This window comes from Mycobacterium sp. G7A2 (assembly GCF_041902445.1).
Lineage (GTDB): Bacteria > Actinomycetota > Actinomycetes > Mycobacteriales > Mycobacteriaceae > Mycobacterium.
The window spans coordinates 5,010,146-5,065,570 of sequence record NZ_CP169251.1 but is presented as its reverse complement, the minus strand read 5'-3'; the positions used below and the strand labels follow the sequence as shown (position 1 = coordinate 5,065,570).

The 55,425-nt window shown below is 67.7% G+C and carries 57 protein-coding genes and 1 riboswitch (2 of these 58 only partly in view); of the genes, 18 read left to right on the top strand and 39 right to left on the bottom strand.

Features of this window, described 5'->3' with window-relative positions; translation table 11 throughout:
* Both ACEWX3_RS24050 and ACEWX3_RS24045 read right to left on the bottom strand, forming a co-directional pair.
* Window positions 1-85: the 5' portion of a hypothetical protein gene (locus ACEWX3_RS24050; RefSeq protein ID WP_374157893.1), read on the bottom strand. The gene continues 215 nt to the left of window position 1, outside the view; only the first 85 of its 300 coding nucleotides appear in the window; the start codon lies at window positions 83-85; its stop codon lies off the left edge, out of view.
* 42 nt (window positions 86-127) lie between these two features.
* Window positions 128-1,600, bottom strand: a complete 1,473-nt coding sequence (locus tag ACEWX3_RS24045) for an EspA/EspE family type VII secretion system effector (RefSeq protein WP_374157892.1) — start codon at window positions 1,598-1,600, stop codon at window positions 128-130.
* A 207-nt stretch (window positions 1,601-1,807) separates the two neighbouring features.
* Between ACEWX3_RS24045 and ACEWX3_RS24040 the strand changes: the two genes are divergently transcribed.
* From ACEWX3_RS24040 to ACEWX3_RS24030, 3 genes are all read left to right on the top strand, one after another.
* A complete protein-coding gene (locus ACEWX3_RS24040; protein WP_374157891.1) occupies window positions 1,808-2,746 on the top strand; it encodes an SDR family NAD(P)-dependent oxidoreductase in 939 nt (312 codons plus the stop codon).
* Window positions 2,743-3,729 carry an AraC family transcriptional regulator ligand-binding domain-containing protein gene (locus ACEWX3_RS24035; protein WP_374157890.1) on the top strand — a complete coding sequence of 329 codons (987 nt, stop codon included), beginning with the start codon at window positions 2,743-2,745 and terminating at the stop codon, window positions 3,727-3,729. Before ACEWX3_RS24040 ends, ACEWX3_RS24035 begins: the two co-directional genes overlap by 4 nt.
* 212 nt (window positions 3,730-3,941) lie before the next feature.
* Window positions 3,942-5,003, top strand: coding sequence for a hypothetical protein (locus ACEWX3_RS24030; RefSeq protein WP_374157889.1), 1,062 nt, complete (start codon window positions 3,942-3,944; stop codon window positions 5,001-5,003).
* Between the two features lie 46 nt (window positions 5,004-5,049).
* On the opposite strand, the gene ACEWX3_RS24025 is transcribed toward ACEWX3_RS24030, so the two are convergent.
* Both ACEWX3_RS24025 and ACEWX3_RS24020 read right to left on the bottom strand, forming a co-directional pair.
* Entirely contained in the window at window positions 5,050-5,982 is a 933-nt protein-coding gene (locus tag ACEWX3_RS24025) for an alpha/beta hydrolase (RefSeq protein ID WP_374157888.1), read from the bottom strand.
* Window positions 5,983-6,105: 123 nt separating this feature from the next.
* Window positions 6,106-6,849 (bottom strand): SDR family NAD(P)-dependent oxidoreductase, encoded by a 744-nt coding sequence (locus ACEWX3_RS24020; protein WP_374157887.1) that lies wholly within the window; start codon window positions 6,847-6,849, stop codon window positions 6,106-6,108.
* Between the two features lie 88 nt (window positions 6,850-6,937).
* Here ACEWX3_RS24020 and ACEWX3_RS24015 point away from each other — a divergent pair, with 88 nt between their 5' ends.
* Complete coding sequence (locus ACEWX3_RS24015) at window positions 6,938-7,549, top strand: TetR/AcrR family transcriptional regulator (protein WP_374157886.1); 612 nt, start codon at window positions 6,938-6,940, stop codon at window positions 7,547-7,549.
* A 54-nt stretch (window positions 7,550-7,603) separates the two neighbouring features.
* Here the strand turns inward: ACEWX3_RS24015 and ACEWX3_RS24010 are convergent, their stop codons facing one another.
* Window positions 7,604-8,632: a TIGR03617 family F420-dependent LLM class oxidoreductase gene (locus ACEWX3_RS24010; protein ID WP_374157885.1), complete on the bottom strand. Its 1,029-nt coding sequence runs from the start codon at window positions 8,630-8,632 to the stop codon at window positions 7,604-7,606.
* Between the two features lie 113 nt (window positions 8,633-8,745).
* Window positions 8,746-8,868, top strand: a riboswitch (cobalamin riboswitch).
* A 42-nt stretch (window positions 8,869-8,910) separates the two neighbouring features.
* Here ACEWX3_RS24010 and ACEWX3_RS24005 point away from each other — a divergent pair.
* From ACEWX3_RS24005 to ACEWX3_RS23995, 3 genes are read left to right on the top strand one after another with little or no spacing between them, the layout of a single operon-like run.
* On the top strand, window positions 8,911-9,933 hold the full coding sequence (locus ACEWX3_RS24005; RefSeq protein ID WP_374157884.1) for an ABC transporter substrate-binding protein: 1,023 nt from the start codon (window positions 8,911-8,913) through the stop codon (window positions 9,931-9,933).
* The gene (locus tag ACEWX3_RS24000) at window positions 9,930-10,955 is read left to right on the top strand and encodes a FecCD family ABC transporter permease (protein WP_374157883.1); all 1,026 of its coding nucleotides are present in this window, start codon (window positions 9,930-9,932) and stop codon (window positions 10,953-10,955) included. The genes ACEWX3_RS24005 and ACEWX3_RS24000 overlap by 4 nt, the downstream gene beginning before the upstream one ends.
* Window positions 10,952-11,737, top strand: a complete 786-nt coding sequence (locus ACEWX3_RS23995; protein ID WP_374157882.1) for an ABC transporter ATP-binding protein — start codon at window positions 10,952-10,954, stop codon at window positions 11,735-11,737. The genes ACEWX3_RS24000 and ACEWX3_RS23995 overlap by 4 nt, the downstream gene beginning before the upstream one ends.
* Before the next feature lie 49 nt (window positions 11,738-11,786).
* Here ACEWX3_RS23995 and ACEWX3_RS23990 read toward each other — a convergent pair whose 3' ends face one another.
* The gene (locus tag ACEWX3_RS23990; protein ID WP_374157881.1) at window positions 11,787-12,743 is read right to left on the bottom strand and encodes a hypothetical protein; all 957 of its coding nucleotides are present in this window, start codon (window positions 12,741-12,743) and stop codon (window positions 11,787-11,789) included.
* An 88-nt stretch (window positions 12,744-12,831) separates the two neighbouring features.
* Between ACEWX3_RS23990 and ACEWX3_RS23985 the strand changes: the two genes are divergently transcribed.
* The 3 genes from ACEWX3_RS23985 to ACEWX3_RS23975 all read left to right on the top strand — a co-directional run bounded on the left by ACEWX3_RS23985 (window position 12,832) and on the right by ACEWX3_RS23975 (window position 14,325).
* A complete protein-coding gene (locus tag ACEWX3_RS23985; protein WP_283608624.1) occupies window positions 12,832-13,092 on the top strand; it encodes a type II toxin-antitoxin system Phd/YefM family antitoxin in 261 nt (86 codons plus the stop codon).
* Window positions 13,089-13,487: a type II toxin-antitoxin system VapC family toxin gene (locus ACEWX3_RS23980; RefSeq protein WP_374157880.1), complete on the top strand. Its 399-nt coding sequence runs from the start codon at window positions 13,089-13,091 to the stop codon at window positions 13,485-13,487. The genes ACEWX3_RS23985 and ACEWX3_RS23980 overlap by 4 nt, the downstream gene beginning before the upstream one ends.
* 94 nt (window positions 13,488-13,581) lie before the next feature.
* On the top strand, window positions 13,582-14,325 hold the full coding sequence (locus tag ACEWX3_RS23975; RefSeq protein WP_374157879.1) for an alpha/beta fold hydrolase: 744 nt from the start codon (window positions 13,582-13,584) through the stop codon (window positions 14,323-14,325).
* A gap of 64 nt (window positions 14,326-14,389) precedes the next feature.
* Here the strand turns inward: ACEWX3_RS23975 and ACEWX3_RS23970 are convergent, their stop codons facing one another.
* The 4 genes from ACEWX3_RS23970 to ACEWX3_RS23955 all read right to left on the bottom strand — a co-directional run bounded on the left by ACEWX3_RS23970 (window position 14,390) and on the right by ACEWX3_RS23955 (window position 17,279).
* On the bottom strand, window positions 14,390-14,686 hold the full coding sequence (locus tag ACEWX3_RS23970) for a YiaA/YiaB family inner membrane protein (protein WP_374157878.1): 297 nt from the start codon (window positions 14,684-14,686) through the stop codon (window positions 14,390-14,392).
* Between the two features lie 235 nt (window positions 14,687-14,921).
* Window positions 14,922-15,956 carry a cupin domain-containing protein gene (locus ACEWX3_RS23965; RefSeq protein ID WP_207064918.1) on the bottom strand — a complete coding sequence of 345 codons (1,035 nt, stop codon included), beginning with the start codon at window positions 15,954-15,956 and terminating at the stop codon, window positions 14,922-14,924.
* Between the two features lie 5 nt (window positions 15,957-15,961).
* On the bottom strand, window positions 15,962-16,804 hold the full coding sequence (locus ACEWX3_RS23960; RefSeq protein WP_374157877.1) for an NAD(P)H-binding protein: 843 nt from the start codon (window positions 16,802-16,804) through the stop codon (window positions 15,962-15,964).
* The gene (locus tag ACEWX3_RS23955; RefSeq protein ID WP_374157876.1) at window positions 16,797-17,279 is read right to left on the bottom strand and encodes a nuclear transport factor 2 family protein; all 483 of its coding nucleotides are present in this window, start codon (window positions 17,277-17,279) and stop codon (window positions 16,797-16,799) included. Before ACEWX3_RS23955 ends, ACEWX3_RS23960 begins: the two co-directional genes overlap by 8 nt.
* A gap of 39 nt (window positions 17,280-17,318) precedes the next feature.
* Between ACEWX3_RS23955 and ACEWX3_RS23950 the strand changes: the two genes are divergently transcribed.
* Window positions 17,319-17,900, top strand: a complete 582-nt coding sequence (locus tag ACEWX3_RS23950; protein WP_374157875.1) for a TetR-like C-terminal domain-containing protein — start codon at window positions 17,319-17,321, stop codon at window positions 17,898-17,900.
* A gap of 5 nt (window positions 17,901-17,905) precedes the next feature.
* Here ACEWX3_RS23950 and ACEWX3_RS23945 read toward each other — a convergent pair whose 3' ends face one another.
* The 3 genes from ACEWX3_RS23945 to ACEWX3_RS23935 form a co-directional block, all read right to left on the bottom strand.
* Window positions 17,906-18,913, bottom strand: coding sequence for a TerC family protein (locus tag ACEWX3_RS23945; protein ID WP_374157874.1), 1,008 nt, complete (start codon window positions 18,911-18,913; stop codon window positions 17,906-17,908).
* A 112-nt stretch (window positions 18,914-19,025) separates the two neighbouring features.
* Window positions 19,026-19,943, bottom strand: a complete 918-nt coding sequence (locus tag ACEWX3_RS23940; RefSeq protein ID WP_374157873.1) for a zinc-binding alcohol dehydrogenase family protein — start codon at window positions 19,941-19,943, stop codon at window positions 19,026-19,028.
* A gap of 143 nt (window positions 19,944-20,086) precedes the next feature.
* Window positions 20,087-20,845 carry an SDR family oxidoreductase gene (locus tag ACEWX3_RS23935; protein ID WP_374157872.1) on the bottom strand — a complete coding sequence of 253 codons (759 nt, stop codon included), beginning with the start codon at window positions 20,843-20,845 and terminating at the stop codon, window positions 20,087-20,089.
* Between the two features lie 87 nt (window positions 20,846-20,932).
* On the opposite strand from ACEWX3_RS23935, the gene ACEWX3_RS23930 reads away from it, so the two are divergent.
* Window positions 20,933-21,310, top strand: a complete 378-nt coding sequence (locus ACEWX3_RS23930) for a nuclear transport factor 2 family protein (protein ID WP_374157871.1) — start codon at window positions 20,933-20,935, stop codon at window positions 21,308-21,310.
* Window positions 21,311-21,318: 8 nt separating this feature from the next.
* On the opposite strand, the gene ACEWX3_RS23925 is transcribed toward ACEWX3_RS23930, so the two are convergent.
* The 15 genes from ACEWX3_RS23925 to ACEWX3_RS23855 form a co-directional block, all read right to left on the bottom strand.
* Window positions 21,319-21,828, bottom strand: coding sequence for a GAF domain-containing protein (locus ACEWX3_RS23925; protein WP_374157870.1), 510 nt, complete (start codon window positions 21,826-21,828; stop codon window positions 21,319-21,321).
* 4 nt (window positions 21,829-21,832) lie between these two features.
* Window positions 21,833-22,393, bottom strand: a complete 561-nt coding sequence (locus tag ACEWX3_RS23920; protein ID WP_374157869.1) for a TetR/AcrR family transcriptional regulator — start codon at window positions 22,391-22,393, stop codon at window positions 21,833-21,835.
* 31 nt (window positions 22,394-22,424) lie between these two features.
* Window positions 22,425-23,318 (bottom strand): hypothetical protein, encoded by an 894-nt coding sequence (locus tag ACEWX3_RS23915; RefSeq protein WP_374157868.1) that lies wholly within the window; start codon window positions 23,316-23,318, stop codon window positions 22,425-22,427.
* A gap of 126 nt (window positions 23,319-23,444) precedes the next feature.
* The gene (locus ACEWX3_RS23910) at window positions 23,445-24,152 is read right to left on the bottom strand and encodes a hypothetical protein (RefSeq protein ID WP_374157867.1); all 708 of its coding nucleotides are present in this window, start codon (window positions 24,150-24,152) and stop codon (window positions 23,445-23,447) included.
* A gap of 461 nt (window positions 24,153-24,613) precedes the next feature.
* The gene (locus tag ACEWX3_RS23905; protein WP_374157866.1) at window positions 24,614-25,504 is read right to left on the bottom strand and encodes a hypothetical protein; all 891 of its coding nucleotides are present in this window, start codon (window positions 25,502-25,504) and stop codon (window positions 24,614-24,616) included.
* Window positions 25,501-27,828: an EspA/EspE family type VII secretion system effector gene (locus tag ACEWX3_RS23900; RefSeq protein WP_374157865.1), complete on the bottom strand. Its 2,328-nt coding sequence runs from the start codon at window positions 27,826-27,828 to the stop codon at window positions 25,501-25,503. The genes ACEWX3_RS23905 and ACEWX3_RS23900 overlap by 4 nt, the downstream gene beginning before the upstream one ends.
* 155 nt (window positions 27,829-27,983) lie before the next feature.
* Window positions 27,984-28,253, bottom strand: a complete 270-nt coding sequence (locus tag ACEWX3_RS23895; protein ID WP_374157864.1) for a hypothetical protein — start codon at window positions 28,251-28,253, stop codon at window positions 27,984-27,986.
* A 107-nt stretch (window positions 28,254-28,360) separates the two neighbouring features.
* Window positions 28,361-28,927: a TetR-like C-terminal domain-containing protein gene (locus tag ACEWX3_RS23890; RefSeq protein ID WP_286182505.1), complete on the bottom strand. Its 567-nt coding sequence runs from the start codon at window positions 28,925-28,927 to the stop codon at window positions 28,361-28,363.
* Between the two features lie 198 nt (window positions 28,928-29,125).
* Entirely contained in the window at window positions 29,126-32,503 is a 3,378-nt protein-coding gene (locus ACEWX3_RS23885) for an ATP-binding protein (RefSeq protein ID WP_374157863.1), read from the bottom strand.
* Entirely contained in the window at window positions 32,496-33,272 is a 777-nt protein-coding gene (locus ACEWX3_RS23880) for a DUF4194 domain-containing protein (protein WP_374157862.1), read from the bottom strand. Before ACEWX3_RS23880 ends, ACEWX3_RS23885 begins: the two co-directional genes overlap by 8 nt.
* The gene (locus ACEWX3_RS23875) at window positions 33,269-34,720 is read right to left on the bottom strand and encodes a DUF3375 domain-containing protein (protein WP_221349602.1); all 1,452 of its coding nucleotides are present in this window, start codon (window positions 34,718-34,720) and stop codon (window positions 33,269-33,271) included. The genes ACEWX3_RS23880 and ACEWX3_RS23875 overlap by 4 nt, the downstream gene beginning before the upstream one ends.
* A 193-nt stretch (window positions 34,721-34,913) precedes the next feature.
* Window positions 34,914-35,495 carry a TetR/AcrR family transcriptional regulator gene (locus ACEWX3_RS23870; protein WP_207064902.1) on the bottom strand — a complete coding sequence of 194 codons (582 nt, stop codon included), beginning with the start codon at window positions 35,493-35,495 and terminating at the stop codon, window positions 34,914-34,916.
* A gap of 43 nt (window positions 35,496-35,538) precedes the next feature.
* Window positions 35,539-36,144 (bottom strand): TetR/AcrR family transcriptional regulator, encoded by a 606-nt coding sequence (locus ACEWX3_RS23865; protein WP_207064901.1) that lies wholly within the window; start codon window positions 36,142-36,144, stop codon window positions 35,539-35,541.
* Between the two features lie 246 nt (window positions 36,145-36,390).
* Window positions 36,391-36,693 carry a hypothetical protein gene (locus ACEWX3_RS23860; RefSeq protein ID WP_152515595.1) on the bottom strand — a complete coding sequence of 101 codons (303 nt, stop codon included), beginning with the start codon at window positions 36,691-36,693 and terminating at the stop codon, window positions 36,391-36,393.
* 19 nt (window positions 36,694-36,712) lie between these two features.
* Window positions 36,713-38,446 carry an AMP-binding protein gene (locus tag ACEWX3_RS23855; RefSeq protein WP_374157861.1) on the bottom strand — a complete coding sequence of 578 codons (1,734 nt, stop codon included), beginning with the start codon at window positions 38,444-38,446 and terminating at the stop codon, window positions 36,713-36,715.
* 449 nt (window positions 38,447-38,895) lie between these two features.
* Between ACEWX3_RS23855 and ACEWX3_RS23850 the strand changes: the two genes are divergently transcribed.
* The 4 genes from ACEWX3_RS23850 to ACEWX3_RS23835 all read left to right on the top strand — a co-directional run bounded on the left by ACEWX3_RS23850 (window position 38,896) and on the right by ACEWX3_RS23835 (window position 43,752).
* Entirely contained in the window at window positions 38,896-39,093 is a 198-nt protein-coding gene (locus tag ACEWX3_RS23850; RefSeq protein WP_374157860.1) for a hypothetical protein, read from the top strand.
* Between the two features lie 67 nt (window positions 39,094-39,160).
* Window positions 39,161-41,509 (top strand): esterase-like activity of phytase family protein, encoded by a 2,349-nt coding sequence (locus ACEWX3_RS23845; protein WP_374157859.1) that lies wholly within the window; start codon window positions 39,161-39,163, stop codon window positions 41,507-41,509.
* A gap of 262 nt (window positions 41,510-41,771) precedes the next feature.
* On the top strand, window positions 41,772-43,355 hold the full coding sequence (locus tag ACEWX3_RS23840; RefSeq protein WP_374157858.1) for a SulP family inorganic anion transporter: 1,584 nt from the start codon (window positions 41,772-41,774) through the stop codon (window positions 43,353-43,355).
* Window positions 43,356-43,365: 10 nt separating this feature from the next.
* Window positions 43,366-43,752: a MerR family transcriptional regulator gene (locus ACEWX3_RS23835; RefSeq protein ID WP_374157857.1), complete on the top strand. Its 387-nt coding sequence runs from the start codon at window positions 43,366-43,368 to the stop codon at window positions 43,750-43,752.
* Window positions 43,753-43,922: 170 nt separating this feature from the next.
* Here ACEWX3_RS23835 and ACEWX3_RS23830 read toward each other — a convergent pair whose 3' ends face one another.
* The 11 genes from ACEWX3_RS23830 to ACEWX3_RS23780 form a co-directional block, all read right to left on the bottom strand.
* Window positions 43,923-44,159, bottom strand: a complete 237-nt coding sequence (locus ACEWX3_RS23830) for a CsbD family protein (protein WP_374157856.1) — start codon at window positions 44,157-44,159, stop codon at window positions 43,923-43,925.
* 114 nt (window positions 44,160-44,273) lie between these two features.
* The gene (locus tag ACEWX3_RS23825) at window positions 44,274-44,813 is read right to left on the bottom strand and encodes an isochorismatase family cysteine hydrolase (protein WP_221349592.1); all 540 of its coding nucleotides are present in this window, start codon (window positions 44,811-44,813) and stop codon (window positions 44,274-44,276) included.
* A gap of 8 nt (window positions 44,814-44,821) precedes the next feature.
* Window positions 44,822-45,388: a hemerythrin domain-containing protein gene (locus tag ACEWX3_RS23820; protein WP_207064894.1), complete on the bottom strand. Its 567-nt coding sequence runs from the start codon at window positions 45,386-45,388 to the stop codon at window positions 44,822-44,824.
* 104 nt (window positions 45,389-45,492) lie between these two features.
* Complete coding sequence (locus ACEWX3_RS23815; RefSeq protein ID WP_221349588.1) at window positions 45,493-46,182, bottom strand: HAD family hydrolase; 690 nt, start codon at window positions 46,180-46,182, stop codon at window positions 45,493-45,495.
* A 41-nt stretch (window positions 46,183-46,223) separates the two neighbouring features.
* Window positions 46,224-47,372 (bottom strand): NAD(P)/FAD-dependent oxidoreductase, encoded by a 1,149-nt coding sequence (locus ACEWX3_RS23810; protein WP_374157855.1) that lies wholly within the window; start codon window positions 47,370-47,372, stop codon window positions 46,224-46,226.
* A gap of 77 nt (window positions 47,373-47,449) precedes the next feature.
* Complete coding sequence (locus ACEWX3_RS23805) at window positions 47,450-47,584, bottom strand: hypothetical protein (protein WP_255728186.1); 135 nt, start codon at window positions 47,582-47,584, stop codon at window positions 47,450-47,452.
* Window positions 47,585-47,621: 37 nt separating this feature from the next.
* On the bottom strand, window positions 47,622-48,509 hold the full coding sequence (locus tag ACEWX3_RS23800; protein WP_374157854.1) for a cyclopropane mycolic acid synthase family methyltransferase: 888 nt from the start codon (window positions 48,507-48,509) through the stop codon (window positions 47,622-47,624).
* A 43-nt stretch (window positions 48,510-48,552) separates the two neighbouring features.
* Window positions 48,553-49,434, bottom strand: coding sequence for a cyclopropane mycolic acid synthase family methyltransferase (locus ACEWX3_RS23795; protein WP_163679916.1), 882 nt, complete (start codon window positions 49,432-49,434; stop codon window positions 48,553-48,555).
* A 238-nt stretch (window positions 49,435-49,672) separates the two neighbouring features.
* Window positions 49,673-50,695 (bottom strand): low specificity L-threonine aldolase, encoded by a 1,023-nt coding sequence (locus ACEWX3_RS23790; RefSeq protein ID WP_374157853.1) that lies wholly within the window; start codon window positions 50,693-50,695, stop codon window positions 49,673-49,675.
* Between the two features lie 158 nt (window positions 50,696-50,853).
* On the bottom strand, window positions 50,854-53,202 hold the full coding sequence (locus ACEWX3_RS23785; protein WP_374157852.1) for an AAA family ATPase: 2,349 nt from the start codon (window positions 53,200-53,202) through the stop codon (window positions 50,854-50,856).
* A 163-nt stretch (window positions 53,203-53,365) separates the two neighbouring features.
* Complete coding sequence (locus ACEWX3_RS23780) at window positions 53,366-54,058, bottom strand: TVP38/TMEM64 family protein (protein ID WP_374157851.1); 693 nt, start codon at window positions 54,056-54,058, stop codon at window positions 53,366-53,368.
* Window positions 54,059-54,097: 39 nt separating this feature from the next.
* On the opposite strand from ACEWX3_RS23780, the gene ACEWX3_RS23775 reads away from it, so the two are divergent.
* Together ACEWX3_RS23775 and ACEWX3_RS23770 are read left to right on the top strand one after the other, a co-directional pair.
* The gene (locus ACEWX3_RS23775) at window positions 54,098-54,736 is read left to right on the top strand and encodes a hypothetical protein (RefSeq protein WP_374157850.1); all 639 of its coding nucleotides are present in this window, start codon (window positions 54,098-54,100) and stop codon (window positions 54,734-54,736) included.
* A protein-coding gene (locus ACEWX3_RS23770; protein WP_374157849.1) for a helicase HerA domain-containing protein crosses the window boundary here: on the top strand, window positions 54,736-55,425 show its 5' portion. Its footprint extends 2,523 nt past the window's final position; only the first 690 of its 3,213 coding nucleotides appear in the window; it begins with the start codon at window positions 54,736-54,738; the stop codon falls past the right edge of the window. Before ACEWX3_RS23775 ends, ACEWX3_RS23770 begins: the two co-directional genes overlap by 1 nt.

Here is a 55,425-nt window from a genome sequence, read left to right as displayed (position 1 = left end):
GCGTGTAGACCGCCGCCGCCCAAAACGCTCCACCAGCGATCGCTCCTACTATTGCGGCACGTGTCCAGTCGATCGTCGATGTCACCACATCAGCCTCCGCTATCAGGTGGGTCTTAGGTAGAGGGCGCTACCGGCCCGGCCGGAACTCGGAACCGTCGAGCGGCGTATACACCCGGACGGTGGGCGCTTCATTCGCGGGGCCGAAAGGTGTGTAGTTGCCCGGGGGAACAATAGATGCCGGTGGTGTCATCGGAATTGGATCTGGGTCTCCGACTCCTGGTACCGAAGGCGCAAGAGGCTGCGGCACTACGCTGTTGAAGCTCGGTACCACAGTTGAGTCGCCGACGTCCTTATCGAACGGCAGCCCAGCCAAAGGCCCCGCGGCGTTGTCGAAGAGCGTTGGCCACTCCTGCAACAAGGTAGTGGTCCTCCCGGCACGGTCGCCGTAGACCTCGAGCGCTGGAAACGTCGTCACATCGTCACCACCCACACGGGGGCCGCTATCCGATGGCACGATGCCGAGCGTCCCGTTGACGCTGATGCCTGAGCCCTTGGCCAAACCTTCACCCCCCGGTGAGAACGGGTCCGCGGCGTTGTACTGGATGAGCACGCCACCGTCTGACGTTTGAACCGCGCCGATCGACGGTGTGCCTGTACGGACCTGACCAGTGTCGGCATTGATCGACGGGTTCTGGCGCGCCACGACGATCCCGTTGTCGAAGTCGGTGTATATCGCGACACGAGAAGCTTCGGGACCTGCAGTCGGAGAGAAGCCGCGATCATCTCCGAGGTTGTTGTCGTACGGCGGAATTCCCACAGTGGGGGCCCACACGTCCTCGCTGGGAATGAACAAGTTGGTGCGGACGACACCCTGTCCTGGTACAGGCTCGATACGTCCAACAACGACGTTGGCCTGAACGCCCTGATTCTTCGGGTCATAACTATGTGGGTCGAGGGCGGACGCGGTCAACCAGTCACCGTCACTCGCTGGAGCCCGCCCGAAGACCTCGCGGAACGCCTCGATCTGGTTCTTGGTGCGCTCGTCTGGGTCTGGGTCTGGGTCGTCACCGTCTGTCGGCGGAGCCTCCGACAGGCCACCGAACCTCTGACCGGTTCCCAGAGCTCGGTACTCACCGGCGATCGTGGTGATGTTGGCTCCAACCGAGTTCAGTTCCGTATTGGCAAGTGTCAACGTCTCAGTCAGCTGGCTCAGACCTTTGCGCACGATTGATGCGATCATAATCTCGCCAGCCCGGCTTCTCGGAGCGTTCGCGGCAGCGGCAACCACCCACTCGCGGATGGCGTCAAGCTCCTGTCGGCCTCTCGCCACGATCTGCGCAGACTGGTCAATTTCTTGCCCTAGGCGCGTGTCGAGAGTGCCGAGTTCGCCTACGACGATTCGATGACCTGCGTTGACTTTTCCGTAGGCGGAGGCGGCGCCACCGGACCAGTACGGCGCCGGGGCTGCTCGGCCGAGTTCCTCGGTCAGACCGTGCAGACTGCCGCTTTGGTCATAGGACCTACCTGTCTGTGGACTGCCTGCCCCGAATGTCACCCGCGCCCTGGTCCAAGTCGATAGGAAGGCATCGAGCGCGCTCATCCCGTCGCCTCCGCTGCCACGACTTACATTATGGACCCCGCGCGCGGCCAAGAAATGCGGCAACCTGCGGGCACACCGTTGTGCACACGCCAGTAGCCTCGCCGTGGCGCAAACTGCGAGCCCGTTGGCGCGAATTGCGAGCCGAGCAACGCGGTCGCCGACGTATGGTCGAGTCAACAAACTCCGTCGGCACCACAGAGGAACACCATGAGCTGGTCCACCCAAGACATCCCTGACCTGCACGGCAAGACCGCCGTCGTCACCGGCGCCAACGGCGGTCTGGGCCTGGCCTCGGCCAAGGCGCTCGCCGGCCATGGCGCCCACGTCGTCATGGCGGCCCGCAACCAGACCAAGGCGGCCAGCGCACGGGACGAGATCCTGGCCGCGCACCCGGACGCGTCTCTGGAGATCGTCGAGCTCGACCTCGGCTCGCTCGCCTCGGTCAAGGCCGCCGCCGACGCCATCGCCGCCAAGCACCAGCGCATCGACATCCTGATGTGCAACGCCGGCGTGATGGCCATGCCGCAGGGCACCACCGAGGACGGCTTCGACACCCAGATGGGCACCAATGTGCTCGGCCACTGGGCCCTGCTGTCGCACCTGCTGCCCATCGTCGTCGCCACCCCGGGGGCGCGCGTCGTCACGCTGTCGAGCACCGCCCAGCACATGGGCCGGGCCATCGAGCCCGCGGATCCGCACCTGCGCAAGAACTTCGACGCGTGGCGCATGTACGGCAACACCAAACTCGCCATGCGCCACCTCGCGGTCGGGCTGCAGGAACAGTTCGAGCGAGCCGGGGTCGACGCCAAGGCGCTGTCGGCCCAGCCGGGACTGACCAACTCCGACCTGCAGACCACCACCCACGCCGAGGGCGGCGCCGGGCCGATGGGCGCCTTCTTCGAATGGCAGACCAAGACGATGGGCATGTCGACCGAACGTGGCGCGCTGAGCCAGCTGCGCGCGGCCACCGACCCCAAGGCACCCGGCGGCGGCTTCTACGGCCCGCTGTTCGTGACCAACGGCCCGCCGGTGCGTAAGCCGCTCGTCCGTCCCGGCAGCGACGCCGCGGTCAAGGCGCTGTGGCAGGTCGCCGAACGTGAGACCGGTTTGAAGGTCGATGTCGCTGCGGCACTTGCCTCGTCGTGAGCATCGCGCCGTATCGGCTGTCGATGCCGTTGGTGCGGGTGGTCCTCGCCGACCTCGGCATCCGGCCCGCCGACGTGCTGCGCGTGGCGGGACTGCCCGCTGACCTGTTCACCCGCGACGAGGCACTGCTGCCGCCCCGGCAGTACTACGCCCTGTTCGAGGCGCTGGATCAGCTGGTCGGTGACCGCGACCTCGCGGTGGCGATCGCCGACAAGCTCAGCCCCGAGGTGTTCGACCCGCCGATCTTCGCCGCGCTGTGCAGCCCCAACCTGCAGGTCGCCGCGGAACGGATCGCCGTGCACAAGCGACTACTCGGTCCCGTGAGACTTCGCGTCACCGCCGACGCCGACGGCCTGGACATCGAGATCATCTGGCCGCCAGGCGATCCGGCGCCAGTGGTGCTGTCCAGGTTCGAGGTGGCGTTCTGGGTCGCCCTGGCCCGCCTCGGCACCCGGACCCTCGTCGTCCCCCAACGCGTCGTCCTGCCGACAACACAGGTCGACGACCTCGAGACGTGGTGCCGCGCCCGGATCGAGCGCGGTGACACGATCCTCGTGCGGTTTTCGATTCTCGACGCCCACCGTCCGTTCCTCACCGCGAACGCCGGCATGTGGGACTTCTTCGAACCCGAGCTGCGGCGTCGTCTCAACGACCTGGGCGACGACGCATCGCTGGGCGCCAAGGTCCGCGCCGCGCTGATCGAACTGCTGCCGGCCGGCTCCGGAACGACTCAGGGCGTCGCCAAGCATCTCGGTATCAGCACCCGCACGCTGCAGCGCCGCCTCGGCGAGGAAGGGGCGACCTTTCAGAAGGTTCTCGCCGACCTGCGCGAGGAACTCGCCCATCACTACCTGACGCAGTCCAGCCTGTCGCTGACCGAGATCGCGTTCCTGCTCGGCTACGACAACGCCAACTCGTTCCACCGTGCGTTCAACCAGTGGACGGGACGCACGCCGCTGGGAGTCCGGGAGGCCGCGGGCTGAGATCCGCCAACTTCTCTGCTGGCCAGTGGCACCTGTGGATAGCCCGAAAACACCGGTGAGACCTATCGCTGTCCGCGGGTAACGTCGCGACCATGAACGAGGCACGCAAGCGTCGCAAAGCCAAGCAAGCGCGCCGCGATGCGCAGCGGAGGACGCGGGCGCGGCAGTCGCAGGACAACCCACAGACCGAGAGGCCGTTGGCTGGTGTGCCCGTGACGGAGGAAGCGCCGTTGGACGAAACGGCTACGGAGGAAACGCCGTTGTTGGACGAAGTGCGGCAGGCGTTGGACGGTCATCCGCTCGAAATGCTCAGCATGGCAGGCATGCTCATCGAGGCCACCACACCCGACCCCTTCGCATATCTACCGGGGCGTCCCCAGCGGGAGACGGTTGACCTGGCCCGCCTTGTGGACAGCTTCGCCGATGTCCACACCGACGAGACGACGGCGCTGCTCGCTGTGCTCGGTGAACTCCTCGATGACCCCGACATGCAAGAACGATGCCGTCACGAAGTAGCTAATCGACGACACGCCCTGCCCCCGTGGATCGCCGGCCTCGCCGACATCGACGTCTACCGGACCGTGCAGAGGGCGCACGTACTCGGTGACGATGTCGAGATCATCCTCGGTGCCAAGCTGTCGACCGGCGAGAAATTGACGTGCGTCGCGTTCATCGACCACCACACGTACTCCGTCGTCAAAGACGGTTTCGTGGTGCCGGATTCGATCGACACCGTCATTCAGCTGGCGGAAGAACGCAACACCGACCCCGACACCAGTCTGGTTGAGATGGACCCCGCCGATGCGCGGGCATGGCTCGAGCACGGGCTGTCGCAACACCCCGTGTTCACCGGCCAATCCGACACCTGGCCCGCCTGCCGGCCACTTCTGCACTGGCTGACTCGCCGCCTACCTGCCGGCGGGACGCCGTACCAGTCACCGGCGTGGGATCCCGGCGACCTCAGCGAACTGTGTGACGAGTTCTTCGCCTCCGAGGACGGTGCCCGATTCACCCGTCGTCGGCACGGAGTGCTGCTCGAAGGACTGCTCAGCGAGGGCGACCCGCTGCGGTGGAGTGTGACCAAGATCGAGCGCCTGTTCCGCCATGGCCTCGACGACAGCGACGAGCCGCTCGCGGTGATACTCGAAACGCCTCAGCTGCTCAAGTCCTTCATCCCGTTCGCACACGCCCGCAGTGGAATACGTGACGAACTCACCGCCGAGGCGCTCGCCGCGATCGACGCACGAGCAACGTCCGGCACTGACTCAGCATGATCCGCCAGGCCGGTGCATCGAAAGCTACGAGCCGGCTCACCAAGCGTCACCGCTCGGGAAGGTGCTCCTGGTAGAAGTCGGCCAGCCGATCGACGGCCTGGTCGACGTATTCGGGTACGTCGTACATCTCGTAGTGGCCGGCACCCTCGACGATCATCAGATCGACCGGGTTCGGTGCGAGCTGCCAGAGCTTCATGCCCGCCTCATACGACCCGGTCACCCCTCGCCGGCCGGCCAGGATGACCTGAAGGGGCTGGGTCAGCAGCGGATCGACGAGATGAAAGGCGTCGTAGCCCAACAGAAGTGCGTCGCTGCGCGCCAACCTGCGGTTGGTGGAACGCGGGTGCCCGCCGCGCGGAGTGCGGTAGTAGCCGATGGCCTGGGTGTTGTCGATGTCGGTGATGCCGGCGGCGGTGGCATCGTCGGGGGTGTCGGGCAGCCAGTTGAGTCGATCGAGTTCATCGGTCCGGACCTCGCGGGTCCGGTCGGCAGCAAGACGGTCCAGGGCCGCGGCAGGGCCATCGGGCGCGAACGCCTCGGAACGCCAGGAGTCTCCCATGTTCCCGGCGACCACGGTGCCGACCGCCCGGATTCGATGATCGGTGCGGGCAGTATGCACCGCATAACCGCCACCGGCGCAGATGCCGAGCACGCCGATGCGTTCGGCATCCACGTCGGGGACCACCTGCAGCGCGTCGATGGCGTAGGAGATGTCCTCACCTCGACGGTACGGGTCCTCCAGATCCCTTGGCTCGCCACCGCTTTCTCCCTGGTAGGCGGGATCGAAGACGAGCGCGGCGATTCCGCGTGCGGCAAGCCGGGATGCGTAGTTCGCTCCGATCTGCTCCTTGACGCTGCTGCCGGGAGTCGACAGCACGACAGCCGGGAGCGGGGGAGCGCCGGCGACGTCGTCGGGGAGGTGAAGCACGGCCGCGAGGTCGAACGATCCGCGGGGGATCCTCATGGGCTTGGTTGTCACTGCTGGTTACCTTTCGGGTCGATCCGCGTCGTACAACCGCGGGTCAGGTGAATCCATTCACCGCGACGACGAACACGTGGTGCGACGCCTCGGCTGACAGGGCTGAACATCGTGGGATCAGAATCAGAACTGGCTGACTCCGCCGTCGACGTAGATCTCTGATCCGTTCATGTAGGAACTGGCGTCGGAGGCGAGGAAGGCGACCACGCCGGCGATCTCCTCGGGACGCGCGCGGCGTCCCAGAGGGACGGTGGCGGTCAGCTCCTCCAGGGCGCCGTCGGATCCGGCGAAGAGATCGGCCAGGCCCGGCGTCTCGGTGAGCCCTGGCGCGACGACGTTGACGCGGATCCTGCGGTCGACGAGTTCGGCGGCCCAGGAGCGGGCCAGCGACCGGATCGCGGCCTTCGACGCGGCGTACAGGCTCGCTCCAGGGGCGGCCTTCACGTCGCCGTTGGAACCGCACAGGATGATCGAAGCGCCCTCGCCGAGCAGGGGAAGGGCGGCTTGCACCGCGAACACGATGCCGCCGACGTTGGTGTCGAAGATCCTGCGGTGATGTGCCCACGTGAGATCGCCCAATGTCGCGAACTCGTTGATGCCCGCATTGGCGAAGACGATGTCGAGGCGGCGTCCACTGGCTTCGACGGTGGAACCGACGCGGTCGAGATCTGCCTGCTCGGTCACGTCAGCGCGAACAAAGCTGGCCTGATCTGCACCGATATCGGCCACGGCCTTTTCGAGCGCGTCCTGGCGGCGTCCGACGAGGAAGACATAGGCGCCTTGCTGGGCAAGAGCCCGTGCTGCGGCGAGGCCGATCCCCGACGTTGCTCCCGTGACGAGTGCGGTCTTGCCTGTCAGGTCTGTCATGAAGTCTCCAGTTCTGTACCGATCGGTTGGCGGCCTCGACCCTACCAGTTTTGTACCGTTCGGTAGAGTCGCCGCTAGACTTGTGGGCATGGTGGAAGCGCAGCGGAATGCAGGAGGCCGGCCGCGCGAGTTCGACGAGGGCCTGGCGCTCGACGGCGCCATCGAGGCGTTCTGGCGTCTCGGGTACGAGGGTGCGTCGATGGCCGAGCTCACGCAGGCCATGGGCATCAACAAGCCGAGCCTGTACGCCGTGTACGGCAGCAAGGAGAAGCTCTTCGAACGTGCCCTCCAACGTTACGGCGAGTGCTACCACCAACACCTGAAAGCGTTGCTGTCGCAGCCGAGTGCCTACGGCGTCATCGAGTCCTATCTGCGGGACACCGCGGTGGCCGTGCGTGCCGGGATCGCCCCGGGGTGTCTGTCCATCCAGGGCGGACTCTCCTGCGCGCCGAACAACACCCGCATACCGCAGCTGCTTGCCGACTACCGCGGCGGAATCGAGGACGCCGTCGCCACCGCCCTGGCCGCGACCGAGGATGCCTCCCGTATCGACACCGATGCCCTGGCGGGATACGCGGTCACGATCGGAAAAGGGCTGGCCGTGGACGCGGCCGCCGGAGCGTCGCAGGCCAAACTGGACGCGGTCGTCGACGTCGCGTTGGCCGGTCTCGCGAACGTGCTCGCGCGGGAATCGGGATAGGGCGCTCACTGACCGGAGCGGCCTGAGTGAATCACCGGCGCGGCACGCGGTGAATCACCCGGAGAGTGAAGCCCCCGTGATCCGTTGCGCCACCTCGCCGTAACGCTCGAACCGGTCCATATCGGCCAGCGCGTTGTACAACACGATGCGCTCCGCCACCCCGCCGTACTTGGTGATCAGCGCATCGGCCAACTCGTCCCACGTCGACTCGGTGGCGAACATCGCGATGTGCTCGTCGGTGATCTGTGCGGCCATGCCCGCGTAGTCACCGGCCTTCTGCTTCTCCCGGATCCGCGCCGTTGTCCCCTCGAACCCGGCCTCGTCCCAGATGAACGCGTAGTTCGGAGTGCTGCCGTAGAAGCTCATGCTGGCCCGCACCAGCTCCCGCTCGCGGTCACGCTCTTCGTCGGTGTCGCCGACGATCGTCATCACCGGCACGATCACCGCCACATCGGACGCGGAACGGCCCGACTTCTCTGCTCCCTCAGCGCGATTCGGTAGCACGTGGCGTGTGATGTAGCCCGGCTCGCCCAGCGGGTGCACGTGGATGCCGTCGGCCACCTCGCCGGCCATTCGCAACATCCACGGGTTGACCGCGGCGATGTCGACCTTCGGGTCCGGTGCGTCGATCGGTCCGGGGCTCCACTGCGGGGTGATGAAGTCCAGGCTGTAGAAGTCCCCGTGATGATCCAGCGTGCCGGTCCGGAACGCCGCGAAGCACGCCTTGACCGCCTGCACGTAGTCGCGTAGCCGCGGGCCGGGGCGCTCGAACTCCGCGCCGTAGCGCCGCACCACATGCGTGCGCACCTGGGTGCCCAGCCCGAGCCGGAAGTTCCCGCCGGTGGCCTCCTGCAGCTCCCACGCCGCCGCGGCCGTCACGAACGGGCTGCGCGGAAACGCCACCGCGACACCCGTCGACAACTCCAAGCCCGGCGCCGCCTGCGCCGCCACCGCCGCGTTCAGGTAGGCGGTGCGACCCGTCTCGGTGAACAACATCCCGGAGAAGTGCGCGGCCTGCGTCCGTTGGGCCAGGTCGCCGATACGCCGCAGCGGTTGGGGAGTGGTCATCACGTCGACGTGCATGGCCGAACCCTACGACAGGCGCTGCGGCAGCACAGTGGACTTGCACACCCCCACAACGAGGAGCCGCCGTGACGATCCAGCGCATCGGCTCGTCCCGGCTGACCGCCCACCGACCCGTCGACTATTGCTACAGTGCCCAACGAGATCGTCGGGAATCCGGTGAGAATCCGGGACTGACGCGCAACGGTATGGGCCTCGCGGCCTGAGTCCGACCGCCGGTGATCTCGTCACACGCCGGGTGGCTCCGCGAATGAGCCTGACACCGAAGGAAGTGCGCCGTGCGCTGCCTCGCCACACTGTTGGTCCTCCTGCTCACCGTCGTCGGCTGTGGACGCGCCGCCGACCCGCCACCGTCTGCGGCCGGGGAACACGGTGTCACCGGATACCCGCTCACCGTGCAGAACTGCGGACGCGACGTGGTCGTCGAGTCACCCCCGCAGCGGGCGGTGTCACTGAACCAGAGTTCCACCGAGATCCTGCTGTCGCTGGGACTGGCCGACCGCATGACCGGCACCGCCACGTGGACTGACCCGGTGCGGGCAGACCTGGCCGCCGCCAACGAGACCGTGCCGCGCCTGGCCGACAACAAACCCTCGCTGGAGACTGTCCTCGGCGCCGACCCCGACCTGGTCACCGCCTCGTTCGTCGGCACCCTCGGATCCGGCGGAGTGGCCGAGCGCAAGCAGTTCCACCAGCTCGGCGTCCCGACCTATCTGGCACCCAGCGACTGCGAAGGCAAGGTGGTCACCAGTGAAGACGGCGCGCGCACGCAACCGCTCAGCATGGATCTGATTTATCGGGAGATCACCGACCTGGCAAAGATTTTCGATGTACCACAGCGCGGTGACGACCTGGTCGCCGGCCTGCACCAGCGTTTGGACGCCGTCCACCCCGCCGACTCCGGCGTCACCGCCGCGTTCTGGTTCTCCGACATCCGCACGCCCTACATGGCCGGATGCTGCGGATCGCCGGGCATCATCGCCGCCGAGACCGGGCTGCGCAACGTCTTCGACGACACCCACGACGAATGGCCGCAGGTCAGCTGGGAGACGGTCGCCGACCGCGACCCCGACGTGCTGGTGCTGGCCGACCTGAGCCGTCGCACCATCGACGGTGACGCACTGGATTCCAAAATCGAATTCCTGGAATCGAATCCGGTCACCAGTCAGCTCAGTGCAGTCCGGGCACAACGCTACATCGTCGTCAACGGTGCCGACCTGAATCCGTCGATCCGCACCGTCGACGGCGTCGAGAAGGTCGCCGACGGGCTCAGTGCGTTCGGGCTCGCGTCCCCGCGGTGAGAAGCACGTCGTCACTGTTGCCCCTGCTGTGGGGTCTGAGCGGCGTGGCGTTGGTGCTCTCCGCGGCCGCGGCCATCACCATCGGCCCGGCAGCGATCTCGGTGCCCGACGTCTACGCCATCGTCGTCCACCACCTCGGCGGCCCGGCCTCCGGAGTATCACCTTTGCAGGACGGCGTCGTGTGGCAGCTGCGCCTGCCCCGGGCCGTGCTGGCCGCGGTGTGCGGTGCCGGGTTGGCGTTGTGCGGCGCCATCCTGCAGTCGCTGCTCCGCAACCCCCTCGCGGATCCGTTCGTGCTCGGCGTGTCCTCCGGCGCGTCGACCGGCGCGGTCCTGGTCGCGGTGCTCGGCGTCGGCGGCGGAGTGCTGACGCTGTCCGGTGGCGCATTCCTGGGCGCGGTGGTGTCATTCGGGTTGGTGCTGACGTTGGCGTACTTCGCCGGCGGCGGCACCGACCGCGTCGTCCTCGCCGGTGTCGCAGGCACCCAACTGTTCTCGGCGTTGACGTCGTTCGTGGTGCTGTCGTCGGCCAACGCCGAACAGACCCGCGGGGTGCTGTTCTGGTTACTCGGCTCGCTGTCCGGCGCGTCGTGGACGGACGTGCAGCTGTGCGCGGCGGTGGTGGGCTTCGGACTGGTGTGCTGCCTGCTGATGGCTCCGACGATGGACGCCTTCGCATTCGGGCAGGACACCGCGGCCACGCTCGGGGTGTCCGTGCAGCGCACCCGCGTCGTGCTGCTCGTGCTGACCGCGCTGATGACCGCGACCGTGGTGGCCGCGGCCGGGGCGATCGGCTTCGTCGGCTTGGTCCTCCCGCACGCCGCCCGCTTCCTGGTCGGCCCGAACCATGTGCGGCTGCTGCCCACCGTGGCGCTGCTGGGGGCCATCTTCATGGTGTGGGTGGACGCCGCCGCGCGCACCGTGTTCGAGCCGCAGGAACTGCCCACCGGCGTCGTCACCGCGCTCGTCGGGGTGCCCGCGTTCGCCGTCCTGCTGTTCCGGCGCCGAGCGGTCACGCCGTGACGCTTCGGGCCGTCGACGTGAGCTGGCGCCGTTCGGGCAAGACGGTACTCGACGGTGTCAGCCTGCACCCCCGACCGGGGTCGGTCGTCGGACTGTTGGGGCCCAACGGATCCGGCAAGTCCTCGCTACTGCGGCTGTTGGCCGGCTTGGACCGTCCCGACTCCGGGCACGTGCAGCTGCACGGCCGCCCGCTGACCGCCGTCACACGCAGGGAGCTGGCCTGCTCTGTCGCCATGGTCGGCCAGCACGCCGACACCGAACTGGACATCCGGGTCACCGACGTGGTGCGGCTCGGGCGGCTGCCGCACCGCCGGCTGTTCGGTGCCGACCCCGACGCCGACCCCGCCGTGGGCGAGGCGCTGGCGGCGACCGGCCTGTCTGAGATGGGACAACGGTTGTGGCACAGCCTGTCCGGAGGCGAGCGCCAACGCGTCCAGATCGCTCGCGCGCTGGCGCAACACCCCAGCGAACTGCTGCTCGACGAGCCGACCAATCACCTCGATATCGCCCACCAGCTCGAGATCCTGGCTCTGGTGCGTCGCCTCGACGTCACCGCGGTCGTGGCGCTGCACGACCTGAACCTGGCCGCGATGTTCTGCGACGAACTGGTGGTGCTGACCGCGGGCCGTGTGGTAGCCGCAGGAACCCCGGAGAACGTGCTCACGGAGGACCTGGTCGCGCAGGTCTACGGGGTGCGCTGCCGCGTCGCCGTCGAGGACGGCCGCCCGGTCATCCGTTACGACGCACCCTTGACCAGGGAGGCGGTCAGCGAGCATCGCTAGGGGGCGGCCGGGAGACCCGTCACGCCTGGCGGCCTGGTATGCCCACCGGCTAGGTCCGGCTGATCGCCGCCAACCTGTTGAACACCCGTTTGTGCAATCGCTCGTCGAAATCGATGTCCAGCACGACGGCCCCCAGGTGCACGGTTCCGCTGGCATGCTCGAAGATCCGCGGCAGCGACTCGACGATCTCGACGTATTCGGTGATGAACTCGCGGTAGCTCTGCAGCGGAGCGTCCAGCAGCCGGGCGCAGTCGGCGAGCACACCGGCGTACTGCGACGGGGGCGCGAGTTCCCGGCATCGCTCGGAAATGTCCAGCAGCCTTTCGTGATAGTCCATCAGCCGGTTGGCGATGTGCTTGATGGCTGCCGGGTCGGCGCCGGATTCATCGTGGGGTTCACCGAATGCGGCCATGAACGCCGGCGCCGCCGTGAAACTCTCCAGCTGCTGTGCCGTCAGCAGCATGTCGTCGATGAGCCCGTACAGACGGCTCGCCAGGTCGGGGCCGCTGAACACCGGGATGGTGTGCGCCGGGGTGAAGCCGAGTTCACTGTCGCGTAGTCGGGGCGGCAGCGGGGCCTGACGCTGAAGCAGCACCGAGGCGAACAGCGCCTGCTCCCAGCAGGGCGGCTTGTCCCGCACCAGCGTGGCGATCTCGCCGTCGGTGCGGGCGATCGCGGCGAGCGGCCGACCGTCGTCGTCGTCCTCGTCCGGTGAGAGGGCCCGCATCGCCCCGGCGCCTTCGGGCCCGTAGACGGCGCGGCTGTCACCGGACAGCATCCACCGGTGCTGACGGTCGGCCCGTCGCCGCAGCGCGAATTCCTCCTCTTCGGCGAGCTCCCGTCGCTCCTCGAGGTGACGCGCCAGCGCCCGCCCCGCGAAGAACAGCCCGACCAGTGCGGCGGCCGCGACGAACCACCAGATGTACTTGACCACCAGGCTGATGCCCAGCAGCACCAGGAACACGGCGACGAATCCGCCGCCGTCCGAGCCTCCCCGCCCCGCCATGCGCACACCGTACGAGTGACCACCGACATCCAGACTGCGCTGAGTGCGGCTGGTGGCCGCGGTGCTACGCCGGTGCTACGATCGTCGCATGACGGAGGTGGCGTCCCGCGAACTGCGCAACGGTACGGCTGGTCTACTCCGGCGTGTGCAGGCAGGTGAGGAGATCACCGTGACGGTGAACGGCCAACCCGTCGCCCGGCTCACGGCGTACGAACCTCCACGGCGCCGGTGGCTGACCCGAGAACAACTGCTGTCGCGCATATCTCGCGTGCAGGCCGATCCCGGACTGCGTGCCGACCTCGCGATGCTCGCCGGCGACGACACAGACGATCTGGGCCCGCTGCCGTGACAGCGGTCGGCGTGCTGGACACGTCGGTGTTCATCGCCAGCGAAAGCGGAAGGCAGCTGCGCGGCGAATTGATCCCGGACGAGGTCGCGACCACCGTCATCACGCTGGCTGAACTCAACACCGGCGTCCTGGCGGCCGCGTCGGCGGACGTTCGGGCCCAACGATTGGCGACACTCGACGCCGTCGCCGACATCACCGCGCTTCCCGTCGACGAGGACGCAGCCCGCATGTGGGCGCGCCTGCGGGTTCATCTCGCGGAGAGCGGTCGTCGGGTGCGGATCAACGACCTGTGGATTGCCGCGATCGCGGCATCGCGGGGGCTGCCCGTCGTCACCCAGGACGGCGACTTCGACGCTCTCGACGGTGTCGCCGGGCTGACCATCATTCGTGTCTGACTGGCGTTGATACTGCGCTGAGTGCGCCCGTTACTCGAACTTCCTCGCGCTGAGTCCAGTCTCAACGTCCGATCGCCGTGTCAGGATGGCGGGCATGACCGTCGTCTTCGTTCATGGCAATCCGGAAACCTCGGCGATCTGGGGACCGCTCGTCTCGGCACTCGGCCGCGACGACGTGGTGCTGCTGTCGCCGCCCGGCTTCGGCGCCCCGCTCCCCGAGGGGTTCGGCGCCACCTATCTGGAGTACCGCGACTGGCTCGAAGCCGAGCTGGAGAAGATCGACGGCCCCATCGACCTGGTCGGGCACGACTGGGGTGGCGGGCACGTCGTCAACGTCGTCATGCACCGCCCGGAGCTGGTGCGCAGCTGGGCCAGCGACGTCGTCGGGCTGTTCGACCCCGACTACGTGTGGCACGACATGGCCCAGGTGTGGCAGACGCCCGGCGCGGGTGAGGAGATGCTGGAGAACATGATGGGCGGGGGAGTGGAGGCGCGTACCGAGCTGATGGTCTCGCTCGGGATCCCCGCCGACATCGGGGCGGCGATCGCCGAACACCAGAACGACGACATGGTGACCGCGATCCTGGCGCTCTACCGGTCGGCCGCCCAGCCCGCGATGGCCGAAGCCGGCCGCAACCTGGAGCGTGCGCAGGCGCGGCCCGGTCTGGCGCTGCTCGCCACCAACGACCCCTACATCGGCGCCGGCGACACCCGTCACCGCGCCGCCGAACGGGCGGGGGCGCGCACCGCGGTGCTGGAAGGCCTGGGCCACTGGTGGATGGTCGAGGACCCGCGGCGCGGCGCGGCAGCCCTGACCGAGTTCTGGGACTCCCTCTAGGCGTTGAGACTGCGCTGGCTGCGGGGGTTACTCGCACTTCTCCGCGGTGGTTGCGGTCTGAACGCTACTTCAGCGGGTCGGTGGTGAACGGGTTGTGTTCGGCCAGTAGTTTTTCCATCCGCACCTCGTCGAGCCGGACGCGAATCGTGGCCGCTTCCTGCTGATCGCGGAGCACCTTCGCCAGCGTGAACGAGCTCGTGACGAGGAAGACCGCGCTCATGGCGAGGAACAGCCGCGGCCAGATGTCGAGCGGCAGAAAGAAGATCCCGCTCAGCACCCCGAGGAAGCTCACCCCGAAGGCGATCGCGGCCTGCAGGAAGAAGGCGCTGGTGTTCTTGGACATCGCGTCGAAAGCATCCATGCGCCCAGCCTGCCGTCGGGGCTGGGCGGCGGGCATGAGTAGTCCTACGCGATCGACATTGAGAATGCCGTCACGGTCGTCTCGCGAGCGAATCCACGACCGCCACGGCACTCTCGGCGCCTCAGCCGGCGGTGCCACGGCATTTTCGGCGCCTCAGCCGGCGGTGCCACGGCATTTTCGGCGCCTCAGCCGGCGCCTCAGCCGGCGCCTCAGCCGGCGCCGGTGGCGCAGGCCGTCACACCGCGTCCACCGGGTTGACCCGCCCGACGATCAGCGGGTCGGTCTTGGTGAACGGGAACGCGGGCAGGTCGTCGATGTGCATGTTGAACGTCGCGGCCAGCACCTCCCGTGAGTACGCGCTGGCCGACGCGCGGTAACCGATGTCGCCGGGCATCGGCTGGTCGAAGAAGATCGCGAAGTGGATGTCGGGGGAGTCGATGACCTCGATGTGGTGTGGGTAGGCGCGCGGGATGAAGTACACGTCGCCCTCGTTGAGCAGGTACGTGTCCAGCGAACCGTCCGGGTCCATAACCGTCATCCGCCCGGAACCCTTGTGCACGTAGCCCATTTCGGCGGTGATCGGATGCCAGTGCGGTTCGCGCATGCCGTCCTCGCGAATCCGCAGCGAATACATCGACAGATCCTTCAACGCGGGCCAGTACTGCGCGCGGGCCAGCCGGGCGGACCCCACCGCAACCCCGATGGCCGGGCTCTGCGCCTCGATCGAGAACTTGTGCGGATCGTCGAACCACGCCGTCGCCGGTACCTCGGCGTCGCCGCTGCGCCGGGCCAGCTTGCGGTCGACGGTGTCGCGGCGCATCGCAGTGAAGTCCGAGGCGGGTAGGTCATAGGTGTTGCCCAGCACCGCGTCCGTCATCGCGCCGAACGACGCCGCCAACCCGAAGTCCTCGGGGCGCTCGCTGCGGAACGCCAGGATGAACTCGGCCGGCTCCTCACCGATGTTCTCGATGTGGTGCAGCGACCCCGAGTCGATGTGGAACATGTCGCCGGCGCTGACCGTGAAACTGGAGAACTTGCTGTAACTGTCGAGCACCGACACGAACGACGTGCCCGAGACGACGTAGGTGAGCTCGTTGCAGTTGGCGTGCCAGTGCGGAGTGCGCATCGCGCCGGGGTTGATGACGATCCGTTTGATCGACAGTCCCGACAGGATGGGGAAGTGGTCGGCGATCACCCGGCGGATCGAGCCGAGGTCGGACTCCTCGACGAGCTCACCGTTGATCAAGGACGTGGCATGCCGGCTGGTCATGGCGCTCATGCTAAGCGCGCGCGGTGAACGGCGAGGAATTCTCGCAAGGACGTCGGTCGACGACCGGTGACGTCGTGGACGGTCGTCGTCACCAGGTTCTGCTCGCCGGCCCGGACGCGTTCGTCCAGCGCTGCCAGCCCGGCGGCGAACTCGCCCGTCAAGCCGGCTCGGGTGAGCCGGTCGGCCAATTCGGCCGTCGCCACGTCCACATGCCGGACCGGCGTGCCTGCGACGTCGGAGACGATCGCTGCGGCCTGTCCGTAGGACAGCGCCTCCGGACCGGTCAGCACCAACTCGACGCCCACCGGCCGCTCCGCCACCAATGCCTCGACTGCGACGGCGGCGATGTCAGCGGCGTCGATGAAGCCGAGGCGGCCGTCGCCGGTGGCCGTGACGATCTCGCGTGACCGCCGAATGCCCTCGGCCAGTGCGTGATCGCGGGTGAAGTTCTGCATGAACCACGACGGTCGCAGCACCGTGGGCTCGCTGAAGAGGTCGACGACCATCGTGTGGATCTCGCCGAGCAGCGGCTCCCCGCGGGCCACCGCCGACGAACTCAACGCCACGACGCGCCGCACCCCGCCCGCCGCGGCCTGCTCGAGAAAGGGACGCACCACCGGTGCCGGATCGGCCACCCCGGCGGGGGCGACGAGGTAGATCGACCGCACGCCGGCCAGGGCGGCGGCGAAGGTGCTCGGGTCAAACCAGTCGAACCTGACGGCGTCGCCGTCACCGGGGTCGGGGCGGCGGGTAGCCGCGCGCACGACGCAACCGCGGCTGCGCAGACCCGACACGACGGGCGCGCCGGTGTTGCCCGTCGCGCCGGTGACCAGGATGGGCTCAGTCATCGGCGGCCTTCGCGGTGAAGCCGGCCATCAGGGCGTCCACTCCGCCCATCGCGGCCGCCGCGGCCAGCGAGTTCCAGTAGTCGCGGTAGTGCCGTATGCCGTCGGGTCCGATCGTGACGACCCCGACGTAGTCCATCCGGTAGGGGTCGTTCGTCTGTACGGCAACACCTTTGGCGGAGAACTCGAGGATGACGACGCTCGGGTCCAGGGTGTGATGCCGCCGGTGCTCGGTGATCTCGTCGAGGCGGATGGTGGCGGTGTAGTCCTTGACGTAATCCCAGACGTCGTCGCGGCCGTTCAGCACCCGGTATCCGGGTGGCGCGAACGGGAACTCCATCACCCCGTCGGGGGCCCACTGGTCGGCGAAGGCTCGCATGTCGTTGCGGCGCAGGCTGTCGAGCAGGGTGTCCACCACCCGATCGGAGTGGGCGTGTCGTTCGTCGTCGGTGGCCACGGTGGTCCTTTCGTCGTTCATATGGAACGGAACCGTTCCGTTTCGCTTAGTATTCCCGGTATGCGAAGTAAGGCGACGCTGCGAGCCGGCGTGACCGACGGCATCGTCGAGGCGGTGCTCGACGAGCTCGCCGCGGTCGGCTTCGGCAGGCTGACGATGGACGGGGTGGCCCGGCGCGCGCGAGCAGGCAAGGCGGCGCTGTACCGGCGCTGGTCGTCGAAGCAGGAGATGGTGCTCGAGGTCGTGACGACCATCAGCGTGCCGATGGCCGAGACCGCCCCAACCGAGGATCTCGCCGACGACATCGCCCGTCTCGTGCACGGCGTCGCCGACTGGCTAACCGACGCACGGATGTCGCGAATCATCCCCGACCTCATCGCCGAGGCCACGCGCAACCCCGAGCTCGCCGCCGCTCTGACCGAACGGCTCGGCTCCGCCCGCAGGAACTATGGGCAGGCGGTGATCGACGCCGCGATCACCCGCGGCGAGGTGTCACCTGACGTCGACAGCGAATACGTACTCGATCTGATCGCCGCCCCGGTCTTCTGGCGGATCTGCGGACGCCGCGAACAGGTGACGCCGGCATACCTCGATCGAGTGGTCGATACCGTCCTGCACGCGTTGGGCTCGCCCCGCGCGTAGCCGGCTCAGCGTTCCTTGCTGTCGTCGCGCGGCGGGCTGGCGCGCAGCGAGCCCGGATGTGCCTTCGCGGTGGGATCCTGGCGTGTCTTGATCAGGCTGGCTACGGTGACGATCGTCAGGATCACCACGATCACGCCCAGGCTGACGTAGGTGTCGACCTCGGGGATGCTCGGGTTGATGTCGACGTGCGCCCAGTGCAGCACCAGCTTGATGCCGATGAACGCCAGGATGATCGAGAGCCCGGTCGACAGGTACACCAGCCGGTCGAGCAGGCCCTTGACGAGGAAGAACAGCGCCCGCAGGCCCAGCAGTGCGAACGCGTTGGCCGCGAACACGATGAACGGCTCCCGGGTGATGCCGAACACCGCCGGGATCGAGTCCAGCGCGAACAGCAGGTCGACGCTGCCGATGGAGATGAGCACCGCCATCATCGGCGTCACCATCCGGCGGCCGTCGACCCGGGTGACGAGTTTGCCGCCGTCGTAGGTCTCGGTGACCGGCAGGAACCGCCGCGTCGCGCGCACCATGATGTTGTTCTCGACGTCGGGATCCTCGTCGCGGTGCCGGAACAACTGGATGGCCGTCCAGATCAGCAGGATTCCGAACAGCAGGAACATGAAGCTGAACAGCGACAGCAGCGTGGCGCCGAGCGCGATGAAGATCGCGCGCATGATCAGCGCCAGGATGATGCCGAAGGTCAGCACCTTGTGCTGGTGCTCCTCGGGCACCGCGAACGTCGCCATGATGATGACGAACACGAACAGGTTGTCGACCGACAGGCTCTTCTCAACGATGTAGCCGGCGAAGTACTCGGTGCCCAGCGTGCTGCCGTAGGTGACGGTGAACCACACGCCGAAGGCGATGGCGACGGCGATGTAGAACAGCGACCACGCGGTCGCTTCCTTGAAGCCGACCTTGTGCGGCCGCAGCGCGGCCAGGATCAGATCCACCGCCAGCAACACGACGACCACACCGATCGTCAGACCCCACGTCAACCCGCTGATCTCGGACATGGGTCATTTGTACCTTGCCCGCGGAACTACACCCTGCGTTCAGACTGCGCTGGCCGCGGACCCTACTCGCACTTCGCCGCCGTGGACGCAGTCTCAACGCCGGGGCGGAGGGTCATTTCGGGACGATGCCGATCTTGAGGTGTGGGCTGTCTGCCTGGGCCTGCCACGCCTTCCCGGCGTCCTCGAGGTCGTACCGGACCGTCTCCACCGTGAGGCGCTTCTGCTCGGCCAGCGCGATCAGCTCCTGGTAACCCTGCCGCATGACCGCGTTGCCCATCACGTTGTTGTTGTGCCCGATGTGCGTGCGTCCCATCAGACTCCGAAATGGCACCTCCGGCGCTCCACCGGCACCCTCGCCGACAGTGACGAGGGTGGCCTGGGGTGCGGACGATTCCAGCGCGGCCAGGAACGGCTCGCCGTACACCATGTCGAGGACGACGTCGTATCCGTCGCCGGCCTCTTCCTTCAGCGCTTGCGCGTCATCACCGCCGCCGAGTTCGACGAGGGCGTCGGCGCCGAGGTCGCGTGTCTTTTCCAGGGCGTCCTTGTTGCGGCCGGCGGCGACGACGCGACCCGCCCCGAGGATCTTGGCGGCCTGAACCGCGATGCTGCCCACCACCCCGGTGGCGCCCAACACGAGAACAGACTGCCCGGCCGAGAGCTCGGCGTGGCGGGTCAGCGGCAGCCACGCGGCCAGGCCGGCGATGCCCAGCGCCACCGCCAGGTCGTCGTCGACGGTCTCGGGGATGGGGAAGGCACGGTCGGGGTCGAAGGCGGCGCGTTCGGCCCACGAGCCGAACGGCATCGGCGGCGAGTTGAAGTAGACGCGGGTGCCGTCGTCGGTGAAGCCGACACCTTCCTGGCCGACGACCAGCGGGACGCTCGGCTTGAGCAGGTCGCTCGACGCCAGCACGATGTCAACGGGGTTGCAGCCGGCCAGTGTCACGGTGACGATGTCCTGCCCGCCTGGCTCTTCGAAATCTTTGACGTGGGGCGTCTCGCCGACTGCCTCCAGCACTGCTGCCCGCATGGGTCCTCCGTTGTGTTCGCGCCTGAACCTGCGGGCTACCCCCTGCGCAGACGGCGAAACGGGCCCCAGGTTGCGTTGAGACTGCGTCAGCGGCGGCCGCTACTCGCACAACGTCGCCGCTGACGCAGTCTCAACGGGTGGGGTCAGACGGTGTAGCCGCCGTCGACCGCCCAGGTGGCGCCGGTGACCCAGCCGGCCTCCGGTCGGCTCAGATAGGAGACGACGCTGGCGACGTCGGTGGTGTCGCCGTAGCGGCCCAGTGCGGTCTGGGCCCGGTTCGCGTCGGCGAAGTCACCCTCGTCGGGGTTCAGGTCGGTCGCAACGGGTCCGACGGCGAGGTTGTTGATCGTGATCTGCCGCGGACCCAGCTCCCGGGCGAGCCCGCGCGTCAACCCGGCCACCGCCGCTTTGGTCATCGCGTAGACCGACAGACCGGCGGCCACCGGCACACTGTCGCCGTTCACGCTGCCGATGGTGATGACGCGACCCCCGCCTGTCATGTGCCCGACGGCGGCCTGGATGGCGACGAACACCGCCCGTACATTGACCGCCACCATCCGGTCGAACTCCTCCAGAGACAACGACTCCAGCGGAGCGAGGGAGGCGATGCCGGCGTTGTTGACCAAGATGTCCACGCCGCCGAGCTGCTGGACCGTCTCGGTGACGGCAGCTTGAACCGCGTCGGCGTCGGCGCTGTCAGCCTGCAGCGCAACGACCTTCGTGCCGTTGGTCGACAGCTCGGCGACGAGGTTGTCTGCCGCGCCCGCCGACGTGCTGTAGGTGAAGGCGACATCGGCTCCGTCGGCGACGAGACGGCGTACGATGCCCGCGCCGATACCTCGGGAGCCGCCGGTCACCAGGGCGCGGCGACCGCTGAGCGGCAAGGTGGGGGAGTGTGTCATCGGGCTTCCTTTCGAGAGGTCTACCCGTGGCACCAACTTGAACGATCGTTATAGAATTCCCCGGTACGCCTGACCGGAGGAGTCGCGTTGGCTGACAGCGTCGTTGCGTTGATGGAAGAGAATTTGCTCGCGGTGTTCAACGAGCGGGATCCGCAGCGGCGGCTGGAGGTGATCCGGCGCAACTACGCCCCCGACGTCCGCTGGGCCGACGGCGAGGAGACGGTCACCGGCCAGGACCGGCTCCATCAGAAGGCCCAGGAACTTCTCGACGGCCAGCTCGCCGGGCTCGGATTCTCGCAGTCAGGTCCGGTTTATCAGGCCGGGAACATGGGGTTTCTGGCCTGGGACGTCTTCCCGCCCGGGGCTGAATCCGGCACACCCCTGGTATCGGGCTTCGATGTGGCGCTCGTCGAAAACGGCGTCATCGCAGAGCTGTTCACGGTGGTGACAACACAACCGGGATGATCCGGCCGTCAGCGCAGCGCGTCGGGGTTCTCCCGCACGAGAGCTTCGACATCCGAGCGGAGTTGCGTCAGCTTCTGCTGCTCCTCGGCGGAGTAGTCGCGGGCGGTGTCGTCGAGGGCGCACACCGTTCCAACCACGTTGCCCTCGGCGTCGTGCACCGGTAGACCCAGATAGTTGTGCAAGCCGAACTCCGTCTCGTCCTCGTTGCCGGCGAAGACGGCATCGGTGCGTGAGTCGCGGACGAACAACGCCTCGTCGGAGTTCACCACCCGCTCGCAGTACAACGGGGTGCGATCCTGGTCCTCGCCGGCCTTCTTCCCTGCCGCGCCGACGGTGTAGTGCTGGGTGGCCTCACCACCGGTGGCGGCGACGACCATCGAATCCGGTTCCGAGCGCATGACCAGAACGGACTTCACGTTGAGCTGCCGCGCCAGCTCCTCGAGGCCGGGTGCCACCGAGGCCAGCCCGTCGGTGGCGTCGGGGCGGTGGGAAGCGGTGGTGTCGTCGTGCTCGGTCATCAACTCAGTCTGCCAGGCCCCGCGCCGGGGCGGGCCACGCGGCGAGCGCGATGTCGGCGGCGGCGCGGAGTTGGGCCCGGGTGGCACCGTCGCGGGCCTTGCTCGACATCCCTCGCAGGACCAGGTCGAGATAGTCGGCCAAAGCTCGGGGGTTGCTGTCTGCGGGAAGGTCGCCGGTCCGTTTGGCCCGTCGTAAGCGCCGGACGATGGCGTCTTTTCCGCTGCGGCGACGATCTTGCAGGGTGGGGTCGGCGATCACCATGCAGCCGCGCGGGTGCGTGGGGCGGGCGTAGAGGTCGACGGCGCGGCTGAAGATCTGTTCTGCGACCTCGCGGGCGGTGGCTGCCTTCAGAGCCGGTGACAGCACCGCGTCCTGCTCGTAGAGATCCACGGCCGCGTCGAACAAGGACTGTTTGTCGCCGAAGGCCGCGTACAGGCTGGGGGGCGAGATGCCCATGGCTGCGGTGAGGTCGCTGATCGAGGTGCCGTCGAAACCTTTCTCCCAGAACACTTTCATGGCGCAGCCCAGCGCTTCGTCGCGGTCGAACTTCGGGGGCCGGGCCATGTGTGGATGGTAGCGCTTGCCGCGAGCCGAGTTATTGCGGTGCGAGGGGCCAGCCGGGGATCGGCCGGCCGTGTGGCGGCGGGCTGTCTTTGAAGCCGGTGGCCATCTCGATTTGCTTTGCCGGTGAGTCCGGCATGGCCTCCTGGCACTGTCGGCGCATGTCGGGGGTGACGAAGAAATCCGGTGGGTCGGCGTCCACAGGTCCCCACAGGGAACTGCTGGCGCCGGTGATGAACCAGTGACCGAACACGTCCCCGACCGGTGCGGGGGCGGGACCCTCTTGTGGTGTGTCGACATCCGAGGCGCCTGCCGGAATGCGCGGGTCCTCCTGGCTGAGCTCTATCCTGTTGACGTACACGGTGTCGAGGGGATCGCTGACGGTGCCGGTTGCCTTATCGGCGGCCACCGAGATGAATTTTCCAGGCTGGGTAAGGCTTTTGAAGTAGATCGCGTAGGACCCTTCACACACATACGCGCGCACGCCTTTCTCGATCGGTTCGACACTCAGGATGTGAAACGGGATGTAGCCGAAAGGCCGGACGCTTTCTGCGTCGTGAGCGGGCACGTTCTCTAGCGGTCTGATGAAGACGAGCTGGCCGAGGTAATCGCCATCGCGGTCGTCGCTTTCCGCGGTGGCGCGGGTGAAACCCGGATACACGTTGTCTGCGTCGTTGGTCCAGGTTGCTACATACCAGGATTCGAGATAGGCGCGGAGCGGGACTGCGGCGCCAAACGCCACGTCGATACCCGGTCCGGAAGACCAGTGGAACCTGAACTCAGCCAGTGAATTCGGCCACTTCGCCACGGTGGTTTGGGCCGGAGGATCGGATGCATTGGCAGGGTCGCGGTCGGCGTCTGTGTCACAGGCGGTGCTGGTCATGGCGACCAGGGCTGCGATAACCAAAGCTGATGTGCGACGGATCATTTCTGCCCACCTATGGACGGTTCGACACTGGCTAAAGAATTCTTCATGGCGCAGCCCAGCGCTTTGTCGCGGTGGAATTTCGGAGGCCGGGCCGTGTGTCGAGGGTAGTGCTTGCCACGATGCCAGCTACTGGGGCGCTAGGGGCCAGCCGGGAATCGGCCGGCCGTGAGGTGGTGGGTTGTCCTTGAACCCGGTGGCCATTTCGATCTGGTTTTCCGGTGAGTCCGGCATGGCCTCCTGGCACCGTCGGCGCATGTCGGGGGTGACGAAGAAATCCGGTGGGTCGGCGTCCACAGGTCCCCACAGGGAACTGCTGGCGCCGGTGATGAACCAGTGGCCGAACACGTCCCCGACCGGAGCGGGGGCGGGGCCTTCTTGTGGTGTGTCGACATCCGAGGCGTCTGCCGGAATACGAGGATCGTTGTTCGTCAACTCGATTCGTTTGACTCGAACCGTGTCGAGCGGATCGGCGAGCTGAGCCGTTGACTTGTCCGCCGCAACGGAAACGAGCTTCCCGGCGGAGGAATCACTGGCGAAGTAAATGCTGTACTCGCCCAGGCATACCGTGACGCGCAGTCCACTCGCGACCGCATCCACGCTTTGGATGTGCATCGGCATGTAGCCCAGAGGTTTTGCAGGGTCGACAGGATATGACGGCGCGCCGTTGAGTGGCCGGATCCACGCCAGCTGGCCGAGATAGTTGCCATCCAGATCAGCACTCCCTGGCGTCGCCCGAAGGAAGCCCGGGTAGACATTCTCGGGATCGTTCGTCCACGAGGCGATGTACCACGATTCGAGATAGGCGCGAATGGGTACAGCGACACCGGTCGTCAATGATAGACCGGGGCTGGAAGACCAGTGGAAGCGAAAGCGCTCCAACGAATCCGGCCAATGGGCAGAGTGTTCTTGGCCGGTTGGCGTCGTATCTGGAGTTCCTTCCGGGGCGCCCGGTCGACACGCGAGAGTTCCACCAGCGACGAATGCAGCTATGGTTGCCAGTGACCAGAATCTCTTCACGGCGATTGTCCAATTCTCGGATCTGCTTGGTGATATCCGCCTGTGTATGTTTCCCAATAGGTCTCCATGAGGGAGTCCGCCCCGTTGACGAATCCGAACAGTGAACGCACTGCGTAGAGGCTCGGGGATGAGATACCCATGGCGGGCGATGAGATCGCTACTCGAGGTTCCGTCGAAACCTTTCTCCCAGAACACTTTCATGGCACAGTCCAGCGCTTCGTCGCGGTCGACTCGGCGGCCGGGCCGTGTGTCGCGGGTAGTGCTTGCCACGATGCCAGCTACTGCGGTGCGAGGGGCCAGCCGGGAATCGGCTGGCCGTGAGGTGGTGGGTTGTCCTTGAATCCGGTGGCCATTTCGATCTGAGTTTCCGGTGAGTCCGGCATGGCCTCCTGACACTGCCGGCGCATGTCGGGTGTGACGAAGAAATCTGGGTGGGGTTTGGCGTCCACAGGCCCCCACAGTGAACTGCTCGCCCCGGTGATGAACCAGTGGCCGAAGACGTCCCCGACCGGAGCGGGGGCGGGGCCTTCTTGCGGTGTGTCGACGTCCGAAGCTCCGGCCGGAATTCGGGGGTGGTTTTGGGTCAACTCGATTCGATTCACCAACACCGTGTCGAGTGGATCACTTAGCTCGCCAGTCTGCTTGTTCGCAGCGAGGGAAATCATCTGGTTCGGTGCGGATTCGCTGGGTAAGAACGCAGCATATTGGCCTTCGCATACGGTCACCCGCAAGCCATTATCAATGGGCTCGACACTCTGGATGTGCACTGGCATGAAGCCGTAGGGGGTTACCGGCTCGGTGGGGTACCCCGGCCGGCCGTTCAGCGGCCTGATCCAGGCAAGCTGGCCTAGATAATCACCGTCCAGGTCGTCACTTTCCGGAGTGGCACGCAGAAATCCTGGATACACCGCTTCCGCGTTGTTGGTCCACGAGGCGATGTACCACGATTCGAAATACGCCCTGATCGGTACCGCGAAACCCGTCGTCAGTGGAACCTCGGGATCAGAGGTCCAGTGGAATCGGAAATTGTCCAAGGCGCTCGGCCAGTTCGCGAACTGTTCAGCCGAGGAACCGTGCCCGGTCGGAGGTTGTCCGCCAGAACCGCACCCTTGGGTGAGGCCCGCGATGCAGGCCACGAAGAACAGGCAGGCGATAGTCTTTCGCGTCATTCGCCAGCGATCCTGGGATCGGCTTGGTGATAGCCACCGGTATACGTTTCCCAATAGGTCTCCATGAGTGAGTTTGCTCCGTCGACATTTTCGAAGAGAGACTTAATGTTGTCGGCGAACTCGTTGTAGATCTTTGGATCTGCGTCAAAGTCAGGTACCTGCAGTCGACCGTCCTCACCGATCCGTTGCTGCAGCCACTCGCGAATCTCGGTGTTGCCGAGATCATGGTTGAGCAATTCCTCCGCCATCATGATTTGAACCGGCAGGCTGCTCTGCGGAGTGGCCGTAGGGGTGATGGCGTCGCCGGAAGGGGGAGGTCCCAGGAACAGCTCCTTGAGAGCTGGGCTCAACGCTGCTCCGCCAGGTACTTCCGAACCGAGACCCGCCAAAGTGTCGAACAGCATCGCGCGCCGCGCGTACGACTCGTGCACTGCCTGCTGTGCATTGCTGAGCCGGTCGTAGGCCTCATCGAACGAGCCGAGATCCAGCGCCGCCTGCAACCTGCCTGCGGCTTTCATGTCCGCATGGGCCAACGTTGGATCCTGGTCAGCTGTCGATGCCGCGGCACTGTGGACGTAAGCTTCGACCTTCGAGCCTACCCCGTCGAACAATGTTGCTGCGGCGCTGTTTTCACTGCTGTCGGAATACATGACGCTCATCAGTGCCCGGGTCTTCAGCGGCTGCTCTTCGGCTCCGTCCAGCGGCGGGAAGAACCGGTCGTTGGTGCCGTCGATGTTGTTGCCCACCATGTCGTCGAGGTGGGGCGCGAAGACCCGCGACAGGTCCCGGGTGAGTTCGGGGTTCACCTGTCCCAGTGACTGCCCGTCGGTGCCGGCCAGGTTGAGCAGCTGCGGCTGGTGACCGCTGGTGTACTCGGCCAATGCGTGAGCGGTGGACGCCGCACGTCCGGTCGGGTCGTCCTGCGCAGTCTCGGCGACCCAGTCGAACAAGCCGCCGGCGGCGAGCCCGTCGTCCTGCCACTGGTGCTTGGTCAGGTCGTCGAGGAATTCCCCGCCGCCGGGACCGGTCACCACGTCGTGGACGACCACGTCGTCGGCATTCACCGCGTTGAACATGTTCTGCAGGGTCGGGTCGACGTGCTCGTGGTACCACCGCGGCCCGTCGTCGAGCGGACCGAACCCCGGCCCGGGGGCCTGCTCGATCGGCAACCGGTTGGACTGCTCGAGCATCTCCTGGCCCTTGGCCATCAAGCCGCGGTCCAGATCCGTGCCGACCTGCAGGTCGCGGTTGCCGCTCTGCACGATGTCGGCGAGATCGTCGAGGCCCTTCGTCGGCTGTAGCGGGCCGGTCGGCTCGCCGTGCACGATGACGTTGCCGTTGTCATCACGGATGGTGTCGCTGAACGGTTGGGTGAGTGCGGGCCCGTCGAGCACCTGACGAACGCCGTCGGGCAGAGCGTGCTCGCCGCCGGCGGCAGGCCGCTCGACCGAGGGCGGCTCCGCCCCCGGCAGCCCGGTGGTGATGGTGGGGTTGGACGCGAGCTGGAATGCGTCGGCGACCCGGGCGCCGTCGGGCCCGGCCGCCTGCATGTCCGCTTTGATCTCGGAGGGAGTCTTGTCCCCGAACGCCTGCGAGAACCCCTGCAGGTACGACATCTGTTCCGGCGGCATTGTCAGGTGTCCCTCGTCGAGGGCGCTCTGCTGCCGCGCGGTGAGGGTGGTGCTCTCGGCCAGCCGCTGACGCTGCTCATCGGTCAGCGTGCCGTCCTGCAGTGCTTCGGAGTCTTGTCTGCCCTGTTCGGCTGCGGAGCTCTCCTCTGGGGCGTCCTCGCCGTCGTCGTCGCCGTGGTCACCGTCGGCGGCGAACTTCTGATCGGTGCCCAGCGCCTGATACTCCGAGCCGATGGTGCGGATATCCCCGCCGACGGTGCTGAGCTCGCCGTTGCGGCGCGTCACGATGTCGCTGAGCCGACCCAGACCCCGGCTCACGATGGGCACGAGCATCTGCTCACCGGCGCGGTTCTTCGGAACGCTGGCTGCGGCGTCGAGCACCCACTTGCGCACGGCGTCGAGGTCCTGTCGGCCCGCGGCGACGATCTGCGCGGACTGGTCCACCTTCGCCGCGAGCCGACGGTCGAGGCCACCGAGCTCGCCGATGACGCGCTGGTGCTCGGTGTTGGCGTTGCCGTAGACAGTGGCCGCTCCGCCGGACCAGTGAGTCCCGGGGGCGGCCTGGTCGAGGTCGCTCTTCAACGTGGTCAGCGGTGCGCTCTGGTCGTAGCCGGTGCCCGGCTGGGGGACACCCTCACCGAAGGTGGCGCGGGCGTTCGACCAGGTGGACAGGAACGCGTCGAGCACGCTCATCCCGCCCGGCCTCCCACCATGCCCCTCATTATCGCCCCATCCTGACAGCTGTCAGGACACCAATTGCACGCCGGTTCGACGTTCAGACTGCAGTGGCGGCGGCGTCTTCTCGTACTTTGCCGCAGCCAGCGCAGTCTCAACGGGAGGTGGTGGGGTCAGGCCGAGCGTGGCGCCGCCGCGAGGAGCTCGGAAAACTCGCGTTCCACGTGATAGGTCTGCGCGACGCTGGTGAGTCGGGCCAGCAATTGGTCGGTCAGCGGAGGGCCGGCGCTGCGGGTCAGCGACTTCAGAGCGACCACCATCGCTTCGCTGTAGTCACCAACACCCAGGCGCACGAACGCGGTGTTGAGCTCGGGAATGCTCAGCGCGGCACGGCAGTGCTCAACCAAGTCCCAAGCCACATCGCTCAACTCGGAACTGCTCATAGATCATTTTCGGCCAAGAACGCCGGTCCCGCTCGCCGGAGACCCGTTGAGGCTGCGCTCACGGCGGAGTCTTCTCGCACTTTGTCGCCAGGGCTGCAGTCTCAACGTCAGGAGGCGACGGCGTTGAACACGAGTTCTGACACCGTGCGGCAGTAGGCGTCGTCGACCACCTCGCCGGTGTAGAGCGCGCGCATGTTGATCGGCGCGAACAACAACTCCAACGCGGTGGTGTGCTCGACACCGGCGCGGATCTCGCCGCGCTGTCGGGCCCGCTCGAAGACCACCGCGAGACGGGCCGCCCGGTCACGCCAGGCGGTCTGCCTCACCTCGAGGCTGGCCAGGAACTGGTCGGCGATCAGATGCCCACCATGCAGCTTGCGCCCGGCCTCCGAGGTGACCATCTCGGCCATCCGCACCGCGAGCTGGAACAAGTCCTCGCGCAGCGACCCCGTGTCGGGCAGCGGTGAGTCGTCGCCGGGGCGACTGGCCAACGCGTCGAGCACCAGGCTCTCCGGATCGGGCCAATGCCGTTGGATCTCCTCGGCGTCGAGCCCGTGTCGGTGTGCCATCGCCCCCAGGTTGAACCGGTCGATCCCCCAGCGCGCCAGCTCGTCGTGCACTGCCGCGACGATCGTGGCCCGCCGGGCCTCGTCCAAGGGCTGCTCCACGGTCACGGCTCCCCCTCCCCGGTGGGCCTTCGGTCCGCATAATTGTCGGACGCGACGATTCCAGCAAACGTCTCGACGACCAGCGTACAGGCCCGAAAACACCCCTCGGCGCGCCGATTACACGGCCGCGCGCATTCACCACACCCCCCGCGCGCACTCACCACCCCCCGCGGGAACTGGCTGCACCCCCCGGGCAGGAACTGACTACACGCCCGCGGGGACCCGGGCCGCACTCACCGACATCTCCCGGCGCAGCTCACCGAACTCCGCGATCGACCGTGTCGCCACCGTGGCTACCGGACGCGCGTTGCGCCCGGTCGCCTCCGTCTTGGACACCATCACCACACTGTCGATGTACGGCTGGATCGTCGTCGCGTTCTGCACCGTCGCCACGATCACCAACTGGAAGCCGAACTTGCGGAACGCCTGCAGGGCCTGCTGCGCGAACTGCGGATCCGACTTGGAAAACGCCTCATCGAGCATCAGCTGCGCGAAAACGGGCCTGTTGGCTTCGTCTGTTCCCGCGTGTCCGGGCGCCGCCAGGTTGAAGCTCAACGCACCGGCCAGGCAGAACGCCATCAGCTTCTCCTGCTCGCCGCCGGAGTTGTCGCCGGCATTGCTGTGGGTGCGGATCAACTCCTCGGACGCGATGTCCCACTCCGCGCAGTCGAACGTGAACCGGTTGCGCACGTCCAGCGCATCGCGTGTCCAGGCCCGATCCTCGGGTGCACTGGACGCCAACCGATTTCGAAGCCGCAGAATGTCGGCGTACTGGTCGAGGATGGCCTGCTTGTCGCCAAGCCCGACCTCGGCGATACGGCGGGAGATCGCCCGCACGATCTCGGTCAGCTCCGACACCGCCGCCAGCGCCCGCGGGGTGGCCCGCAACGTCAACCGGGTGCCGCGGTTGAACTCCACCGCACCCAAACCGGTGTTCACCCTGTCGATCTGGTCACTGATGCGCCGCGCCTCTTGTTCAGCCACCCGGTGCAGCGTCAGGATCGCGTCCGGCGCCTGCTCGGTGACCAGCCGCATCATCCGCTCGTAGGCCTCGGGCAGTTCACGCTCGTCGATGTGCCGGCACAGCGCCACATAGTCGTGCACGCGTTCATCGAAGTCGCTGCTGTCGTTGGGAATTGCATCCGGGAACGTCGTGTCGAACGTGTTCAGGATGCGCGCCAGCTCGTCGTAGGACCGGCGCCGGCTCTCCCGGAGCTGCTCGCGCTCACGCTTGATCGCCCCGAACAGGGCCTCCCGGTGCGGCTCGGGCTCCAGCAACTCCAGCGACACCGGCACCATCGCGGTGTAGCGGCGCAGCAGATCCGTCAGCGGCTCCGACACGAACGCCGGCGAGAGCCGCTCGGACAGCTCCAGCAACCGCGTGCGCCGGGTGTCCAGATCCTCGCGACGTGTGTGGATAGCCCCTCGGCGGGTCATCAGCTTCTGGATCTGCTCCCAGCATTCGTCGGCACGCGCGTTCAGCGCCTCGATGTCAGGGTGCTCGGCCAGCAGCAGCTCGTACTGCTCGCGCAGCCGGTCGGCGTGCCCGTCGGCGGTCTCGGAGTCGATCTGGCTCCACTGCGGATACTGATCACAGATCGCCTTGGCCGCCGTCGCCCGGTCGCGCCACTGCTGACGCTGCGCGGCGATGTCGTCGGCCGCCCGCCGCGCCCGCTGGTAGGCGTCCTCGGCGGCAGCCAGGTCGACGGTCAGGGCGTTGATCTTCGCGGACACGTCACCCTGGTAGAGGTAGTCCGACTGTTTGAGCGGACGCCGGTCGTCCTTGACCGCCAACCGGTCGGAATCCTTGTACAGGCCGGTGTCGGTGACCGCGCGGCGGAACCGCGCGAACACGTCCGGGGTGTCGACACACAGGTGATCGCCGGCCGCGCCGACGACGTCGGCGGCCTCTGCCGCGCACGGATGGGCCGGATCGACGACGAAGAGCTTGCCCGCCAACGTGTTCGGTTCCAGCGGTGCGGGCTCGGCGCCCAGCGACCTGACCCGCACGTGATGCAGCGCCAGCCGTCCCCGCATGTTGGTCTCGTTGACGAACCGCAGCACCGCCGCCCAGTGTTCGTCGGGCACCAGCAGCCGCAGGCCGACCCCGCGCAGCACCTTCTCCACCGCGACGCGCCAGCGGGTCTGGTCGGCGCGCAGGTCCATCAGCTCGGCCACATACGGCAGGGCCGACGCGTCGACCCCGATGGCGGCGCAGACCTGGTCGCGCATCGTCAGCGCGAACTCCGGCAGTGCCGAACCGACCTGCTCGACGCGGCGCAGCTCCTTGGCGGCGTCGTCGCGCGCGATGCGGGCGGCCTTCTGGGCGTACTCGGCGTCGGTCGAGGCCTCCCGGTTGCGTTCCACCCGGGCCAGCAGCTCGGCGGCCTTGGTGAGCAACTCCTCACGCAAATTCCAGAACTCCTCGGCGCTGCCGGGCACCTCCAGCCCCTGCGCGAGGACGAGGTCCTCGTAGGCGCTGCGCCGACGCGACACCTGTTCGGCCTCGGTCTCGGCGGCGGCGACCTGTGACTGCAGCGGTCCGATGCTCGCGCTCGAACCTCTGATCTGTGCGTTGATCGAATCGGCCTCGGCCTTCGCCAGATTCAGTGCGCGGGTGACGTCCTCGTCCTCGTTGTCGAGCTGGTCGATGGCCGTGTCGAGCTCGGCGATGTGGGCGGGGCACTGCGCCACGCGGACGTGGTCGGTGAATGCCCGCACCATCGGCGCGTCCACCAGGTCGATGATGCCCAGATCGGAGGACTCCGAGGCGTAGCGGTGCTGGATGGCCTCGATGTCGCCGAGGATCTTGCGTTTGCGCTGCGCGACGGCCAGCAGCTCGCGGGCTTCCACCAGCGGGTCGATCTGCTTGAGCGCCTCGGGCAGCCGGGCCAGGCTGTCCGGTTCGTCGAGCATGAACTCGCGGACGAACTGTTCCAGCCCGCCGACGCTCTTGAGGGATTTCGCCTTGCCGAGCAGCTGTTGGGCGGCGTCGGAGGCGCGGATGCCGATCGTGGCGTACAGCTGGGCCAGATACTGCGACTCCACCTTGGTGGTGAACCGCCAGCCGCCCTCCTTGAACACGCCAGTGTCGAATCTTCCTGCGGCCCAACGGTTGCAGATCTCCTCGATGTCGAGGTCGCCGTCACCGAGCACGAACCGGCTCGACGAGTCGTTGCGTGACTCCCCGGTCAGCCACTTCAGGACCAGCCCCGTCACCGAGCGCCCGGTGTCGCCGGTGTAGGTGACCGCGACCGCCGACCAGGCGGTGCCGTCGCCGCGCAGGTACATCACCCGGCTGCTGCCACCGTCGCTGCGCTGGCCCCACGCCCCGCGCACGTACTTGTCGACGGTGCGCCGGCCAGCGCTCGACCCGGCAGCGGTGTTGTCGCCGGAAGCGTTGAAGTTGCGCCGGTTGAACGGCAGGAATCCCAGCGAAATAGCGTCCAGCAGAGAGGATTTACCGCTGCCGGAGGCGCCGGCGATGAGCGCGCCGCCGCTGCTGAAGGGGATCGAGTGGTACCCGTCGAACACGCCCCAGTTGATGACCTGCAGCCGCGACAGATGGAATTGTTCAGTCATCGAGTTCGACCTCTTCGGTGTCGTCGGCGGGTGCGCCGCCACGCGTGAGCAGTTCGAACTGCTGCTGCAGTTCGGTGATCACCGAGGCCGTCATGATCGCGCTGATCACCGGGCTGATGGTGTAGCTGTCCTCGTCGTCGCGGCTGCGACGCAGGATCTCCAGCCCGGTCAGGCGTGCGATCGCGGCGTCGATGCGGGCGGTGAACGTGACCGCGTCGCGGTCGGTGTCGTTGAGCACGCCGGAGAACAGCCCGTGCATCTCCTCGCGGCTGATCAGCACCCGCTGCCCTCCGGCGGCGCGCATCATCTGCGCCAGGTGCAGCGCGAGGATCGAATCGTAGGTGCCCAGCGGTTCGCGGCGTAACAGCTTGATGCCCTTGGCGGATTCGTAGCGGGCCTGTTCGACGAACGCGACGTCGGTGCCGTCGACCACCCGCAGCAGCAGGTCCAGTTCGGAGAGTCGCACGCTGAGCTGGTTGCGGTACTCCAACACCCAGGAGTAGATGTCGGCGTCGTTCTCGGCGCTGACGTAGCGCCGGGTCAGCAGGTGCTGCAGGGCCCAGCAGGCCCGGTCCGGGAGTTCGGAGACGTCGCCGTCGAACCGCGGCCGCCGCTGCGCAGGCGGGCGGGCGTTCTGGTCGACCTGCGGCAGTTCGGAAAAGCCCCTGTAGTCGATGGAATCGGTGCCGGTGGACTCGGCGGCGACGGACTGGCTGTCAGGGGACCCGGTGTCGGCGCTCCCGCTGTCGACGGACTGATCGGTGCTCATGTGCTGGCTCCCACGAGGGCGGTGATCGGTTCGGTGAACATCAGCCTCGGCACGGCGATCTCGCGGTCGCGTCCGTCGAGAGACCGGAACCGCACCGTGGCGGATTCGCGAACCGATTCGGCGGCAGGCTGTTTGAGTGCCCACGACCACAACACGATGACGTGCCCGAGGTAGGCGGACTCCAGCAGCGCCACCGCGTCGGGCAACGACACCGGACCGTGGTGCAGGGCCGTGTTGAGCATCTGAGACATCGCCGGCGCGTCGACCTGTGTGGTCAGCGCCGCGAAACTGGCCAGGTCGACCTGCCCGTCGGCGGGCCGCGCCGGCTTGGGGGCCGAAAGATCACCGATCTTGAAGCTCAGTGCGCCCACCGAACTGATGGCGTGACGGGCCAGCGGCACGTCGAGGTCCAGGCGCGAGTCGGTCAGCGACGTCTTCAGCAACGCCCGCGCGGCACCGAGCGCCTCGTTGAGCTGGCGGGCGACCCCGCGGCTCTGCTCGAGGGTGCCGAACGCGGTGAACCGCTTGACCCGTTGCGCGCAGCGCTGCTGAATGCGTTCCACCTCGTCGATCTGGTGACCGACCAGTTCGAAGAACCCCGCCATCACCTTGCGCAGGGCGGGGTCGAGCGCGGGCAGTGCGTCGGCGACCGCGGCGACGTCGGCCTCGAACTCGGCGCGCTGGTCGGGGTCGTTGATCATCCGCAGGAACGCGCGGTGGCTGTCGCGGCCCTTCGAGTCCCACGCGGCCTGGTAGTCGGCGTACATCTGACGCTGACGGTCGCGGTACTCGGTGTTGGTGTCGATCGGCTCGTCCAGCGCCGCGGTGGCCTGCTCGATCATCGTGCCGTACTGGCCGATGTCGGTGATCAGGCGTTCCATCTGCAGCGCGATCGCGCGGGCCTCGTCGTAGCAATCGGTGGGGTCCGGGGCGGGTCGCTCACCGGCGTCCAGCTGGTCGAGTTCGCTGTGCAGGGCCGCGATCTCGGCTTCGATGTGCTTGCGGATCCGGGCCGGGTCGTTGTCGACCCGCACCGCCACCTGCTTGAGCCGCGAGGCGATGCCGTGAATGGAACCGCCCGTGGCGATGGTGTCGTTGCGGCGCAGGCCCCGGACGAAATCCAGCGCCCGGCGGGCGTCCTGGGTGAGGTAGCAGACATTCTGGTCGCTGCGCTCGTCGACGATGCGATGCAGCCAGCCCTGGCTGGCCCACGACTTGATCAGCGCGAGGCCGGACTGTCCGTCGGGGTGACCCACGTCGTCCAGGTCGCGTTCCAGGCGGATCACCAGCTCGGTCTCGGGGATCACGCCGTCGGCCAGGTGACGTTCCATCAGCGTCGCGTAGAGCCCGAGGTTGTGGGTGGCCAGCAGCCGGATCGCCCGGGATCCCTGCAGGTCACGGTTGTGGTCGAGCAGCTCAGCAACCGACGGCTGGGCGGTGTCGTCCACTGGGCTCCTCGATGCAACTGGCGTCTTCGTCGGACGGTCCAAGATAGGCCACCGCGCCGACAGTCCAGGCCGGGGGAGGGGCGGTTCTTCCGACCCTACTGGTGCCGCGGGTGGGCCTCGTGCATCGAGGCTGCGCTGGTGACGGGAAAGTGCGAGAAGACGCCGCCGTCAGTCCAGTCTCAACGAAAAGAGGTCAGGACAACCGGGAGTCCAGCAGCGTCAACGCCCGGTCCATCGCCGCCTCGGGCAGCGGAGTGTCCTGGGCGGTGAGGATCAGCACGCCCATGATCGCACCGGCGATGACCCGGCGCTCGGCCTCGTCGGCGGGCCCGTCGGGTCGGCGCAGCAGCGCCTCGGTGAGCAGATCGGCCAGCGTCAGATACGCGGTGTACAGCAACCCACGCGCTTCGGGTACCTGATACAGAATTCGCTGGCCGGCGATCGCATCCTCGCGCTCTTCCGGCGACAGCGCCCCGTACACCTCGGTCACCGCGTGGTGGTAGGCCTGCACGTAGGTCAGGTGCCGGGGAGCGTTGGCGAACGCCTCGACGGTCGGCGAGATGTGATCGTCCGACAGCAACAGTGCTTCCTTGACGCCGAAATACCGGTAGAACGTGCGCGGGGAGACCTCGGCGGCGGCGGCGATCTGCTCGATCGTCGTCTCGGCGTAGCCCTGCTCCTCGAACAGACGGAAGGCTTCACGGCGGATCGCCAGGCGCGTCTGCACCTTCTTCCGCTCGCGCAAACCCTTCGACTCCGAATGGCTGACGCTCATAAGCGGGCGACGCTATCGGAAAATGGCTGTTGCCGACACTGATTCAGTGCAGCGACGCCGGTAATACCCGCTCGGTGAACTCCACCAGCGGCTTCTCCAGCGCCAGGATGGCCTGGGCGTCGCCGTCGGCCAGCGCCCCGGTGACCAACATCGAGATCGCCGCGACCAGCGCCTGGCAGGCGAACCTGTCGGCTTTGCTGCGGGCGGCGAACACCTCGGCCACACCGGCGACGAAGTCCTGCTGCAACTGCATGCGACGGCGCAGCGCCTCCGGCCCCGCGGCGTACACCTCGACCAGGTACAACCGCGCCGTCGGTGGGTCCGCGGCCAGGAAGTTCAGGTAGTTGGTGAGCATCGCGCGGAAGCGCGTCATCGGAGTTCCCGACACCGGTGTCGTCCGCAGGCCGCCGATGACGTTGCTCTGCATGCGGGCGTAGCCGGCCATGAAGCAGTCCTGCTTGGACTCGAACTGTTGGTAGAACGTCGCCCGCGACACCCTGGCGTGTTTGATCAGGTCACCGACCGTGGTGTTGCTGTAACCCTTCTCACCCATCACCGCGGCCAGCGCCTTGAACAAGCGCTTCTGCTGGTCGGCGGCCACCTGGTCGGGACTGAGATGATGCCGGCCGGAACTCAGCCGCTCGTCCACGCGGCGCCCCCCTCGGTCGATGCAGGTCTCTGCATTGCGTCAATGCTAGGTGCGTCGTCCATCGAAGGCCGGCCGGGCAAGCCATTCGCGAACACAGTTGTTTTTCGAGAACGTCAACGTTTATGTACTATCTTCCCGTGGCGTCGCTCGGCGCGTGGAGTACCGCAGCGAGGGGTCGAGTGAGGCCGCGACGCGTCGGGTTCTGGCGGTGCCCCGTGGGGGAGTGGCACCGCCAGAACCTGACGATCAGGCCTTCTTCAACATCCAGGCCGGGATCCAGTGCATGACCAGGTCGCTCTTGGGCCCGTGGCTGACCGGATAGCTCACCAGGCCCCACCAGTGCCCCTGCTCGCACATGCCCCACCGAGTCAGCTCGCCGCGCACCACCTTGTGCATCTGCAACCCGAACGGGTGGTAGCGGCCGTGACTGTGCGGCTCGCGGGGGAACAGGGCCACCAGATCCACCAACACGTCCTGCGGTGGGTCGACCGCACGGAAGACCACGGGGGTCGGCTGACCGCCGTGGCCGATGCTCTGTAGATCGCCCACGAATCGATCATATGTTCGACTATGCCGGTGCGACGTCCAACCGGCGGAACCCGTCGGAGTGGTACAGCTCCACGCAGGTCCCGCGGCGCACCTTCCCGCTGGTGGTCAGCGGCAACGACCCGGGACCGACCATCATCAGATCGTCGAGGCGGACGCTGTGGGTCTTGGACACCGCGGCCGTCACCTGTTGTTTGACGCTGTCCAGCAACTCGGCGTCGAGCTGCTTCTTCAGCTCGGCGATCACCACCAGCTTCTCGCTCGGGTCGTCGGGAACCGACACGGCGGCGACGCGGCCCCCGGTCAGCTCCTGCACCGTGGCCTCGATGTCGTCGGGGTAGTGGTTGCGGCCGTCGACGATGAGCAGATCCTTGATCCGCCCGACGATGAACAGCTCCTCGTCGTAGATGACCCCGAGGTCACCGGTGCGCAGCCACGGACCCTTCGGGGTGCCCTCGGTGGTCCGGGCCAGCTGGCCCGCGAACAACTCCTCGGTCAGCTGCGGGTTGTGCCAGTAGCCGCCGGCCACATGCGGGCCGTGCAGCCAGACCTCGCCGATGGTGCCGGCCGGGGCCTCCACACGCGTCTGCGGATCGACCACCCGCACCGTCGTCGAACGCGGCACCCCGAGGCCGATGTGCTCGGAGCCGGCATCCTCGGCGCAGGGCTGCGCCCGACCGGCGGCCAACTCGTCGTAGTCGAATCGCACCGAGGTCGGGGCCCGCCCGCCGGCCGACGACGTGACGTAGACGGTGGCCTCGGCCAGCCCGTAGGACGGCCGCATCGCCGCCTCGGGCAGGCCGTACGGGCCGAACCGCTCGTTGAACCGGCGCACCGTCGCGCCGTGCACGCGCTCGGCGCCGTTGATCATCACCACGACGCCGCTGAGGTCCAACCCGGCCAGGTCCTCGTCCTTGGTGCGCTTGACCGCCAGCTCGTAGGCGAAGTTCGGTGCGGCGGTGAACGTGTGCGGGTTGAGTGCCAGCTGCTGGATCCAGCGGGCCGGCTTCTGCATGAACGCCACCGGGCTCATCAGCACCGTGCCGCGGCCCATCCGCATCCCGAGGAACACCCCGACCAGCAGACCCATGTCGTGATACAGCGGCAACCACGTGACCACGGTCAGGTCGGCCGGCGGCTCGTCGTACGCCTCGAAATAGTCCGGCAGGATCTGTTCCATGTTCTCGAAGATGTTCTGATGGGTCACCACGACGCCGGCCGGTCGGCGCGTCGACCCCGACGTGTACTGGATGTAGCCGGCCTTGGGCAGCGCGACCGGCGCCGGCGGCTTGGCCGGGGAGTCGAAGTCCAACGTGTCGACCTCGATGAACTTCGGGGCGTGCGACCGCGATTCGACCTGGCCGTACTTGCGGACGTCCTCGATCACGTCCGAGGTGGTCAGCACCGCCACCGGGGTCGCATCGGCCATCACGGCCGACACCCGCTCGTCGTGCTGGCGGAACATCGGCATCGACAGCGGCACGGCCACGAAGCCGGCCTGGATGGCGCCCAGGAAGGCGACCACATAGTCGAGGCTCTGCGGGGACAGGATCACCGCACGGTCACCGGGCGCACCCAGCTTGCTCAGCTTCTCGGCGATGATCTGGACCCGCTCGTGCACCTCTGACCACGTCAGGCTCTCTGCGGCGCCGGCCGGGTCGTAGTCGTAGTCGATGAACGTGTAGGCGACGTCATCGGGCTGTGCCTGCGCGCGGGCGGCGAGTGCTGCGGGGATGGACGTGGCGATCGGGGGCATCTGGCGATCCCTTTCCTGCGCCGGGCGGGTCGCCGAGAAGTTGTGAAGGCGACGTCCCGGTCGTCTCGTCGGGTTCAATGGCTCCGGCGCGTCCGCCCGGGTCTGGAGCGAAACGGCCGCGCGCCTCCCCACGCGGGTGGTATCCGAACCCTCCGCGGCGGAAGCTGACGAAAGTATGACGTGTCGCAGACGGTCGGTGTGCGGAATCGGTGATTCCCATCGGCCGATGGCACTTGGCTTGAGCCGCAACCTAATCGCGCTTATGGTTGCTGGCAAACACAACTCGATGTCCAGCGTCCGCACAGCGAATTCCTAGGCGCCAGACTGTGAAATGCCCTCACCGCGGCGCGGTCGTTCGCACCATGAGCGTCGATGTTGTTCGCGCACTGCGGAATTCGCCCAGACGAACTGTTCGTCCGCGTCGCCCTCGGCCCGGAAAGTGCTCCACCATGACCAGAGCCTCGATCGGAGAGGCCATGCAGCGTCGCGTGCGCGTCACCCTCCTGGCGATCCTCGTCGTGCTGTACGGCGCCGCGGCCGCGCAGGCGCCGCTGCTGGTCCACACCCGGGGGAGTGGATCGCTTCCCGAGCTCCGTCAACCGATGGGTAAGCGGACACCCACCCGTCGCCTGCTGTTCACCGACTGACCGCCGCGGCATTACTTGCCCACGCAAGGGTGACTCGACGCACACGGCACAACTGAAGAGGTGACGCATGACCGGGACGAATCGGGGCACTGCGCGGCGGGCGGCGACCGCGGTGGCGATCACCGCCGTCGTGGTGGTCGGATGCAGCACCGACAACCAGGACGACGCGGGTGACACGGCAGCACCCGACACCCGCGCCACCTCGCCGATCGACTTCGACCTGCCGGCCGCGCAGCGCTATCACCGCACCGCCACCTACCCGGTGCATCTCAACAAACCCGAGGGCGATCCGGTCGACGCCGAGACCGTCGCGGAGATCTCGACCGTCACCCCGGACGGCAACACCGTCATCTACACCGACGCCGCCGGCAAGCGCATCGGCTTCGTCGACGTCCGCGACCCGGCCAACCCAGTCGGGCAGGGGACGCTGTCGCTGGAGGAGCTCGGCGACGCCGACGACCAGCCCACCTCGGTGGCGGCCGTCGGCGACGTCGTCCTCGTCGTCATCGACACCACCGGCGGCGACTTCGCCAACCCGTCCGGGCGCGTCGACATCGTGCGCGTCAGCGACCGCACCCCGGTGCACAGCATCGACCTCGGCGGCCAACCGGACTCGATCGCGATCAGCCCGGACGGCTCGTTCGCCGCGATCGCGATGGAGAATCAGCGCGACGAGGAAGCCACCCCGCCCGGCGGTGAGGAAGGCGACCTGCCCCAGCCGCCTACCGGCTTCCTGCAACTCATCGACCTTGCGGGAGAGCCGAACACGTGGACGGCCCGCCGCGTCGACTTCGATGTCGAGGCGGCCCGCTCGGCCGGCCTGGACACCCCCGAAGACCTCGAACCCGAATACGTCAGCATCAACTCACGCGGCCAGGTCGCGCTGTCCCTCCAGGAGAACAACGGCGTCGCGATCATCGAAGGCCGCACCGGCGAGGTCACCAACATCTTCAGCGCGGGCAGCGAATCCGTCGAGGGCATCGACACCGCCGAGGACGGCACCATCGATCAGAGCGGCTCGATCTCCGACACCCCGCGCGAGCCGGACGCGATCGGCTGGATCGGCGACAGCCATGTCGTCACCGCCAACGAAGGTGACTGGAAGGGCGGCACCCGCGGCTGGACGATCTTCGACGCCAACACCGGCGAGGTGGTGTGGGATGCCGGCAACTCGTTCTCTCAGCTCGCGGTGCGCACCGGGCTGCACATCGAGGGCCGGGCCGAATCCAAGGGTCCCGAACCCGAAGGTCTGGCGATCACCGAGATCAACGGCACCCCAACCGCTCTGGTCGCCTCTGAGCGCAGCAACTTCGTCGCCGTCTACGACGTCAGCGACGTCACGGCACCGCAGTTCCGCCAGATCCTGCCCACCACACCGGGCCCCGAGGGCGTGCTGCCGATCCCGTCACGCAACCTGCTGGTCATCTCGTCGGAGGCCGACGACGCCGAGGCCGGGGTGCGCGCGTCGCTGAACGTCTACGGCTTCGGGGATGAGTTCGCCGCCGCCGGCGGCACCCCGATGTTCCCGTCCATCGTCTCCGGCGATGTGGACGGCACTCCGATCGGATGGGGCGCGCTGGGTGCGCTGTCCGCCGACCCGGCCGACGAGAACCGCCTCTACACAGCCACCGACAACGCCTACGGCCCGGCGCGGGTGCTGGGCATCGACCTGACCCAGACCCCGGCGCTGATCGACACCGAACTGCCGGTCACCGACAACGGCGAGGCCGTCACCCTCGACGTCGAAGGGATCTCGGCGCGTCCGGACGGTGGCTTCGTTCTCGGCGTCGAAGGCGAGGAAGGCCCCGGCAACGAGTTGGTCATCGTCTCCGCCGACGGCAGCGTCGAGAATCGGGTGACACTGCCCGCCGACATCGCCGACGCGATGGGTGGGCAGGGCATCGAGGGGGTGGCCGTGGACGGGGACGCCGTCTGGGTGGCGTTGCAGCGTGAGCTCGAGAGCGATCCGCCGGGTATCGCGCGGCTGGGGCGCTACACGCCCGACAGCGATTCCTGGGAGTGGTTCGGCTACCAGCTCGACACCACCGACACCGAGGGTGACTGGATCGGCCTGTCCGAGATCGCGGTGTACGACGGATCGCTGCTGGTGCTCGAACGGGACAAGCTCAACGGCCCCGACGCGCGGGTGAAGGCGATCTACCGGGTGGCCCTGCCCGAGGGGGCCGGGGTGACCTCGGCCACCGAGGCGCCGCAGGTGCTGCCGAAGACGTTGGCGCGCAACCTGGTGCCGGATCTGGAGGCCACCAGGGGCTTCGTGCAGGAGAAGGTGGAGGGCTTCGCGGTCGCCGGCAACGGCAACCTCTATGTCGTCACCGACAACGACGGACTCGACGACGCCAACGGCGAGACCCAGTTCCTCGATCTCGGACCGGCCGCCACCGCGTTGGGCGGGTGAACCCCCTGCGTTGAGACTGCGGTGACGGTGGGAGCCACTCGCACTTTGTCGCAGTGGATGCAGTCTCAACGCCAGGTGTGGGGTGATCTGCGTGACAGAAGTTGCCAGGCAACCCTCCGGTGGGGGTAGAGTTCACCGCGCAGGAAGCGCCATGTGCGCCGCGCCGTGCGGCCCGTCTCTGCTGAATTCGGCTTCCTAGCAAGATCTTTCGCGCGATGACGCGCAGATCATGTCCGCGTCCGTGCCGAAGGGCTCGCGCGCAATGACCCGAGAGCCCGCGCACCAGGGCCGTTGTGCCCGCGCGAAAGGAGCCGTCTTGTCGACGACGAGCAGTGATGTCTCACCCCAGCAACAGCAGTCCGTGCTGGCCGCGCTGCGGTCGCCGCGGCGGCTGCGCACCGAGGTGCTGGCCGGTCTGGTGGTGGCGCTGGCGCTGATCCCCGAGGCGATCTCGTTCTCCATCATCGCGGGCGTCGACCCGCGGGTCGGGCTGTTCGCGTCGTTCACGATGGCCGTGACCATCGCGATCGTCGGAGGGCGTCCGGCGATGATCTCCGCCGCGACCGGCGCCGTCGCGCTGGTCATCGCGCCCCTGGTCGCCAGCCACGGGCTGGACTATCTGATCGCTGCGGTGATCCTGGCCGGGGTGCTGCAGCTGGTGCTCGGCGGCCTCGGCGTGGCCAAGGTGATGCGGTTCGTGCCGCGCAGCGTCATGGTCGGCTTCGTCAACGCGCTGGCCATCCTGATCTTCCTGTCCCAGGTGCCACACCTGCTCGGGGTGCCGTGGCTGGTGTATCCGATGGTCGCCGTCGGCATCCTGGTGATCGTCGCGCTGCCCAGGCTGACCACCGCGATCCCCGCACCGCTGGTCGCGATCGCCGTGCTGACCGCGGCCACGCTGCTCGCCGGGTGGAACGTGCCCGACGTCGGCGACGAAGGCCGGCTGCCGTCGAATCTCCCGTCGTGGCTGATCCCCGACGTACCGCTGACGATGGAGACGCTGCGCATCATCGCCCCCTACGCGCTGGCCATGGCCGTCGTCGGGCTGCTCGAATCGTTGATGACCGCCAAGCTCGTCGACGACATCACCGACACCCACTCCAACAAGTCCCGCGAAGCCGTCGGGCAGGGTGTGGCCAACGTGGTCAGCGGATTCTTCGGCGGCATGGGCGGCTGCGCGATGATCGGGCAGACGATGATCAACGTCAAGGTCAGCGGCGCCCGCACCCGCATCTCGACGTTCCTGGCCGGGGTGTTCCTGCTGGCTTTGGTGGTCGGCCTCGGCGACCTCGTCGCGCGCATCCCGATGGCGGCCCTGGTCGCCGTCATGATCATGGTGTCGGTCGCCACGTTGGACTGGCACAGCATCAACCCGAAGACGTTGCGCCGCATGCCCAAGAGCGAAACGTTCGTGATGGTGGCGACGGTCGCCGTCACCGTGGCCACCCACAACCTGGCCTACGGGGTGGCGGTCGGCACCCTGGCGGCGATGGTGCTGTTCGCCCGCCGCGTCGCGCACTTCACCGAGGTCGTGGCGCTGGACGCCACCCCCGATGGCGCGCCTGCTGGTGCCGGTGCCGACACCCGCGTGTACGCGGTCAGAGGCGAGCTGTTCTTCGCCTCCAGCAACGACCTGGTGTACCAGTTCGACTACGTGGGCGACCCCGCCAACATCGTCATCGACATGAGCGACGCCCACATCTGGGATGCCTCCACCGTTGCCACGCTGGACGCGATCACCACCAAGTACGCGGCAAAGGGCAAGTCGGTCACCATCATCGGCATGAACGACAACAGCGCCGAACGGCACGCCCGGCTGTCAGGCCAACTCAGCGGCGCGCACTAGGGACGCCGACATGGAGCTGTTGCAGATCGGTGAGGTGTCAGCGCGCACCGAGCTGTCGATCAAGACCATCCGGCACTACGACGACGTCGGGCTGGTGGTGCCGTCAGCACGCTCGGCGGGCGGGTTCCGGCTCTACACCGGCGACGACGTCGCCCGGCTGATCGCGATCCGCCGGATGAAACCGCTCGGGTTCACCCTCGACGAGATGCGGGAGCTGCTCGACGCGTTGGCCGTCCTCGACGACGGCACATCGACCGGCGCTGAACGAGCCCGGGCCACCGACGCTTTGGCTGAGTTTCACCGGCGCGCCGCCGATGCGTGCGTCACGCTGACCAAACAACTGGGTTATGCGCGCGAACTCACCGAGCAACTCGCCCGCTACCAGCAGACCCGATGAGGCTGGGTCCACATCAGAACCGTTGAGACTGCATCCACGTCGGGGGTCACTCGCACTTTGCCGCGCTGGATGCAGTCTCAACGCATGACCACCGGTCTGACTGGTCCCTCGATGCACGAGGCATGACGAAGGGCCCGGCCATGACGGCCGGGCCCTTCGCATTCACGCTTCTACTGCTGCGCCTCCTGGCGCTTCTCGGCTGCGCTGGCAGCCCCGCGGGCCGCGTCGGCCTCGGCTTCCTTCTTGGCCACGTCACGCTGGGCCTCGGCCTTGTCCTGCTGGGCCTTGCCCTCTTCGACCATGTCGTTGCGACCGGTGACAGTGCCGACCACTTCCTTGGCCTTGCCCTTCACGTCCTCGACGACGCCCTTGATGCCTTCCTCGGGACCACTGTTGTTGTCAGCCATCGTGCACCTCCACACAATTTAAGGTTCGCAAATCGGATGGTCGATTCGCTTGACAGCTATATGCCCACTTCCTACTCACAGGTAAACCACCTGCGTTTGTGAGCCGCCCCACCGTCAGGTCAGGCAGTCGTCCGTGGTCACAAGCCGGGCACCCATGTTGCGCCGCATCATCTGCAGCGCGGCGTCGCCGAGATCGTCGTAGATGTGCGCGACCGCGTCCTCGGGCACGATCACTTCGAGGTGACGGATATAGGCGTCCAGAGCCGTGTAGAGAATGCACTGCTCGGTGACCTGACCCGTCAGCACCACGCACTCGGTCTTCAGCCGGCCCAGCAGGTAGTCCAACGGCGTCGCGTAGAAGGCGCTGTGCCGGACCTTGGTCAGGAACCGGGACTTCTTGCTCGGCGCGACCGGGCGCACCAGATCGGGACGTTGGCCGTTGAGCGCGTCCTCGACGAGATCGCCTGGTGCGGCGGTGAAGTCGCCGTAGTTGTCGTTGACATAGATCAGGTCCACGTCGTCGCGGCTGCGCGCGCGATCGACCATCTTGCTGAGCGGGTCGATGATCGCTTCGACGTTGGGCGCCAACCGTTCTGCATCGGGATGGTCGTAGGTATTCATCATGTCGACGACCAGCACCGCGGTGTTCGCCATCGTCGCGCCTACCTCAGCGCGCGACCCAGCGCGTCACGCGCCCGGTCCACCATCGACACGAACGGTCCGACAGCGAAGTTCAGCGCCGCAGACTCCACGCCCGCGTGCGGGTGCGTCGGCGCGATGCGCTCGGCGACCCGCACCGCCTCGGCCAGCTTCGCGAGCTCGTCGGCGTCCACACCGTCGCGAAGCGCCGGAAACTCCAGCGTCTCTTCGTGTTCGGCGTGTTCAGTGACCGCAGCCTGCAGATGGATCAGCGCCTTGCTGAACTCCGAGGTCTGGGGCTCGAGACCCTCGAGCTCACTCAGCGCGACCTTGGAGTCGTGCTCCTCGGCCAGCCGCTCGTCGACGATCTCGGCGCCGCCGGAGATCTTACGACGCACCCGCGGATGCACGATCATCTCTTCGGCGGTTTCGTGAACGGCCAACAGCGTGCGCAACTTGGTGAACGCGTCGCGCTGCGTGTCGACGTCGGCGGCGTCGAGGGTTTCGACGAACAGCTTCTTGATCGTCTCGTGCTGGGCCACCAGGTACTCGATGACGTCGTCGGCCTTGGTGATGCTGGGAGCAGACACAGGAGACCTCCTATGTATGGGGGGAAGGGGAAGCGGGCATGGGCTGCGCGCCGCTGCTCCCGAGGGTTACCCCCTGCCGCGCGAGGAAAACGTACCCAAACCCGTCACTCCCGGCCGGCGAGCCTGGCGATCGCGCTGCCCGCCAGGTTGTCCAGCAGCTCCCGCGGGTTCTCGAAGACTTCGGCGGCACCCGCGTCGCGCAGTTCATCGCGTCCACACCCGCCGGTGAGCAACCCGATGGTCGCCACCTGGGCGCGGGCACACGCCTCGGCGTCCCACACCGCGTCGCCGACGAAGACTGCCTGCTGGGCGCTCACCCCGGCACGCTCGAGGGCGATCTGCACGATGTCGGGCTCGGGTTTGGCGGTGTCGACGTCCTCGGCCGAGGTGATCGCCGCGATGACGTCGTCGCAATCGAGCACCTTGCGCAGCAGCTCGAGCTCGTCGGGCGGGGCGGAGGTGGCCAACACCGCCTGCAACCCCATGTCGGCGACGCGGCGCAGCAACTCCCGCGCACCGGGCAGCGGCTCCAGCAGCGACGCGCTGCGCTGGTAGTACTCGCTGTGACCGTCCTTGAGCCGCGAGACCAGCTCGTCGGTCGGATCCTGACCGAACTGCTCGAGCAGGGTCTTCACCAGAGTGGTGCCGTCCATGCCGATGCTGCGGTGCACCCGCCACGTCTCCATCGGCACGTCCGCCTCGTGGAAGGCGCGCTGCCAGGCATAGACGTGCAGGTAGTTGGAATCGACCAAGGTGCCGTCCACATCGAACAGCACCGCCGGGTGGGAACTCATGCCCTGGGGACTACCCGGCGTCGCGACCTCCGAAAACAGGCTCAGCGCAGCGGGGCGGGCTTGCCGGCCTGGATCAGCTCGCCGCCGAGGTCGTAATCGTCGTCGGCGTTGCACGTCAACACCGCGACGACGGCTCCCTCGGCCTCGTACCAGACGGTGAACCCGTCGCCGTGTTCGACCATCCGGCTGTCCTGATAACCGTCACCCCACGCGTGGTACTTGACGGTGGTGTCCCCGATCGTGGTCCAGAAGCCCGGGACACCCGACCAGGCGGCGTCGTCACCGGCCGCCGTCGCCCCGGCGACCTTGCCCTGGTCCTCGGCGTCCTGCCAGTGCTCGATCGGCAACCGCCGTCCCGCACCGGTGTTGAACGCCAACGCCACATCGCCGGCGGCGTAGACGTGTGGCACCCCGGTGCTCAGATCCTCGTCGGCGACGATGCGCGAATCCTGCATCGGGACGCCCGCGACGCCAGCCAACTCGGTGTTCGGGCGGACCCCGGTCGCGGCCAGGATCAGGTCCGCCCCGAGCGCCTCCCCGTTGTCGAGGTGCACGACCGATTCGTCCAGACGCTCGACGCTCGCGCCACCCAGCCAGCGCGCCCCGGACGCCTCCACCAGCCCGGCCAGCTTGCGGCCGGCCTCGACGCCCAGCCGATTCTGCTGAGGCGCCTCGTCGGGCGCCACGAGTGTCACCGACAGTCCACGCAGGGCCAGCGACGCCGCGGCCTCGCAACCGATGAACCCGGCGCCGACGACGACCGCGCTCTGGGCGGACTCGGCCGCGTCGCGCAGCCTCTCGGCGTCGTCGAGGGACCGCAACTGCACAGCGTGTTCGCCGCCCGGCACCGGCAGCGGAACCGGACTCGAACCCGTCGCGAAGATCAGCGCGTCGTAGCCGTGAGGCTCACCGTCGACGGTGACGACGCGCTGCTGCGGATCGAAGCCCTGCACCCGCGAATCGAGGGCCAGCACGATGCCGCGCTCGGTGAACCACTGCTCCGGGTGCAGATCGATGTCATCGGTCTTGCCACGCAGGAACTCCTTGCTCAGCGGCGGCCGGGCATACGGGCGGCGCCGGTCGGCGCTCAGGATCCGCACGGGGGCATCGGGTCTGCGGTCGCGGTACGCCTCGGCGGCGGCCACGCCCGCGGGCCCGCTGCCGAGGACAACCAATCCGGAATCACTCATGGCGGGGGCATACCCACTCGCCGTCCGAGATCACCGGCGCGGGGCGCGTCATCACCGGCGCCGGGCGCGTCACTCCTTCAGCGCTGCGGCGGACCCGGGTCGGGCGTCGTCGCAGGCTCGGGCGGGGTGACGGGCGGGTCGTCGGGCGTGAGACGCTCGGGAACCTCCTCGGGCGTCAGACGCTCCGGCGGGTCCTGGGGGACGGTATCCATGGCGGCGGGTTACCCCGCGCCCGCGACGGACAACCTGTCAGTTCTTGACGAGCGTGAACTGCGCGACCTCGCTGATGCCCCGTTCGAAGAAGTCCGCGCAGCCCACCAGGTAGCGCATGTAGCGGTCGTAGACCTCGACCGACGTCACCGCGATCGCCTCGTCACGGTGCGCCTCCAGCGCCGTCGCCCACGTGTTCAGGGTCCGCACGTAGTGCGGCGTCAGGTAGTCGGTCTCCTCGACGGTGAACCCCGCACGCTTGGAGTAGTCGATGACGTCCTCGTCGCAGGGCACCGCCCCGCCGGGGAAGATCTCCTTGGCGATGAACCGCATGAACTTCAGGTCGCTCATCACGATCGGGATGCCCATCTCGGGCCAGCGCTTGAGCGGATGACCCATGATGGTCTGCAGCACCATCCGGCCGTCGTCGGGCATCACCCGGTCGCAGGTCGCGAAGAACGCCTCGTAGCGTTCCTTCGGGAACGCCTCGAACGCCTCGATGCTGACGATCCGGTCGACGGGCTCCTCGAATTCCTCCCAGCCCTTGAGCAGGATCCGGCGGGACCGTTCGGTGTCCAGCCCGTCGAGCATCTCCTGGCCGAGCGAGCGCTGGTTGCGGCTCAGCGTCAGCCCGATGACGTCGACGTCGTAACGCTGCACGGCGCGTTTCATCATCGAGCCCCAGCCGCAGCCGACGTCGAGCAACGTCATCCCCGGTTTGAGGTCGAGCTTGCCGAGTGCCAGATCGATCTTGGCCAGCTGAGCTTCTTCGAGCGACATGTCGTCCCGCTCGTAGAACGCGGAACTGTAGGTGCGCGACGGATCCTGGAACAGTCCGAAGAACTCGTTGGACAGGTCGTAGTGGGCCTGAACATCGTCGAAGTTCGGTTCCAGCTTCGTCGAGCCCCCCGACCCGTTGTCCGCCATCAAACGCTCCTTCTCATGCCGTGGCGGCGAGCGCCGGGCTGTGTCAGCCCTTCTCCAACGTGAACTGACATACGTCGGTGTATCCGTCACGGAACAGGTCCGCGCAGCCCTTCAGATACTTCAGGAACCGCTCGTAGATCTCGTCGTTGGTGATCGCGATCGCCTCGTCTTTTTTCGCTTCGAGGTTAGCCGCCCAAGTGTCGAGAGTCTTCACGTAGTGGGGCTGAAGGTGCTGCCGGCGCGTCACGGTGTAGCCCGCCTTGGTGGCGCTCTGCTCGACCTGCGCCGCCAGTGGCAAACGCCCGCCGGGGTAGATCTCGTCCATGATGAACTTGATGAACCTGACGTTGGACATCGTCAGGGGCAGATTCTTGCCCTTGATCTCCTCATCGCTGGGAATGATGATCGTGTGCAGCAACTGCACGCCGTCATCGGGCATGAGGTTGAAAGTCTTCTTGAAATAATCGTCGTACTTGTTGAATCCGAAGTGCTCGAATGCGCCGATCGACACCACGCGGTCGACGGGCTCGTCAAAATCCTCCCACGGCTGCAGGCGCACCTCCATGCTGCGGGTGGTGTCGATGTTGGGGAACCGGTTCTGCTCGATGTGCTGCTTCTGGTTCTCCGACAGCGTCAGGCCGATGACGTTCACGTCGTACTTCTCCACCGCACGCTGGATCGTCGAACCCCAGCCGCAGCCGATGTCGACCAGCGTCATGCCCGGCTCCAGGCCCAGCTTGCCCAGCGACAGGTCCACCTTGGCCTGCTGCGCCTCTTCCAGCGTCATGTCATCGCGCTCGAAATAGGCGCAGCTGTAGGTCTGGGACGGGTCCTGCCACAGCTTGAAGAAGTCGTTGGAAATGTCGTAGTGGAACTGGACTTCCTTCTTGTCCGATCCACGGGTCTGCGAGGCAGACTTGGACAGCCACTTGGACTCGGCGCTAGGTGTTTCGGGCACAGCAAATCCTGTCGTCGATGATGGTGGGTGCCGGGTTCCCGGTGCCACCAGCGGTCAAACGTACCGCACGGAACTGGTCAGACGTGGTAGCGGGGCCGGTCAGACTTGCTGTCCATTCCCGGGCTCGTTTCCGGGCCCGCGAACGTGCATTCCCGGTAGCCGACCGGCCTGTTTAACGACCGCCAGAGCACCCTGGCGGCGACCGCTACCCCAGCCCCCGCAACGTCGCCAGCGCACCGTCCACGTCGGCGGCGGTGGTCGCCCACGAGCAGACGAAGCGCACCACGGGCTCGCCGAGATCGGGCTGATGCACCGCGTAGGTGTCGCCGAAGCGGCGGTGCAGCTCCGGGGCCATCGCCACGAACACCTCGTTGGCCTCGACCGGGGACGCCAGCCTCAGCCCCAGCGCCGTCATGCCGTCGCTGAGCCGGGCGGCCATCGCGTTGGCGTGCGCGGCGGTGGACAGCCACAGGCCGTCGGCGAACATGGCCTCGAACTGGGCCGCGACGTAGCGCTGCTTGCTCGCCAGGTGCCCGATCTGTTTCTGCACGAATTGGATGCCGTCGAACTGCTCCGGGCGACGGACCAGGATCGCGTCGCCGAACATCATGCCGTTCTTGGTGCCGCCGACCGAGACGATGTCCGCGGCGCCGATCGCCTGGGCCGGGTCGACCCCCAGCGCGGCGACGGCGTTGCCGATCCGCGCCCCGTCGACGTGCACCAGCAGACCCAGACCGTGGGCCCGGTCGACGAATTCGGCGATTGCCGCTGCGCTCCACACCCGCCCGCTCTCGGTCGACTGGGTGATCGACACGATGCGCGGCTGCGAATGGTGCACCGCAGTGCGGCCGAGCACGCGCCGGGCGAGGACCTGTGGGTCGATCAGGCCGTCGTCGCTGGGCAGCCGGGTCAGCTGTGCGCCGGACAGCCGCACCGGTCCGCCCGCCTCGTCGACCAGCACGTGGGCGACGTCGCTGCAGAAGATCTCCTGCCACGGCCTGGCCGCGGCCGACAGCGCGATGATGTTGGCCGCGGTGCCGGTGAACGTGAACAGCACCTCGGCGTCGGGGCAGTCGAACGCGCTGCGCACCGCCTCGGCTGCACGTTCGGTCACCGGGTCGGCGCCGTAGGCGCGCATCGGGCCCTCGTTGACCCGCTGCAGCGCCGCCAGCACGTTCGGGTGCGCCGGCGCGGCGTTGTCGGAGGCGAACGCGGCTGACACGGACACTCCGCCATGATCGCACTCCGGGCGCCGTGACCTCCGCGGCCTCCGCAGCCTCGGCGGCCTTGGTGGCCTTGGTGGCCTTGGTGGCCTCCGTGAGCTCCGTGAGCTCCGTGAGCGAGAACGCAGGGTCGTGGTCACGGGGCAGATCGCGACCGGGAATCCTATTTCGCGGGGCGGTGGGCGACCCAGGCGAAGAACTCGTCGGCGCAGAACACCGGCTTGCCGTACTCCTGCGCCTTGCGCGCCTTGCCCGACTGCGTGCCGGCCTCCGCGGTCACCAGCACATCGCAGCGCGTCTTGGACACCGACTTGACCGGGGTGAGCCCCACCGACCGCGCCAGATCCTCCATCTCCCAGCGCTCCATGACGCGACCGTCGGCGTCCTGTGCGGTCCCGGTGAAACAGATCCGGGCGCCGGGCACCAGCGCGTCAGCGATCGCATAGCTGTCGAGAAGAGTTGCTTCGCCGGCGATCTCGATGCCCAGGACTTCTTCGGTCGCGTGCAGCCGGTCCAGCACCTCGGCGGGCAGACGCACCCGCGACACCGCCGCGCGGAGCTGATCGGCCACCGAACGGCGCGCCGCCGCGTCCCAGCCGATGTCGGCTGTGTCGCCCGCGGGCACCGGCGCGCCCAGCAACACCGCGCCCACGTCGCGGCTGATCCGTAACAGCGCCGAGAGCGCCGGCAGATGATCGGCCGCAGGCGTGGCCACATCCCGGTCGCGGCTGATCAACAGCCCCGACGTCACCTCTGTGGGTTCGGGTTCGTCGAACGCCGACGAACCGTCCTCGGCGTCGGCGCGGGTGTGTGCCGACAGCGCCGAGCGTGCCCGCTCCAGCGCGGTGCGTCCCGTCACCCGGCTGCCGCGCAGCTCGACGCCCAGCGGCATCGCCGTCACATGGCCGAGCCGCTTGAGCTCGAAGTCGATCAGGCCGAGCTGCTCGTCGACGCCGACCGCGACCGGTGTGCAGCCGGCCAGCATCGGGGCGAGCATCGCCCACGCCTCGCGCAGCGTCGGAGCCAACAGCACATCGGCGACCCCGATGCCGAACGCTGTTCGCGCGTCGGCGATGTCGCGCTGTGGGTTGATCAGCGTCGAGATCGCGGCACCGTCGTCGAAGGCAACCGCAAGCTCCACCGGCCGCGGCCGTGACATCCGGCCCTCGTCGCCTACGGTCAGCATTCCGATGGCGCAGTAGCGCCGGGCCGCGGTGCTGTCACCGGCGCCGCGCAGGAAACGGGCGATGCGCCGATCGGTCTTCAGATCCTTCGGCAGCACAGGACGTTTCAGCACCAGACCGGCCAACGAGGTGCATCGGCTCAACGCCACATAGAGCTGGCCGGTGGAGAACATGCCGCCGGTGAGGTCGACCATCAACCGCGGCAGCGTCTGCCCCTGACTCTTGTGGATCGTGATCGCCCACGCCAGTTTGAACGGCAACTGCGTGTACGACCCGACCACCTCCCGGCCCAGCGAGCCCCCGGACAGCACCGGTCGGGTGGCCTCCCAGGTGAACGGTGGGACCTCGGCGCAGCTGCCGTCGGCGAACTCGACCTCCACCACTGCGCCGTAACGGTCGTAACCGACGCCCACCACACGGCCGATGGTGCCGTTGACCCACCGGTTGCCCTGGTCGTTGGTGAGCATCATGATCTGTGCGCCGACCTTGAAGCGCAGCGTCTCCTCGACCGGCGGGTCGAACAGCGACAGATCGCCCGAAGACCTTGCCTGGTGGACGAACTCGTCACCGGGCAGCCGCTGCAGATGTTGACGATTGCGGGCGGTCACCAGCCTGTTCGTCGGCGCGAGCGTGAGCCAGAGCTCGTCGTCGGGCGGCACGAAGTCGGCGTCGGCGCGGGCGTTGAGCTGCTCCTGGGCGTGACCCAGCAACACCCCTTCTCGAATCTCGTTGAGGATGGCCGTCATCCGGTCATCGCCGAGCTGGCGGAACACCGTCGTCAACGACACCGTGGGGAACTGCGAGCGCTCGAAACAGCGTGCCGAGAAGAAGTACGGCGTCTCGTAGGGCGCGCCGGAGAAGAACCCGCTCTCGTGCTCGCTGACCACCGGCGGCAGCTGGTACAGGTCACCGACCAACACGATCTGCACGCCGCCGAACGGGGAACCCGGCACCGGGCCAAATCGCTCGAGGGCAGCGGCGACCATGTCGAAGGTGTCGGCGCGCACCATCGAGGCCTCGTCGACGATCAGCGTCTGCAGCGACGCCAGCGTCTTGGTGAACCGGCCCGGCCGGTAGCCGCCGGACCGGATGTCGTCCAGCGTCGTCGTCGGACGGAATCCGAACAGCCGGTGGATGGTGTAACCGTCGACGTTCAGCGCGGCGATGCCCGTCGGCGCGACGACGACCACGTTGCGCTCGGTGTCGGCCATGAAGTGCCGGATCAGCGTCGACTTGCCGGTGCCGGCCTTGCCGGTCAGGAAGACGTGGCGGCCGCCGGCCAGCAGATCCAGCGCGTGACGGAACTCGTCGGTGAGGACGATCCCCATGGCGGCAGGCTATCGCGAACGTGCATTCCCTGTAGCGCGCGTGCACTCGCGACTACAGGGAATGCACGTTCGCGGCACCCCGGCGGCACCCCGGCGGCACCCCGGCGGCACCCCGGCGGCACCCCGGCGGCTACGCGGCGGCACCCCGGCGGCACCCCGGCGGCTACGCGGAGGATCGGCCGGACCGCCACGCCCGCCAGCCGCGATGCGCGGCGAACGCGCCGATCACCGCCGTCGCGCACCACACCGTCACCGCGGCGACGGCCAGCGGTGCCGAGAACTCGCCGATCGCCGCGCCCGCTGCGGTGTAGGAGAACGCCCGCGGCGCCGACCCGATCAGCGAGCCGACCGCCATCTGCCAGATCGGCACACCGAACGCCCCGAACGTGTAGGAGGCCAGCGCATCACTGATACCCGGCACGAACCGCTGCCCGACGACCGCCCACAGCCCGCGGCGCTGCACCAGCACGTCGATACGTTCCGCGCGGGAGGGGCCCAGCAGCGCGCGGGCACTGTCGCGGCCCGCCCGCCGGCCCGCCAGCGCGGCCATCACCGCGGTCCCCATCGCAGCCCCCAGCGTCACGAACGTCCCGAGCAGCGGCCCGAACAGGAAGCCGCTGCCCGCCGCCAGCAGCGGCCCGGGCACCAGCACCGCACCCAGCAGCGCCGACACCACCACGTAGGTCAGCGGCGCCAGCGGACCGGTCGCGGCCACCAGCTCGCGCACGTACTCCACGTCGATGACCCGCTGTACGGCAACCAGATAGAACAGCACCGCGAGCACCGTGGCGAACAGCGCCAACCGCACGATGTGCGGGCGCCGCGATACCGGGGGAGTGTCTTCGCTGTCGACCATGCCGGACGCAATCCTGCCCCACGCCGTTAAGTTGGCGGGGTGAGTGTGACGCCGACGGACCTGACCGGAACCGAGCGGGCCGTCCTCATCGTGTTGATGGCCGAATCCCGCCCGGTGGCCAACCCCGAGTTGGCCGCGCTGGGTCCCGCGCTGGACAAGCCGGGCCGCGACAAGCTCAACGCACTCGGGCTCATCGAGTCCGAGCGCGTCAAGGGCCGCTATGTGCATGAACTGACCGACCGCGGGTGGGCGCTGTGCCGCGACATCGTCGCCGCAGGTCCGCCGCCGCGGTCCACCGGCCCGGCCAAAACGCTCTACACAGTGCTGGGCGCCCTGGGCCGCTACCTGCAGCGCTCGGAGGTGAGCCTGGCCGAGCTGTTCTGGCCGGCCGAGACCTCAGAGGCCGAAACCCCTCAGGACCGGACCCTCGAGGACCGGGTCCGCGTGGCGTACGCACGGCTGGCGCCGCGGCCCGGTGGCTGGGTGCGCCTCGCCGAGCTGCGTGCCGCGCTCGACGACGTCCGAGGCGACGTCGACACCGCCCTCACCGCGTTGTCCCGCGCGCCGGGGGTTAGCGTGATTCCCGAAGAGGACCAGAAGAAGCTGACGCCCGACGACCGCGCCGCCGCGGTGCTCATCGGGGACCGGCCCAAGCACCTGATCGCGATCGAGGCTTGATGGATTCACTGCAGCGCGACGCCCTCGCCTCGCTGCGCCTGACGTGGGCGCCCACCGTGGACGACCTGTGGAAACCCCAGGCAGCCACCCACGTCAGCGGGTTGAACGAGCACGCCGTCGACGACGTCATGGACGCCTTCACCGACGCGCTGCGCGACGAGTCGTCCTCCCCGCTCGGGGTGGTGATCCGCGGCCCCGCGGGTTCGGGCAAGACTCACCTGCTCGGCCAGGTCCGCGAGCGCGTACAGGCCGACGGCGGGTTCTTCTTCGTCATCGAGCTGCTCGACGCGGCCAGTTTCTGGCAGTCGGTGCGCAACGGCATCCTGGAGAGCTTCGGTAGGCCCGGCGCACACCGCGAAACCCAGCTCAAGGACCTGCTGTGGGAGCTGTCGTCGCTGGCGCACGTGTCGCGCGCCGACCGCCGCGCCATCGTCGGTGACGCCGACCTCGAACCCGAGGTGCTCGACCGGTTCATCAACGCGCTGGCCAAGGTCCGCAAGGACACGGTGCGGCACTGCCATCAGACGCTGCGGGCCCTGGTGCTGTTCGCGGCGACCGACCTGACCGCCCAGGACATCGGCGAGGCGTACCTGCAGGCGAGTTCGGAGGCCGGCGGTGACGAACGCCTGCGCTGGGGTCTGCGCGCCGCGCCGTCGTTGACGCAGGAATGCGTGCGGGAGATCTCGCGT

Excerpts from the sequence above, each read along its gene's own strand:
- ACEWX3_RS24010 (WP_374157885.1), bottom strand. The coding sequence starts at position 8,632 with ATGCACGTCGACGTGATGACCACTCCCCAACCGCTGCGGCGTATCGGC.
- ACEWX3_RS23845 (WP_374157859.1), top strand. The coding sequence starts at position 39,161 with ATGACCGGGACGAATCGGGGCACTGCGCGGCGGGCGGCGACCGCGGTG.
- ACEWX3_RS24045 (WP_374157892.1), bottom strand. The coding sequence starts at position 1,600 with ATGAGCGCGCTCGATGCCTTCCTATCGACTTGGACCAGGGCGCGGGTG.
- ACEWX3_RS23880 (WP_374157862.1), bottom strand. The coding sequence starts at position 33,272 with ATGAGCACCGATCAGTCCGTCGACAGCGGGAGCGCCGACACCGGGTCC.
- ACEWX3_RS23805 (WP_255728186.1), bottom strand. The coding sequence starts at position 47,584 with ATGGATACCGTCCCCCAGGACCCGCCGGAGCGTCTGACGCCCGAGGAG.
- ACEWX3_RS23945 (WP_374157874.1), bottom strand. The coding sequence starts at position 18,913 with ATGTCCGAGATCAGCGGGTTGACGTGGGGTCTGACGATCGGTGTGGTC.
- ACEWX3_RS23925 (WP_374157870.1), bottom strand. The coding sequence starts at position 21,828 with ATGACCGAGCACGACGACACCACCGCTTCCCACCGCCCCGACGCCACC.
- ACEWX3_RS23920 (WP_374157869.1), bottom strand. The coding sequence starts at position 22,393 with ATGGCCCGGCCCCCGAAGTTCGACCGCGACGAAGCGCTGGGCTGCGCC.
- ACEWX3_RS24040 (WP_374157891.1), top strand. The coding sequence starts at position 1,808 with ATGAGCTGGTCCACCCAAGACATCCCTGACCTGCACGGCAAGACCGCC.
- ACEWX3_RS23815 (WP_221349588.1), bottom strand. The coding sequence starts at position 46,182 with ATGAGTTCCCACCCGGCGGTGCTGTTCGATGTGGACGGCACCTTGGTC.
- ACEWX3_RS23940 (WP_374157873.1), bottom strand. The coding sequence starts at position 19,943 with ATGCGGGCAGCAGTGCTGGAGGCAGTCGGCGAGACGCCCCACGTCAAA.
- ACEWX3_RS24015 (WP_374157886.1), top strand. The coding sequence starts at position 6,938 with ATGGTGGAAGCGCAGCGGAATGCAGGAGGCCGGCCGCGCGAGTTCGAC.
- ACEWX3_RS23840 (WP_374157858.1), top strand. The coding sequence starts at position 41,772 with ATGACCCGAGAGCCCGCGCACCAGGGCCGTTGTGCCCGCGCGAAAGGA.
- ACEWX3_RS23900 (WP_374157865.1), bottom strand. The coding sequence starts at position 27,828 with ATGAGCGTGCTCGACGCGTTCCTGTCCACCTGGTCGAACGCCCGCGCC.
- ACEWX3_RS23985 (WP_283608624.1), top strand. The coding sequence starts at position 12,832 with ATGACGGAGGTGGCGTCCCGCGAACTGCGCAACGGTACGGCTGGTCTA.
- ACEWX3_RS23935 (WP_374157872.1), bottom strand. The coding sequence starts at position 20,845 with ATGACACACTCCCCCACCTTGCCGCTCAGCGGTCGCCGCGCCCTGGTG.
- ACEWX3_RS23780 (WP_374157851.1), bottom strand. The coding sequence starts at position 54,058 with ATGGTCGACAGCGAAGACACTCCCCCGGTATCGCGGCGCCCGCACATC.
- ACEWX3_RS23885 (WP_374157863.1), bottom strand. The coding sequence starts at position 32,503 with ATGACTGAACAATTCCATCTGTCGCGGCTGCAGGTCATCAACTGGGGC.
- ACEWX3_RS24020 (WP_374157887.1), bottom strand. The coding sequence starts at position 6,849 with ATGACAGACCTGACAGGCAAGACCGCACTCGTCACGGGAGCAACGTCG.
- ACEWX3_RS23825 (WP_221349592.1), bottom strand. The coding sequence starts at position 44,813 with ATGGCGAACACCGCGGTGCTGGTCGTCGACATGATGAATACCTACGAC.
- ACEWX3_RS23905 (WP_374157866.1), bottom strand. The coding sequence starts at position 25,504 with ATGACGCGAAAGACTATCGCCTGCCTGTTCTTCGTGGCCTGCATCGCG.
- ACEWX3_RS23970 (WP_374157878.1), bottom strand. The coding sequence starts at position 14,686 with ATGGATGCTTTCGACGCGATGTCCAAGAACACCAGCGCCTTCTTCCTG.
- ACEWX3_RS23830 (WP_374157856.1), bottom strand. The coding sequence starts at position 44,159 with ATGGCTGACAACAACAGTGGTCCCGAGGAAGGCATCAAGGGCGTCGTC.
- ACEWX3_RS23990 (WP_374157881.1), bottom strand. The coding sequence starts at position 12,743 with ATGGCGGGGCGGGGAGGCTCGGACGGCGGCGGATTCGTCGCCGTGTTC.
- ACEWX3_RS23785 (WP_374157852.1), bottom strand. The coding sequence starts at position 53,202 with ATGGGGATCGTCCTCACCGACGAGTTCCGTCACGCGCTGGATCTGCTG.
- ACEWX3_RS23895 (WP_374157864.1), bottom strand. The coding sequence starts at position 28,253 with ATGAGCAGTTCCGAGTTGAGCGATGTGGCTTGGGACTTGGTTGAGCAC.
- ACEWX3_RS23810 (WP_374157855.1), bottom strand. The coding sequence starts at position 47,372 with ATGAGTGATTCCGGATTGGTTGTCCTCGGCAGCGGGCCCGCGGGCGTG.
- ACEWX3_RS23960 (WP_374157877.1), bottom strand. The coding sequence starts at position 16,804 with ATGACTGAGCCCATCCTGGTCACCGGCGCGACGGGCAACACCGGCGCG.
- ACEWX3_RS23975 (WP_374157879.1), top strand. The coding sequence starts at position 13,582 with ATGACCGTCGTCTTCGTTCATGGCAATCCGGAAACCTCGGCGATCTGG.
- ACEWX3_RS23950 (WP_374157875.1), top strand. The coding sequence starts at position 17,319 with ATGCGAAGTAAGGCGACGCTGCGAGCCGGCGTGACCGACGGCATCGTC.
- ACEWX3_RS23800 (WP_374157854.1), bottom strand. The coding sequence starts at position 48,509 with ATGGCGGACAACGGGTCGGGGGGCTCGACGAAGCTGGAACCGAACTTC.
- ACEWX3_RS23850 (WP_374157860.1), top strand. The coding sequence starts at position 38,896 with ATGACCAGAGCCTCGATCGGAGAGGCCATGCAGCGTCGCGTGCGCGTC.
- ACEWX3_RS23955 (WP_374157876.1), bottom strand. The coding sequence starts at position 17,279 with ATGAACGACGAAAGGACCACCGTGGCCACCGACGACGAACGACACGCC.
- ACEWX3_RS23855 (WP_374157861.1), bottom strand. The coding sequence starts at position 38,446 with ATGCCCCCGATCGCCACGTCCATCCCCGCAGCACTCGCCGCCCGCGCG.
- ACEWX3_RS23965 (WP_207064918.1), bottom strand. The coding sequence starts at position 15,956 with ATGACCAGCCGGCATGCCACGTCCTTGATCAACGGTGAGCTCGTCGAG.
- ACEWX3_RS23870 (WP_207064902.1), bottom strand. The coding sequence starts at position 35,495 with ATGAGCGTCAGCCATTCGGAGTCGAAGGGTTTGCGCGAGCGGAAGAAG.
- ACEWX3_RS23915 (WP_374157868.1), bottom strand. The coding sequence starts at position 23,318 with ATGATCCGTCGCACATCAGCTTTGGTTATCGCAGCCCTGGTCGCCATG.
- ACEWX3_RS23835 (WP_374157857.1), top strand. The coding sequence starts at position 43,366 with ATGGAGCTGTTGCAGATCGGTGAGGTGTCAGCGCGCACCGAGCTGTCG.